This is a genomic window from Traorella sp. mt218 (assembly GCF_055420025.1).
In genome coordinates this window covers 1-57,671 of sequence record NZ_JBVAYM010000015.1, presented here as the reverse complement: position 1 = coordinate 57,671, position 57,671 = coordinate 1, and the positions used below count along the sequence as shown (strand labels likewise).

Genomic DNA, 57,671 nt, shown 5'->3' with positions numbered 1-57,671 from the left:
CATTGATGAATTTTCAATGGTTGACCAATGGCTGTTTTATAATCTTTGCAAGGCTTCTCGTCATATCAAGAAAATCATGATCATCGGTGATGAAGACCAGCTTCCTTCTGTTGGAATCGGTTCTGTGCTGAAGGATTGTATTGAGTCAGGATGCTTTCCAACTCTTCGTCTGGAAAAGATCTTCCGTCAGTCCAGCGGCAGTGATATCGTTGAATTGGCTTATGAAATAAAAAATGGCTTTTGTGACATATTAAAAAACGGAAAGGATGTTGCTTTTTTTGAATGTCCGCAAAATAATATCAAAGATCAGATCCTCAATATTGTTTCCATGGCTTTTGAAAAAGGGTATCATGACCAGGACATTCAGGTGCTCTCACCGATCTATTCAGGGGTCTGCGGAATCGATCAGCTCAATCTCTCGTTGCAGAAAATGTTGAATCCGGCCAATCCTTTCTCAAAAGAAATCAAGGTTGGATATCGGACCTTTCGTGAACATGATAAAGTCTTGCAGTTGAAAAATCTTCCTGAGGAAGACGTATATAACGGTGATATTGGTGAGATCATCGAAATACAAAAAAAGGAAGAAGGTTATCCCGTTGACTGCATCATCGCTGATTTTGACGGTATCATCGTTGAATATACAAGGGAGCGTTTTGATCTGTTGACCCATGCCTACTGTATCTCGATCCATAAGTCACAGGGAAGTGAATATCCGATCGTCATACTTCCGATTACTTCTCAGCATGCATATGTCCTTAATCGCAGGCTCATCTATACGGGAATCACCCGAGCGAAGCAGTCATTGATCCTGCTTGGAAGCTATGATGCCTGTGTAAAGGCAATCCAAAATCAAAACGAACGTGTTCGTAAAACAACTTTAAAAAGAAGAATCCTAGATGAATAGGATTTTTTTCTTATGACATAATAATAGTAGAGGTGAGGAAAAATGAACAAAGGATTACTTGGACTAGCCCTGGGCCTTAGCTTAGGCATACTTGTAGGTTTCAACAATGAAGAGGAAATATCAGATCTTTGTCATCGTTCAAAGCGTATGAAAAAGAATATGATGAAGCAGCTTCATAATATTCAGGATTACTTAGATTAACCCCATTTGGGGTTTTTATATGAAAAAAATACGTATGATATTGAAAAGTCCCATATCCTGCTTTTATTTGATCGCTTCTGTCTTTTTACTGATCCTTCTCTTGAACCAGCTGCATATCTTTGAATGGCTTTATAATTTTCTAATCGTTTTAAAGCCGCTTTGGATCGGCAGTGCCATGGCTTTTTTTCTTCACCCTTTGATTAGCGCAAAGAAAAAAGCTTCTTTGTTTCGCATCATCTTCGTATATCTTATTTTTATTTTTTCTTTTCTGCTTTTATTTTTTATTATTTTTTTTCTGATTCTTGAAAATTTTGGCGGCATCATCAATAGTATCAATGATATCTATCCTGTCTTGCTTTCTTATATGGAGCGTTACCAGATCCTTGATTACATAGATACCGATCAGATTCAAGGTTTTCTGATGAACGGCTATGCGTTATTCGTTCCTTTTATTCAAAATTTTATCGGTTTTCTTACAACCTTCACGTTATCTATCATGATCAGTTTTTTTATTTCTTTGGAAAGTGATGTCATTGCGAATGAATTCAGAAAGTACGTAAAGGATTATGAAAAATACTTTGATCTATATGATATCTTTTCAAAGATATTACGTCAGTATATTTATTCCACACTCTTGGATATCAGTTATGTCACCGTGACCACAACTGTGATCCTCTATTTTTTTCATACTCCGTATGCCCCTTTATTGGCAATCCTGCTTGCTTTTCTGAATCTGTTTCCCTATGTGGGTGCCATTGCCGGAAGTCTTTTGATTTTTTTGATTCATTATCTTCTGGTGGGTGAAAATACCGGTTGGCTGGTAGTTGTGATATTCATCAATTCTCAGTTGGAGGGAAATATCATCCATGCATGGATCTGTAATAAGACGATGAAGGTCCATCCGTTATATTTATTTGTTGCCCTGTTAGTAAATGAATATCTTTTTGGACTCATCGGTGTGATCTTGTCACCGATCGTTGCCAGTATCTTTCAGATGTGCTTTGTGACTTATGGTGAATATCTGAATCGAAAAAATGTCGGCGGATGGGAAAAAATCGTTTCTGAGCAGATAAAAGAGCCTTGAGAAGTAATGAAGATTGTGGTATAATCAAGCCCGTAAATGAGGAAAAAGAGGAGTATGCTCAGATTCTTTTCAAGAGAGCAGATGGATGGTGAAAATCTGTAAAGATATGAGTTGAAGCTGCTTTGGAGTTTACGCGTAGCCTTACGCTAATTAAGGGAATTGAGGGCATGGGGCAACCCATGAATCAGGATGGTACCGCGTAGAGATTACGTTCCTGAAGCAGGAACGTTTTTTTATTGGAGGAGAGGAAATGAAACAGTTAACAGGTAGTCAGATTCGTCAATTATTTTTGGATTATTTTAAAAGCAAAGGGCATATGATCGAACCCGGTGCTAGCTTGGTGCCGCATAATGATCCGACCCTGCTTTGGATCAATGCCGGTGTAGCGGCATTGAAGAAGTATTTTGATGGTACGGAAAAGCCAAAATGCAATCGTATTGCGAATGCTCAAAAATCTATTCGTACAAATGATATTGAAAATGTAGGAAAGACAGCCCGTCATCATACGTTCTTTGAGATGCTCGGTAATTTTTCGATCGGTGATTATTTCCGTGATGAGGCCATTCCATATGCATGGGAGTTTCTTACGGATGAAAAATGGATCGGTTTTCCAAAGGAAAAGCTGTATATTTCTATTTATACGGATGATACGGAGTCGTATCGCATATGGACAGAAGTATGCCATGTAGATCCATCACATATTTTAAGAACAGATGATAATTTCTGGGAAATCGGAGAAGGACCATGCGGACCGGATACGGAAATTTTCTATGACCGCGGAGAAGAGTATGATCCTGAAGGATTAGGTGAACGTCTTTTCTTTGAAGAAATGGAAAATGATCGTTATATTGAAGTTTGGAACGTTGTTTTCTCCCAGTATGATGCGAAAGCGGGAGTACCACGCAGCGAATATAAGGAATTACCTCAAAAGAATATTGATACAGGCATGGGACTTGAACGTTTGGTTTCCTTGGTACAGGGTGGAGAAACAAACTTTGATACAGATTTATTTTTGCCGATCATCCATGCTACTGAAAAAATTGCGAAATATCCATACGAGGGTGAGCATAAGATGGCATATCGGGTAATTGCCGATCATATCCGTACCGTTACATTTGCCTTGGCGGATGGTGCATTATTTTCTAATGAAGGACGTGGCTATGTTTTAAGACGTGTGTTAAGAAGAGCTGTCCGTTATGGTAAGAAATTAAAGATCGAAGGTCCGTTTATGTATAATCTCGTACCTGTCGTTGTGGATATCATGAAGGACTTCTATCCTTATTTGATCGATAAGTGCGAATATATTCAAAAGCTGGTTAAAAGCGAGGAAGAAAGATTTCAGGCAACCTTGAGCGAGGGTGAAAAGCTCATGAAGGATGTCATGGCTTCTTCTAAAAACAAGGTCATTGAAGGCAGTGTTGCATTCAAGCTGTATGATACATATGGCTTTCCATTTGAATTAACTTGTGAAATGGCACAGGAGGATGGCTTTAGTGTTGATCACGAAGGCTTTGAAAGGGAAATGGAAAAGCAGCGTGAACGTGCTCGTTCCAGCAGAGATGCCTCTGAATCGATGAAATCACAGTCAGCTGACCTGATGGATTGTACGGTTGAATCAGAATTTATCGGTTATGATCATTTTGAATGTAAAGGCCGCATCATGGCCTGCTTCAAGGATGGGGTGGCATGTGATTCAATTGATGATGAAGGAGATGTGATTCTCTCTTCGACATGTTTCTATGCGGAAAGCGGCGGACAGGTTGCAGATACAGGAGTACTTGTGAATGATACGTGCAGCTGTGATGTTACGGATGTGAAAAAGGCTCCTCACGGACAGCCTTTGCATCATATCGTTGTGAAAGAAGGAAAGCTGAGCACGGGTGATCTAGTTGAGGGAAGGATCAATGTGCAGAAGCGTAAGATGACGACGTGCAATCACTCTGCCTGCCATCTGTTGCAAAGTGCTTTGAAGCTTGTCTTGGGTGACCATGTATCGCAGGCGGGAAGCTTCGTCAGTGATGAATATGTGCGTTTTGATTTTACTCATTTTGAAAAGATCAGCGATCAGCAGCTGAAAGAAGTTGAAAATCTGGTAAATCAGTTTATTGCTCAGCGAAATGATGTCGTGATCGAACTGATGAATCTGGAGGATGCGAAGAAGACAAATGCAACTGCATTGTTTGATGAAAAATATGGCGATGTTGTTCGTGTCGTAACGATGGGGGATGTTTCTAAAGAATTCTGTGGCGGATGTCATGTCCATAATACATCGGAATTAGGTGTCTTTAAGATTGAAAGTGAAGAAAGCATCGGTTCGGGTGTACGAAGGATCGTAGGTAAGACAGGCTATGCTGCTTATGAGGCTTTCAGTACCTATGAGGATACATTGAAGGCAATCGCGCAGGCTTTAAAGCTTAATGGCATCTCCCAGGTATATGGTAAGACCGTCCAGCTCTTAGATGAAAAAAATCATTTGCAGAAGCTCTGTGCCGATTTAAATAGCCAGCTGCTGCACGCAAAGGCAAGTGAGATTGCCAATGAGGCCGTAGAAAAGGATGATCTGAAATATCTGGTGAAGGTGATGAATGATCTTGATGGCAATGCCATGAAAAATATGGCATCTTCACTATTGGAGCGTATGAAAGAGGGCGTCGTATTTTTAGGAGGTGTTTGTGACAATAAGCTGGTATTTGTCGCAAAGGCTTCAAAAAAAGCTGTTTCCAAGGGAATTCATTGTGGTGATCTGATACGCAGCGCTGCCGCTGTATGTGATGGAAAAGGCGGCGGAAAGCCTGATTTGGCACAGGGTGGCGGTAAAAACTGTACGGCTTTGGATGAAGCGATGAAAACTATTAAAAATAATCTTGGTTTAGGGGTTTAAATTTGATACCAATTAGTTTAAAATAAAGGAAAGGAGAGGATGGTTTATGAAAAAAGATGTAACAGAAACAATGGCTTTTAAATCGGAGGATATGCGTCGTGAAAATATACGTCATATCGTACGACTTGTTGACAGTGCGCTCAAGGAAAGAGGATATAATTCTGTCAATCAGCTTGCAGGATATCTGATTTCAAACGATCCTGCCTATATTTCCAGCCATCAAAATGCTCGATCGATCATTCAAAACGTTGAGCGTTATGAAATCATTGAAGAAATGGTTCGCTCTTATCTGGAATCTATTGAAAAATGAGGATTCTTGGATTAGATCTGGGCGGCAGGACCTGTGGAGTTGCAGTCAGCGATATCATGGGAATGATTGCCCGGCCGGTAGCGACCATTCGTTTTGATGAGGATAATTATGATAGCTGTCTGGATCAGCTGGATAAGTATATAAAAGAGTTTCAGATAAAAAAGATTGTGCTTGGATTACCCAAACATATGAATGGTGATGTAGGAATCCGCGGCGAAATTTCAATTGCTTTTAAAAAAAAGCTGGAAGAAAAGGAAATGGATGTTGTTTTGTGGGATGAAAGACTGACAACGGTTGCCGCAAATCGTATCCTGATATCTGCCGATGTTTCACGCAAGAAAAGAAAGCAAGTGATCGATCAGATGGCGGCGGTGGGTATCCTGCAGAATTATTTGGATAGTCAGAATTAGGGCATTTATGCCCTTTATTCATAGGAGGAAATTATGTTAGATTCAAATACGCTTTATGTGAAGGATGACAATGGTAAAGAGGTAGCGATGGAGATCTTGTTTACTTTCGCAAATGAAGAGATGGGAAAACAATATGTTGTATTTGTCGATCCCAATGACGACAGTGGAGAAGTTTTTGCTTCCTGTTACGATGATGAAGGAAATCTTCTGCCTATCGAAACCGAGAGCGAATGGGAAATGGTGGAAGAGGTTTTAGGTGCCTTTAATGAAGAAGAGCTATAAGATCGTTGCAATCGTTGCTGTGGCAGCGGTAATTGCTGCCGGAGGATTTTTTATGGTCTATCGCTCTTCCATAGGACCGGTTTCATCTGAATCTAATCAGATAACATTTAATGTTGCGGAAAATACAGCTCCAAATACGATCCTCGATCAGCTTCAAGAGCAAGGGGTCATAAAAAGCTCATTTTTTTCCCGCCTTTTGATGCGTCAGAAAAATCTTTCAAATATCAAAGCGGGTGTCTACATCTTAGATTCCTCATGGAGCAGTGAAGAGGTGCTTGCTTATATCAATGATGCCTCCAATGCCGAAAGCGATGAAGTTTTGCTGACGATACCGGAAGGATTGTGGTCAAAGGATATTGCTGCCAAGATAGAAGAACTGACCAATGTCAGTGCCCAGGAATGTCTTGATTTATGGAATGATGAGGCTTTCTTGAGAGAAATGATCGAACGATATGAGTTTCTGGATGAAAGCATTTTGAATGATGCCTATCATGTAAAGCTTGAAGGCTATCTTTATCCGAATTCATATTTTATCTATCGCAATACGGATGCCAGAGAAGTAACGCTTCGGCTTTTAGATGGTTTTGATACCGTTTATCAGTCATTAAAAGCCGATATCGAGGCTTCTGATTACACGGTGCATGAATTGGTGACCTTTGCGAGCGTTGTCCAGTTTGAGTCGGGTAATCCTGAGGATATGCCAATCATTGCCAGTGTATTCACGAATCGTTTTAAGGCCGGTATGAAGATGGAATCAAGTGTTACCGTTTGTTATGCCCTGTACGATGAATTTAAGAATTTTCAGGATTGTGAAACCAATCCGGATATCGAGAGTCCTTATAATACATATCTTTATGAAGGCCTGCCGGTAGGACCTGTGAATAATCCGTCCATCGATGCGTTAAAAGCAGTGCTGCATCCGGCAGATACTGATTACTATTATTTTATTTCCGATGTTTACGGCGACCATCAGCTGATTCCCGCCAAAACATATGAAGAGCATCTTGCTAATGTTGAAAAGTATCTGAAGTAGGGAGATATCATGAAAAAGACAACGATTATCGGAATTGCCGGTGGGAGTGCTTCCGGAAAATCGACAATTTCTAAAAAATTAAAAGAACAATTTGAAAATGAAAATTCAGTAACGATCATTCGACAGGATGACTATTATAAGGATCAGTCCCATTTGACCATGGAAGAGCGTATTCAAACAAATTATGATCATCCGTTTGCTTTTGATAATGATCTGTTCATCAAGCAGCTTCATCAGCTCTGCGATGGAATACCGGTAGATAAGCCAACCTATGATTTTGTGAATCATACACGAAGCAACGTTACAGAGAGGATCATGCCGAGCGATGTCATTGTCATTGAAGGTCTGTTCATTCTTGAAGATGAAGCGATTCGTAATTTATGCGATATTCGCGTATTTGTTGATACAGATGCCGATACACGCTTTATTCGACGCCTCGTTCGAGATGTCAAGAAAAGAGGAAGGACGCTTGATTCTGTGATTACACAATATACGCAGACGGTTAAAGCAATGCATAATATGTTTGTCGAACCAAGTAAAAAATATGCGGATATCATCATTTTGGAAGGCGGTCATAATCAGGTGGCCATCGACCTGCTGACAACAAAAATTAGTAGTATTATTCAGGCGAATATGTTATAATATCGGGGATTAAAAAGGAGTGATAACAATGGCTCAGGAAGAAAAGACAGTTGTTACAAAGGAAGGTTATCAGGAGCTTGTCAATGAATTGGATCACATGCTTCATGAAGTGCGTCAGGATGTCATTCGTGAATTGCAGGAAGCACGTGCTCAGGGTGACTTGAGCGAAAATGCTGATTATGATGCTGCCAGAGAAAGACAGGCACGTGTCGAAGCCCGTATCCGTGATCTTGAAAGCATGATTGCCAATGCCCAGATCATTGATGAGAAGGATTCTAAAAAATCAAAGAAAACCGTGAAGTTAGGTTCAACTGTAAAGATTTTAGATATGGAATCAAATACTGAAGAAGTATATACGATCGTGGGTTCAGTAGAAGCGGATCCATTAAATGGGAAGCTGTCAAATCTAACACCGCTTGCAATTGCTTTGCTGGATTCAAAGGTTGGTGATACACCAACGGTGACGCAGATCGAAGAACCTTATAAAGTAAAGATCCTTGAAATAAAATAGAGAAATTCTCTATTTTTTTTTGGATTTTTTTCATTTTGATGGATATATAAGAGTAGGAGGTCTTTATGAAAAAAATACTGCCTATTCTTTTATCTTTCATGTTGATAGCCTTATATTTTCAACTGGGAAGCAAGGATGTGAAACTTCAGAAAAAAGAGGAATATCACGCAGAAATCCGTGGTGAAGTCAATTCTCCGGGCGTGTATGAAATTGATGCTGATGAAACCCTGGAGGATCTGATCGAGAAAGCAGGCGGATTAAGCAAGCAGGCGGATATACGCTCACTTTCACTTCTGCGTGCGATCAGACATTGTGATGTCATCATCATTCCGGCTGTTGAAAATATCAAGAAAATCTCTATTAACAGTGCTTCTTTGGAAGAGCTTATGACATTAAAAGGTATTGGTCAGTCAAAAGCATATCGCATCATCGAATATCGTAATGAACATAACTTTCAGTCCATTGAAGAACTTATGAATGTCAAAGGCATCGGGCCTAAGATATTCGAGAAGATCAAAGATCATATTGCTTTATGAAGGATCTTTTATTATTAAGCATGCTTTCTTTTTTGCTTTTGAATTGTCGAAGCATGGTCACGCTTTCTTTTTATCTGATTTTTCTTTTCATTTATCAATTTTATAAACGACGTCTTTTGGGATATCATTTTATCTTTTTGATATTTCTTTATATCATCTCTTTTTCAAATTTCTGTATCCGGAATAATTGTGTGCTGGAAACACATGAAAATTACGTCGTTGCCAGCGTAAATCATCAGAGGGTATTGATTTATACAGATGAAATTTATTTTGAAAATGAAGAGGTGATAGCAGAAGGAGAATTAAAAAAGATCGAAGCTGATTCTAATTTTAATCTTTTTAATTTTAAAGAGCATATGAATCAAAAAAATATATATGGCTATTATGAAAATGCTCAATTCATAAAAAAAGATTCTTTGAAAAGAAGGATGTATGAGCATATCATGGCGATGGACGAAGCTGTTTCTTCGATTCTCTTACGCATTTTTTACCAGTTTGGTGAATATGACATGATTTATTCTTCCGGACTTCATCTTACTTATTTAAATCGTACATTTCTTCAGTTTCTCTTAAAAATCTGCAGTTTTTCCTCTGCACTGACGCTTTCCTCTGTATTAGTAGGTTTATTTGGCTTTCTGTTTCCGTTTAAATTTGTCTTATTCCGTATCCTTTGCGGCAATATCATAAAAATGATCTTCAAGGATCATTCTCATAAGGAGAGTCTTGGATTACAGTATCTTTTATGCATGCTTTTTGATCCGGGCTGTGTCTTTTCACTGGGTTTTTTGATTCCTTATTTTTTAAGTCTGATCCAAATCTTTACAGAAAAACGACATCAAAGAAAAGCATCAGTCGTTTTTTTGATCTTTCTGCAATTTTTTAAGACTTCTCAATGTCAGCCGCTTTCCATTCTTTTATTTCCGTTCATTCAAATAATGAACGGAGGAATGCTGATAGCTGCATGGATGCAGCTGTTGATGCCTATTTCATTGATTTCATCTATTTTAGAAATCTTCCTTTCTTTTTCGCAATTTCTTTCTTCCTTTGTCTTTTATGGGGCGATACCTATCGGATTGACACTTTTATTTTTGTATTTCTTTTTTCAAATGCTTCATCAGAAAAGATCTTTTCTATATTCGCTGATTTTGCTTTACATACCTTTACAAAGTTATTTGAATCCCTTTTATCAGGTAACGATGATCAATGTAGGACAGGGAGATTCAATTCTGATACAGGCACCTTTTCATCAACATAACATCCTTATCGATCTTCCGTCAAATAAAGAAGAGCGGGTCATAGATTATCTGCGCTCCATTGGTGTATATCATATCGATACACTTATCTTTACGCATCCGGATAGTGACCATAATGGTGGAAAAAAGGCTTTTTTAGAACGCTTTAAAGTGCATGATATCGTTGAAGGACATCAGGATATCCACGCCAAAAATATTTCTTTGGTTTCTTTGAATCATGCCACTCATGATAATGAGAATGATAATTCGCTTGTTCATGCTGCTTCACTCGGGCATCTTAGTTATTGTTTTATGGGAGATGCTTCTGTACGTGTTGAAAAAGAAATCATGATGTCGTATGATTTGTCATGTGATGTTTTAAAAATCGGTCATCACGGAAGCAAAACATCAACGGATCCCTTATTTATTCAAAAAATACAACCTTCTTATGCACTTATCAGTGCAGGTAAGGATAATCGTTATGGACATCCGCATGAGGATGTGCTTTCTACGCTGGAAAAATATGATGTCAAGACATATGTGAGTGCATTGGATGGTGCAGTTTCTATAAAAAGTTTTCTGAACTTTCATTTTATTAGAACATCAGGCGGTGATTTTGGTATAATGGTTACGGAGTGATTTATGAATTATTTATTTTATGGAAAAGACAGCGGTCGCATTCAAAAGGAGATTGCGAAAGTGATTGCTCAATATGGAGATGATTGCGATCATATCGTTTATGATTTGAATACATCTAAAATGGGAGATGTCATGAGTGAATTGACTACTTCTCCTTTCTTTCATGCGCATAAAGTGGTCATCGTAAAGCATTGTAATTTTTTGGCGAACGGATCGTCTGATTTTGATGTTTCTCAGCTGGAAGCCTTTTTAAAGGATCCTTTGCTTGAAAATACGCTGATCATGACTCATGAATTTGAAAAGTGTGATTCACGTAAAAAAATCGTCAGGCTGATCAATCAGACCTGTCGTGTTAAAAGCTTTCAGAACTTAGAGGAAAGAGATAAAAAAGGTTATATAGCTGAAAGATGCCGTGAGCTGGATATCAATATCGCTCATGAGGCGCTCAGCAGGCTTGCAGAACGCTTAAGCTGCGATACTGCCATGATCGACCTGCAGCTTGAAAAACTGGCCTGCTATCCTCTTGAAATCACTGCTGAGGTGGTGGATGCCTTAATATCAAGAGAGCTTGAGGATAATGTCTTCCAGCTAAGTGAAGCCTTGTTAAAGGGGAAATTTAAAAAGGCCTATCAGGTCTATAAGGATATGGTTTCTCTTAGCAATGATCCGATCTATCTTTTGGCCGTGGTCGTTTCACAGCTGCGATTTTATTATCAGGTCAAGGTCTGCATGATGCAGGGCATGGGTGAGGAGAGGACAGCCTCATATCTGAAAGCACATCCTTATCGTGTCAAGCTGACGATGCAGATCGTAGCCGGTATCGAGGCAGATACGATCATGAAGCTTCTTGATGCAGCTTTGACGTGTGATCTGGATATCAAAAATGGAAGAAGGGATAAATATTTTGCTTTCGAAATGTTTATGATACAATGCCAGGAGGAAATCATATGAAGTCTTTAAAAGAATTTTATAAAATAGGTCCGGGACCCTCAAGCTCACATACTTTGGGCCCTAAAACTGCCTGTGAACAATTTTTAAAAGAGTATCCGGATAGTGACGAGATAGAGATTACATTGTACGGATCGTTGTCATTGACGGGGAAAGGACATCTGACAGATCAAATCTGTATCCAGACCTGTGCTCCGATCCCGTGTCATGTCCGTTTTTCCAGTGAAACCTGTGATGCCCATCCGAATACGATGGATCTTTTTGCCTATCGTAAGAAAAAAATGATCGGCAGCTGGCGAGTATATTCCATTGGCGGCGGTACGATTCGTATTGAGGGAAAAGAGTTCAAGGAATCAGAAGATATTTATCCGCAAACCAGCTTTTTCGAGATACGTCAGTATTGTCATGAGCATCAGCTTTCATTAAAGGATTATGTAGATGCATATGAAAAAATTGATGACTATATGTCAATGATCATGGATCAGATGCTTGCAACGATTGAAAAAGGGATCCACACGAAAGGAATCCTTCCGGGCAAGCTACAGCTGAAAAGAGTCGGAGCAGATCTCTATCAAAAAGCCCTTCAGGAAACCAATCCCTTAAAAAAAGAAAAGATGACGCTTATGGCCTATGCGTATGCTGCCAGTGAGGAAAATGCCAGCGGTGGCATGACGGTTACGGCACCGACGATGGGAGCCAGCGGAGTCATGCCGTCTTTAGTGCGTTATTACAAGCTGGATCGTCATTTTTCTGAGGAAAAGATCATTCAGGGATTAAAAATTGCAGGAATTATCGGTAATCTGTTTAAGACGAATGCAACGATTTCCGGTGCTCAAGGCGGCTGCCAGGCTGAAATCGGTGTTGCCTGTTCCATGGGATGTGCCTTTGTTGCTCATATGGAAGATCTCAGTGATGATCTGATTGCCTATGCTGCTGAAATCGGAATCGAACATTTTCTGGGATTGACCTGTGATCCGGTTGGCGGATATGTCATGATCCCATGCATCGAACGCAATGCCGTAGCTACGCTTCGGGCAATGGATTCCGCACTTCTTGCAGATGAGGTCGGAGGTCTGAAAGAAAATAAGGTTTCGTTGGATATGATCATTCATACGATGAATTATACAGGTAAAAAGATAGCGGTAGAATTGAAGGAAACCTCTTTAGGAGGACTGGCAAGCGTCGTTCCGCTGGAATAAAGAAAGTCATAAAAAAAAGTCAGCATAAGCTGACATTTTTGTTTATTTCTTAAGCAATTTTGTTGATAGCGTGACTTAAACGAGATTTCTGTCTAGCAACATAGTTTTTGTGATGAACGCCGCTTGTAATAGCTTTATCCAGCAGAGAATTCGCTGTATTATAAGCAGTCATGGCAGCTTCCTTGTCATTCGCATCTACAGCTACCAATACTTTTTTGATCGATGTTTTGATAGCACTTCTCTGAGCAACATTGCTTTCATGTCTTTTGTTGTTAGTTAATACACGTTTTTTCTGTGATTTAATGTTTGGCACTCTTGACACCTCCTAATTGATTATTGCTAGTAGATTATAACAAAATCAAAAATGAAATGCAAGAAACAAATGAAAAAAGCCATACTATACGGGAAAAAGGAGAAATATGAACATGAAACGCAGTGATTTCGCAGATGAATGGTTTGAATCAGAAGAGGAAAAGATATTCTCACAAAAAACCGAAAGCTTTCCACATGCCGTTACCGTAAAATGGATCAAGGTCTTAGAAAATGATAAAAAATATCAGACAGGTGACTATGTAACGATTTCTTTTGAATCGATGGCAGATGCTTCGCTCAGAAATCAAATCAGTTCGATATTAGTAGATGTTCTGGATAAGCTTTGTCAAGATGTCCTGCTTCAGAAAATACTTGTAGTGGGACTAGGAAATGAGGATATGATCTCTGATGCGATCGGTCCTAAGACAGCCGCCCAGATCCTTGTTTCAGCTCATTTGTTCGAGCTTGAAAAAGAAGTGCATCCCGGCTTGAACAACTGTGCGGTCATTGCTCCTAAGGTCATGGGACAGACAGGACTTGAATCGGCACGGATCGTAAAAGGAATCGCTGATTTTTATGAACCGCAATGTGTGATCGTCATTGATGCCTTGGCAACAAGCAGCTTTTCGCGTATCAACCGGGCTATCCAGATTTCAAATATCGGTATTATTCCCGGCAGCGGTGTAGGCAATCACCGTCTTGCGATCAATGAGGAAACGTTAAAGGTACCTGTCATTTCAATTGGAATTGCAACGGTAACAACGATCCGTTCAATCTTAAATGAAATGAATGTAAAGGAAGAATATGAAAACAATGACTGTATCATCACACCACGAGATATGGATATGGAATGCCGCCAGATCGTTGCGATCCTTTCACATGGCATCAACTGTTTCATTCATCCGGCATATGAGGAGTTATAATCCTTGAGTGATGAGCATAAGCTATGAAATATGAAAACGTCCATCAAGATTTTAGCGAAGCTGGGGCTGCTGGCACTTTTTATTTTTATCTCGCCGCTGATGCAGGGAATCAAGGCAACCGTCAGGGAGCTTGATATCAGCATGCAGCTTTTTAATCAGCAGAAAAGTATCGCTCCGATCGACATCGAAGCCTTTAATGTCATGGATATGGTCAAAAAAGAAGATATTCCCTATCGGGAGATCGATGTTGAGCCTGATGATATCGTAGAGGTGCCAGAGCCTTCAAACGGTACGCAGAAATCCATCTACATCTATTCCACGCATCAGCAAGAAGCCTATAAAGATCGAAGCAGCGTAATGGATGGCAGTATGTATTTAGGCAAGCTGCTTGAGCAGGCAGGATATAAGGTCGTAGTGGAGGATCGTAATTTTACAGAGGAATTAAATGCTTTGGGATTGAATTATAATCAGTCTTATCAAATCTCAAGAAATGCGATCACAGATGCTTTGATCGAGCATCAGGGATTTGATCTGATCATTGATTTCCATCGTGATTCCGTTCCTAGAGAATCCTCTTATATCGAAGCTTCAGGGAAAAGCTATGCGAAGATGATGATCGTCTTAGGAGGACTCAGTCCCCACTTTTCGGCAATCCAAAACAGGGCACTGACACTGTTAGACAAAACCAATCAGCTTGAGAGTGGTATCATGAAAGATATTCTGGTCAGAGAAGCATATTATAATCAGGATATCAGTGAAAATATGCTGTTGATAGAAATCGGAAGCGAGGAAAGCTATTATGAAGAGGTGATGCATTCCTTAGATGTTCTGGCAATATCAATAGATGAAATGATGAGGTGAACATGAAACGATTCTTCGTAGATCTGCTTTTAGTAATATTGCTGGTTGCTATCGGAAGCTCTTTTATGGAGCAGGATGATTCTTACTCCATCGAGCAGGAAATCATTGATTTTGAAAACAGCTTGGATAAAGATGGACAGTATGTCAGTGAAAACAGAGGGGATGCAGTCAGTGAGGTTCATTTGAATAAAGCCTCTGAATTGGCAAAGAACAGCTCGGATACGATCAAAGAGATCGTAGGTGTCGGAGTCGAGCTGGTAGCTTCGATTTTTAAAGCTATTATAGAATAATCATCGAAAATCGGTTATAATGCATTCGAGGTGATTTTATGAAACGAATTTTATTTATGGGGACGCCTGAATTTGCGTGCGGTATTCTAAAATGTCTGATAGAAAATCATTATAATGTCGTTGGTGTGGTTTCCCAGCCGGATAAAAAGGTCGGCCGTAAGCAGGTCTTAACACCGACTCCGGTGAAAAGTCTTGCGGCATCTTACAATCTGAGCGTTTTTCAGCCTGTCCATATCAAAGATATTTACGAACAGCTTCGACAATTGGATCTTGACTGTATCATTACCTGTGCTTACGGACAGATGATACCGGAAGATATCCTTCATCTGGCGAAGATAAGATGCATCAATGTCCATGCATCCCTGCTTCCGAAATATCGTGGCGGTGCACCGATTCATAAGGCTATCATCAACGGTGAAAAGGAAAGTGGCGTTTCAATCATGGAAATGGTCAAAAAAATGGATGCCGGGGATGTCTGCTGCGTGAAAAAGGTTGCTATCACTGAAGAGGATACGATGGGAAGCCTGCATGATAAGCTGATGAAGTGCGGTGAAGAAGTTCTTCTGGAGGTGCTTGATGATATTTTGGATAATAAGGCCGTCTTTGTTCCGCAGGATGAAAGTCAGGTATCTTTCGCATGGAACATTACAAAGGAAGAAGAAAAAATTGATTTTTCAAAAGGCGGCAGGAGCGTCTACGACCATATCCGCGGTCTGATACCATCACCTGTGGGTTATGCTTATCTGGATAATAAAAAAATAAAATTTCATGAGGTAAGGCTGCTTCATGAGGAAAGTGCGGCAGCTTCTGGTGAGATCATCGGCTTTGACGGTACTCATTTACAGGTTTCATTAGGTGATCTGATATTGCTTGTCACGCAATTACAGCCCGAAGGAAAAGCAAGAATGAGTGCCAGAGATTTCTATAACGGCCATGGAAAAAACTTGATCGGCAAAAGGTTTGAATAGCTTAAAGAGCTATTCTTTCTTTTTTTAAAAATCAAAATATATGAAATATCCTTGTTTATTTGTGAAATTTTGTGTAAAATATATAAGAAAGTAAACACTTTCAAAAAATATTTTGATAGGAGGAGTTAAGATATGGATGGTTTATTATCAGTCCTCTTGCCGGTTTTGGCAGGTTTAGCCGGAGGAATCATATTAATGATCCTGATTTCAAAGGCTGGGTTAAATAAAGATAGAATTAAAGCTGAAAAATTACTGCAGGAAGCTACTGTAAAAGCAGAAAACACTGTGAAGCAGGCACTCCTGGATGGTAAGACTCAGACTCATGAATTGAAGATTGCTGCGGAAAAAGAGATTAAGGAGCGTAAACAGGAAATTACAGATATGGAAAATAAACTGTTAAGACGCGAAGATAATCTAAATTTTCGTGATGACGCATTAACGCAAAAAGAACAGCAAATCGATCTTAAAAATAATCAATTAACTAAAAAAATGTCTGAACTTGATGAGATGGAAAAAAGGCTGCAGGAGAAGATCGATATACAGATCGTCAAACTTGAAAGAGTTGCAGCAATGAGTACAACGGAGGCCAAGAAGGAGCTTTTTGAGATTGTTGAAAAGCGTATGGAAAACGAAGTTGTCGCTTACATAAAGGAAAAGGAAGAAGAAGCAAAGAGCATTGCAGATGAGAAGGCACGTAATATCGTGGCGCTTTCTATTCAGAAAATGGCTCAGGATGAGGCCGTGGATCGTACGGTAAGCGTTGTTGCCTTACCAAGCGAGGAAATGAAGGGAAGGATCATCGGACGTGAAGGAAGAAATATCAAATCGATCGAACAGGCGACCGGTGTCGATCTGATCATTGATGATACACCGGAAACGATCACGATTTCTTGCTTTGATCCGGCACGTCGTGAAATTGCCCGTATAGCTTTGGAAACGCTGATTCGTGATGGACGTATTCAGCCGGGACGTATTGAAGAAGTTGTCAACAAGGTACGCAATGAAATTGAAAACAATATCCAGAAGGTCGGTGAAGATACGATCTTTAAGCTGGGTCTTGGTAAGATGAACCGTGATCTTGTTCATTTGGTCGGACGTTTGAAATATCGTTACTCCTATGGACAAAATGCGCTTCAGCATTCCATGGAAGTGGCTAAGCTTGCAGGCAGCATGGCAGCAGAGCTTGGTTTGAACCAGACGCTTGCCAAGCGTGCAGGTCTTCTGCATGATATCGGAAAGGCGCTGGATACCGAAACTGAAGGAAGCCATGTGGAGCTTGGATATAAATTCTGTAAGAAGCACGGTGAAAATGAGGTCGTGCTGAATGCGATTCAGTCACATCACGGCGAGGTTGAACCAAAGAGCATTATTGCGGTATTGGTACAGGCGGCAGATACATTGAGTGCAGCCCGTCCGGGAGCTCGTTATGAAGCAATGCAGAATTATATCAACCGTCTTGAAGAACTTGAAAAGATTACTAAATCATTTGAAGGCGTTGATACAAGCTATGCGATTCAGGCCGGCAGAGAGTTACGTGTGATCGTTCATCCGGATAAAGTGGATGATCTCAGCTGTGCTAAGATTGCTCGCGGCATCCGTGAAAGAATTGAAAATGAGCTGACCTATCCAGGACAGATCAAAGTTACGGTCATTCGTGAGCTGAGAACGAGTGAACTGGCAAAATAATGAAGATCTTATTTGTAGGTGATGTCGTAGGAGCAGTCGGCAGAAAAATGGTGGCCGATCATGTCTTACGTATCAGAGAAGAAGAAAAGATCGATCTGGTTATCTGCAATGGTGAAAATTCAGCGCACGGCAAAGGCATTACGAAAAAAATTTATGCCCAGCTGCTGAACAGCGGCGTTGATGTCATTACGATGGGAAATCATACGTTTTCTAAGAAGAATTTAGAGGAAGTCATTGATGAATTGGACAAAATGGTACGGCCGGCCAATATGCTTCCGTTGGAATTTGGAAAAGGTACTGTCGTGATCGATGTCAATCATAAAAAAGTAGCAGTGAGCAATCTGATCGGCGAGGTATTCATGGTCAATTGTACAGAATCGCCCTTTGATGCCATGGAAAAGATCCTTCATGAAACGGAAGCTGATATTCACATCGTTGATCTGCATGCGGAGGCAACGAGTGAAAAAATTGCCTTTACTTATGAATTTGCTCAGCGATGCAGTGCTATCGTAGGTACGCATACTCATGTACAGACTGCAGATGAGCGAATCGTCGATGATCATTGTGCCGCGATTACGGATCTGGGCATGTGCGGTCCTTACCGTTCGGTTATCGGACGTGATGTGGAGGAAGTGCTGCGACGTTTCAAAAATAAGGAGCATACCCGCTTTACGATGGCGGAAGGCAAAGGTATTTTTTGCGGATGCATCGTTGAGATCGATGATGATACGAATCAGGCCAGGTCAATCAAAAGAATCCAGATTAAAGAGCAGTAATGCTCTTTTTTTTAATAATTGTTTTCAAAAATTCAGTTTTTTCCGATATTCTATTGAAGTGAAAATTATATTTGTGCTATAATGTCTAAGTAATAAAAGGAGGTTATCTTCATGCCAGTAACAATTAATAAAGATACTTGCATCGGTTGTGGTGCTTGTTGTGGAGTTTGCCCGGTTGGAGCATTGTCAATGGATGACGATAATAAGTCAACTTGCGATGAATCAACTTGTATTGACTGCGGTGCATGCGTTGCGACTTGCCCTGTAGAAGCAATTACACAATAAACCAAGCAAACGCTTGGTTTTTTCTTGGAAAGAGGAAATTATGAAAATTAACGAAAACTGGACTATACCGAATTTAAAGGAAGCAAAACAACGAACGAAAAAACAAGCAGTGATTGAAAAATCACTCTTTAATATACCTTATGAAGTTGCCCAGCTGGGAGTGGGAAGAAATTATTATCTGCGTACATATGGCTGCCAGGCCAATGAACGTGACGGGGAAACGATTGCCGGTATTTTGGAAGCCATGCATTTTACTCCGGTAAAAAATGTCGAGGATGCCGATCTGATCCTCTTGAATACCTGTGCTATCCGCCAGAATGCGGAAGATAAGGTATTAGGTGAACTGGCTTCTTTAAAGCGGCTCCGTAAAACAAATCCGGATCTTCTTTTTGGTCTTTGCGGCTGCATGGCACAGGAAGAAGAAGTCGTCAAAACAATTATTGAAAAATATCCACATGTAGATCTTGTTTTTGGTACACATAATATTCATCGCTTGCCGACCTTGCTGTATCAGGCAATGATGTCGAAGGAAAGAACGATCGAGGTTTTCTCAACAGAAGGGGAAGTTATCGAGAATTTGCCGGTCAAACGTTTTGGTACGCATAAGGCTTGGGTCAATATCATGTATGGCTGTGATAAGTTCTGTACATATTGTATCGTACCTTATACCCGTGGTAAGGAGCGAAGCCGACAGGTCGAAGACATCCTTGAAGAGATTCATGTTTTGATCGAAGAAGGCTATAAAGAAGTTACTTTGCTCGGTCAAAACGTAAATTCTTATGGAAAGGATCTTCAGATTGAAGGCGGCTTTGCATATCTTTTGGAAGAAGTGGCAAAAACGGGCATTGATCGCATTCGTTTTACGACCTCACATCCATGGGATTTCAGTGATGAGATGATCGATGTGATTGCGAAATATGAGAACATCATGCCTTTTATCCATCTGCCGGTACAATCAGGAAATGATGAGATCCTGAAGATCATGGGAAGACGCTATACGAGCGAGCAATATATGACGTTGTTTTATAAGCTGAAAGCAAAAGTCAAGGATGCTGCCTTTTCGACAGATATCATCGTCGGCTTTCCGAATGAAACGGAAGAGCAGTTTCAGGATACATTAAAATTGGTTGATGAATGTCAGTTTGACAATGCTTTTACCTTTATTTATTCACCGCGTGCAGGTACGCCTGCTGCCGCCATGGAGGATAATGTCAGTGAGGAAGTCAAACAGCGCCGTCTTCAGGAGCTGATGGAACATACAAATCATTGGGCACGAGAAAAAAATGAGGCCTATGTCGGTAAGACGGTACAGGTTTTGGTGGATGGACCCAGCAAAAAGAATCCATCTGTGTTCAGCGGTTATTCACAGACCAATAAGCTTGTAAATTTTACAGGGGATGATATACATGCCGGTGATTTAGTGAATGTGAAGATCACTCAGGCAAAGTCATGGTCATTAGATGGGGAAGCAATTAAAGTGAAATGATTCACTTTTTTTGTTTTTTCTTTCACCGCGTGTTATAATAGCTAAAACAGACATGATAAATATAATCTAAAGGAGGATCTATGGATCAAATACGAATATGTGCATTAGGCGGGCTCGACGAAAATGGCAAAAATATGCTGATGGTCGAAGTCAACTCAGAAATCATTTTGATTGAGGCAGGAATTAAGTTTCCCGAATCAGATCAATTGGGCATTGAATTTATCATTCCCGATTTCACGTATCTCATCGAAAATAAAGAAAAGATTAAAGGTGTTTTCGTAACTCACGGACACGATGATGTATCACGGGCCCTGCCTTATCTTTTGAAGCATGTCAATGTTCCTGTCTATACAGGAGCTTTAAGTGCAAATGTCTTAAGAGATTTATTGAAAAAAGAAGGCGTCAGTGATTTTAAGATCAACAAGGTGAAAAGGACCGACCGCATCAAGGTGGGAAATATCAAGGTCCGTACATTTGCGATGACCCATGCTTATCCGGATAATTTTGGTATTGCGATTGCGACCGATCAGGGTTATATCGTCTATACAGGAGAATTTATCGTTGATTATGATATGCGGGCACCTGAATATAGTTTTGATATCAATGAATTAAGTGAAATTGGAAAGGCCGGTGTCTTATGTCTTCTCAATGAGTCGGTAGGTGCTGAAAAAGAAGGGCATACCGCACCGTTCCACCGTATTTCTTCAACCCTGGAACCGCTTTTTGAATCAAGCGAGCATCGTATTCTGATCAGCTGTTATTCACAAAGTCTTTTTAGGATGAGAGAGATCTTGGATCTTGTGATTCGTTTCAAGAAAAAAGTTTATTTTCATGGTGAAGAGGCAAAATATTTTCTCAAGCATATGGCTGAATTAAATTACTATAAATTTCCAAATGAACTGATCGTGAACGATCGTAATTTCGATGATGAGAATGATGAGATCATCATTTTGATTACAGGAAGAGGAAAAAATCTATTCAGAAAGCTTCAGAAGATTGCGATGCATGAAGATGAGCGGGTTCATTTTAGAGCGACTGATACGATCGTGATCGCTTCACCGGTCGTCAGTGGTACAGAAGAAGAAGCAAACAGCATGGAAAATGAGATCTATAAAGAAGGCGGACAGATCTATTCATTAAATTCAAAGAAGATTTATTCGATGCATCCGAGCAGTGAAGATCTGAAGATGATGCTGTATCTCTTCAAGCCGCGTTATTATCTGCCGGTAAAAGGTGAATACAGACATCTGATCAAAAATGCCAATTTGGCTTTCAATATGGGCTATCGCCCTGATCAGATCGTAATTTTGGACAATGGTCAGTTTGCAACTTTTGAAAATAAGATCTTAAAGAGCGTTGCTGATCGTATCGAGCTGGAAGATACTCTGATCGATGGCAAGGAAAACTGGGATGTTACGGGAGTTGTCTTAAAAGACCGTGAGATTCTTTCCAATGAGGGTGTCATGGTGATAGGGGTCAGCGTAGATTTTAAAACGAAGAAGATCATCGGTGGTGTTGATGTACAGACGCGAGGTTTGATCTATTTGAAGGATGCGGAATATATCTTAAAAGAGGTCATGAAGATCACTGAAGATACCATCAATGAAAATGTTGCCAATAAAACATATGAGAATATTGAAACACGTGTGGATGTGAAAGAAAAAGTAACACGTTATTTGTTGAAGGAAACCGGAAAAAGACCGATGGTTTTACCTGTCATTATCGAAATCAATCAGTAGTCGAGGGGGATAAGGATGACGAAACAGAAAAATGCCAAGAAAACGACAAATAAAAAAATGGATAATGAGATCTTAACTGTCATTTATGCGTTTTTGGCGATAGCTTTGTCAATTATTGGCATTCTTGAAATTGGTCCTGCAGGAATTGCGTTAGGCAGAGTCATGTATTTTCTGGTCGGTATGCTGGGAAACGTTGTGTTTGCTTTCGTGATACTTATTGCCATACTGGTCTTATTTAAAAAGAATCTGTCGCAGATAAGGATGCGCAGCATGATCGGTTTGATCTGCTTTTTCGCTGCATGGCTGCTGCTGGTAGCGGCACCGGATGATCACAGCATCGTCGGAATGGATGTCATACATCTTTTTCTGGCGAATGTAAAAGAAATATTTAATGATACCTTGATTGCATCAATCGGTAACGGAGGTATTCTCGGCGCTTTCTTATATGCCTTATTCAGTGCTTTGTTTGATTTTACTGGTACAAGGATCATGATTATCATGTTCCTTCTTATCGGTATCATCATGTTCTGGGATTATTTGAAGATAGTTTTTGGTTTCTTTTTTGAAAAAGTACAAAAGACGAAAGAAAAAAGCGATAGTAGAAAAGAGAAGAAAAAGAGAGAAAAGCAGCTTTTTGAAGATGATTATGAGGATATCATCGACTATGAAAAGCCACAGGGACGTTTTGATTTTGAAAATCTTGTTGCCGATAAGGTTTCAGAGGGTGAGCATCAGGAAAAGTCCGTGATCGATATTCAGGCAGATCCTATAAAGGAAGAAAAAAAGGAGCCTGAAATTGAAAGCTCATTTCTTACAGATTACTCTAAATATCGTTTGCCAGGTTTAAATTTATTAAATTTGGCCGGAAAGGGAAGTGTTTCCGCAAATAATAAGAAAGCGGCGGCGGAGGCCGGTGAAAAGCTTTTACAGATCTTGGATGAATTTGGGGTGAAAGCGACACTGGTGGATACACATATCGGGCCTAGTGTTACAAAATTTGAATTAAAGCCGGATTTAGGTGTAAAAGTTTCTAAGATCAGCAATTTGCAGAATGATATCAAATTGGCGTTAGCGGCAAAGGATATTCGTATCGAAGCGCCGATTCCTTCGAAAAGTGCGGTGGGTATCGAAATTCCGAATGTAGATAAGACAATTGTCAATTTAAGGGAGCTTTTACGAAGCATTCCGTCTAAATATGAAAACAGCAAGCTTTTATTTGCTCTTGGAAAGGATCTTTTAGGTCAGCCGGTCTATGGTGAATTAAATAAGATGCCTCATCTGTTGATTGCCGGTGCTACCGGTTCAGGTAAATCAGTCTGTGTCAATTCGATCATCATATCTCTGATCATGAGGGCACGGCCGGATGAAGTGAAATTATTGCTGATCGATCCGAAAAAGGTAGAGTTTACAGCTTATCAGAATATTCCTCACCTTATTGGTCCCATCATTCATGACGGTGATGAGGCGAATACTGCTTTAAAAGTAATCGTAGAGGAAATGGATCGCCGCTATGATTTATTCTCGAAAGCAGGGGTTCGTAACATTGCGGGATATAATGAAAAATGTGATCAATATCCTGAAGAAGGACATACCAAGCTTCCTTGGATCGTCGTCATCATTGACGAGCTGGCTGATTTGATGCTGGTAGCTGCTAAGGAAGTGGAGGCAAGCATCCAGCGTATTACTCAGCTGGCGCGAGCTGCGGGCATCCATCTGGTCGTAGCGACTCAGCGTCCGAGCGTGGATGTTATTACCGGACTTATCAAATCGAATATTCCTTCAAGAATTGCCTTTGCTGTTTCCAGTGCCGTGGATTCCAGAACGATCTTGGATCAGCAGGGTGCGGAAAAACTTTTAGGAAGTGGAGATATGCTTTATATTCCGATCGGCGAACAGTCGCCAATACGTGTACAGGGCGTTTATGTCAGTGATGAAGAAGTGAATCGTGTCACGGAATTTGTTTCTAAGCAGGGACGTCCGAAGTTTGATGATGCTTTTATACGTTTGCAGATGATAGAGGATACAGCTTCTGCTGTTGGCATGGATTCCAATGATCCTTTGTATGATGAAGCCAAGCAATTCGTCATTTCTTCACAAAAGGCAAGCACTTCTTTGCTGCAGCGTAAATTCAGCATCGGTTATCAGCGCGCTGCCCGTTTGATCGATATGATGGAAGAAAACGGTATCGTAGGACCATCTCGTGGCAGCAAGCCAAGAGAAGTCTATATGAAAGATCCGATGAATGAGGATCAGATGTAAGGATCGTTTTAAAAAGAGATGATAGTTATGAAGTATTTCATAGAACTGTCATCTCTTTTATCATATAAAATCTTATATCTTATGAATAATAGTAACAAGGCATCCATTAAAATTGAAACTGTTAGTATTCATAAAATAGGAATGTTTCAGCTTTATTATGATCATGATCCATGATATGTAAATCATGATTTTTTTTATTATTAATTTTATAAAATGACTTCTGTTTTGTTTAAAAAATACGGCTTAATAGCTAATAATATTGAAATAATAACTAGACATTTAAATTCAGTAATAATAAAATTAACTTGTAACTTATATGTGGATAATTTAATTTACAGTCAGAGTGAATGATAATGTCTGCTTTATCGTTCATCATACTTTGAATGGAAAGGAGACAAAAATGAAATTCAAAAAATTATGCAGCTTCGTGCTATCAGCACTTATGGCACTAACGCTGGGAAGCTATTCACTTTCTGCTGCTGAGAGTGGTAACAGCACTTCACAAAAGTGGGATGTTTCCAAATCAAAAAGTGCTGAACGTATTGATGAAGACAGATGGGAAGTAACATTGTCATTGCCTTCAAAAGAATATGTTCCTGCCACGGATGTTGTCTTTGTTTTAGACAGATCCAGCAGCTCTGTCATGACTGATGTAAAAGCAAAAGCAAATGAGCTGCTTGCTGAACTGGCAGCCAAAACGGGTGAAGGTAAGGGTAAGATCAATGTGGCAGTTGTTAATTTTGATTATGAAGCACATGTAACTTTAGGCCTTACTGAATTGACAGAAACAAGTCTTGATACGATTCAGAAAGCTGTCAATGAGACGACAAAGAGCGGAACGAATCTTGAGGCAGGTATCCTTGCGGGTACGAAGATATTAGACGATGACACGTCTGTTCCTGCAGAAAATAAATATCTGGTATTGGTATCGGATGGAATTACTCACGCATGGAATGAAGACCATACAGCAGGTGGTCAGACAATGACAACTTATTGGATGACCAATAACGATGGAACAGTTGGTGTTTATGATGGTACGACGCCTTATGTATATTTTAGAAGAGATGATAAGGTTACTTCATATGAAGATTTGCATCCTTCAATGATCACAGCTGAAAAGGATCTGCCTTATGGAATAGGATCAAAAGTGACAGAAGATGATTGCGTCGTATCAACAGATCTAACCGTTCAAAATGCACCATTTCCTAATGTATATTCACAGGTTGAATTAGCAACTTATTATGCAGCTCAGGCATGGAATGCAGTGAATGAATCTTATCATACACTTACATTATATTGGGAAGTAGATAATGATCTTTATCCTTTAAGCGTTGATTTGATGACAAATGTTTTAGGGGCTTCTTCTGTGGATACGATCGACGCTGCATTTGAAGAATTACAGAATGAAATTGTTTATCTGTTAGACAATGGTACAGTGACTGATGTTATCGGTGAAGATTTTGTTTTAGATGAAAGTGTTCCTTTCACACTGACTGTCAATGGTGAAGAAGTAGATTTAGCAGCGACAGATGATTATGCCGTTTCACACTCAAATAGTGTTATCACATGGGATATTCATGTTCCGGTAAAAAAGGATGAGCCGGTACAGCTGACGTATGTCGTGAAATTAAAAGACAGCGCTAAAGCAGAAGCCGGTTCTTTCACAACACCAACGAATGAATCAGCCACGCTGGACTATAACAACAGCAAAGGAAATAGTGGCAGTGAAGCTTTTGAACAGCCACAGGCCTCTTATGAAATCGGTATTTTAGAAGTAACACATCGTTATGATGAAAGTGTGAAAGAAGAAGATCAGATATTGACATTACCGGAGGTATTTACTTCAGAACCAGTTATCGTCGATTGGACTGAGAAACGTTTCAACAAAGAAGATGGTGAGAATCGTGTAGATTATGACGGATTTGATGTGGTCGTAAAACTGACATATCCAAATGCGCAAACCGTAACGATGACTTTGGATGAATTCAATCAAACAAATGAACATGGTCTTATAGCACTAGCAGGTGTGACAAGTGTTGAATATGTATATACGAAAACACAGGTTCCGGTGATTGATGATACGGAAAACCCGGATAATGATGAAACTGTGACGAATACGCCGAATACATCAGATACTTTACATCTTTATTTGATGGCTGCCGCAGGAGCCCTTTTGATTTTGTGTATGAGTGCTCTTTATGATTTTAGAAAGGAATTTTTCAAATAAAAAATGAACGTTGAAAAACTACGGCAGGAAGTTTATCAAATTGTACAGGATGATGTAAAAACGGAACATGTCATGAATGTTGTACTGGAAAGTAAAAAAGAAGAGGAAGAGAAGCGCAAAGAGAAAATTTTAAATGGTATCAAAGCTGCACAAAACAAAGGGGTGGTCTTTGGCAGGCCAAAGAAAAAAGTGCCGCCTCAGTTTGATGTCATTTATGAGATGTATATGAGTCATCGCATATCAAGTCGGGCAGCTGCAAAGATGCTGGGAGTTGCACAAAGTACCTTTCTTAAATGGTGCAACGGACATGAAGTTCAATGAAAAATAGAGGAGGAAATCATGTAAACGATTTCCTTTCTTTATGTAAAGAAATTGTATTGAAAAAATGTTAAATATGTGATAATGTCTATGTATTCTTGATTAAAATCAAGAGGGAGGTAAGATATGGAGAAGTTTTTTAAGCTTAAAGAAAACGGAACCAGCGTGTCTACGGAAGTCGTAGCAGGTATAACAACCTTCTTTGCGATGGCTTACATCATTGCGGTCAATCCGAATACGTTAAGTCAGGCAGGCATGGAATGGGGCGCTGTTTTCTTGGCAACGATTATTTCTGCTGTGATTGGTACACTGATCATGGGATTAGTTGCTAATGTACCTTATGCACAGGCACCGGGAATGGGGTTAAATGCTTTTTTTGTTTATACGGTTTGTTTCCAATTAGGATTCAGCTGGCAGCAGACATTATCCATGGTGTTTATTTGCGGTTTGATCAATATTTTTATTACCGTTACAAAAGTAAGAAAGGTAATCATTAAAGCGATTCCGAAATCATTGCAGAATGCAATTGGTGGAGGTATCGGTGTATTTATCGCTTATTTAGGTTTCCTAAATGTTGGCTTTATCAACTTTGATAGTGGTGTTCCTGCCATTTCAACATTAAATCAGCCGATATTATTAGTCTTTTTGATTGGTCTGGTATTGGCTGTCATCCTTACTTTAAAAAATGTGAAAGGCGGTATTTTGATAGCTATTATCGTAACAGCTTTGATAGGTATTCCTTTCGGTGTTACGACGACAACGGATACGGTAAGTTTTATGGATGCCGTTAATGCATTGCCGTCAACATTTGGAGTAATCTTTACTTCAGCAGGTCTTCCATCATTATTTACAGATCCGGCCAAGCTGCCGCTTGTGATCATCACGATTTTTGCCTTCAGCATGTCAGATACATTTGATACGATCGGTACGTTTATCGGTACGGGCAAGAGAAGCGGTATCTTCTCTGAAGAGGATGAAAAAGCACTTGAAAATGGCAGTGGATTTAGTTCTAAAATGGACAAGGCTTTATTTGCCGATGCGACAGCAACTTCCATTGGTGCTATTTTCGGTACTTCCAATACAACGACATATGTAGAAAGTGCAGCCGGTATCGGTGTCGGCGGAAGAACAGGATTGACTTCTGTAGTAACAGCAATCTGTTTTGCCTTAAGTGCTTTTTTAGCGACTTTTGTCAGTGCGATTCCTTCAGCTGCGACAGCTCCGGCATTGATCATCGTAGGATGCATGATGGTTTCATCATTTGCGGAAATCAACTGGGCTGATTTAGAAGAAGCGGTACCTGCTTTCTTTGCAGGATTGTTCATGGCTCTATGTTACAGTATTTCATACGGTATTGCCAGTGGCTTTATCTTCTACTGCTTAGTCAAGATCGTAAAGAAACAGGCAAAAGAAATCCATCCGATCATTGCGGTAGTTGCTTTATTGTTTATCCTGAATTTTATTTTACTTGCAATTATATAGAAATTAAACATTATTATTTGAATAGAGAAATGGTCTTCGTACTGTTTCTCTTTTTTTTATTATTACCTTTGGGTAATAACAAGATAACTAATCGAGAATTCGCTAAAAGCCATTGTTTCTTTATAATGATATCGAAGGAATTTGAATCAGATCAAGGAGGAGTCAGTGATGAAAAAAAGAGAATTAGGAAAGAGTGGATTGTTTGTTTCACCGATAGGGTTAGGTTGTATGGGCTTTTCTCATGCTTATGGAAAACCGATGGATAGAGATGAAGCAATCCAGATGATTCGTGAAGCTGTAAAGATTGGTTATACATTTTTCGATACCGCAGAAATCTATGGTACGGCAAGCAATCCTCATGAAAATGAAGAAATTGTCGGGGAAGCTTTGAAACCTTATCGTGACCAGGTGGTAATTGCAACGAAGTTTGGTATCAGTTTTGACACAGAAAGCGGCAAGGTTCCAAGTCCTCTGATACCGGATTCAAGAGAAGACGTTATCCGTAAATCGGTAGAAGAATCTTTAGCACGATTGCAGGTTGATACGATCGATCTATATTACCAGCATCGTATTGATCCGCATGTTGAGCCGGAAAAGGTTGCGAAGGTCATGAAATCTCTCATTGCAGAAGGAAAGATCAAACATTGGGGTGTTTCAGAGGCAGATGAAGAATATATTCGCCGGGCTCATGCTGTTTGCCCGATTACGGCCATTCAAAACCGGTATTCAATGATGGCTCGTCATCATGAAAGATTATTTCCGGTATTAGAAGAATTAGGGATTGGTTTTGTTGCCTTTTCACCAATTGCAAATGGTTTTTTGAGTGGAAAATATGGAAAAGACAGTCATTTTGATAAAGAATTGGATTATCGAAGCACAATGCCGCAGTTTACGAATGAAGCGATTGATGAAAATCAAACATTATTAAACTTATTAAAAGAAATTGCTGATAAGAAGAATGCCACTTGTGCTCAAATATCATTGGCATGGATGTTATGCAAGAAACCTTATCTGAGTGCGATTCCGGGAACAAGGAAACTGGAACGTCTTAAAGAAAACTTTGCTGCCTGCGAGATAGAGCTCAGTGAAGAAGAAATTCAAATGATCGATCAACAGCTTGATCAGATACCGATGTCTGCTGTATTTGGCGGTTCTGCGATAAAAAAGTAAGGAAGGGATAAGATGAAAGTCATATGCTAACTCCTATGAATGGAAAAATTGATGACAGTTATATGTCAAAAAAAGAGTGCCGCTTGGCTTTACAGTCATATAATCAGATAAGAAATGATTATCATGCACAGGCTGTTGTCTATGCTTGGACAACGATGAAAGAAGGATATGTGAAGATAAAAAACAGGATCATATCAAGGCATTATCCATTTTCTTAAACATTGACTTTCAATTTCTTTCAAATTAAAATATTGTCATAAAGGAGTCATTTATGTACAATCCACAGCTTGAAACGTTTATCATGGTTGCCGATGCGGGAAGCTTTAATAAGGCCGCTGAACAGATTTATATAACCCCGACAGCAGTCATCAAACAAATCAACCTATTAGAAGCAAATTTAGGCGTAAAATTATTTGACCGTAATCATCGTGGCTTAACGCTTACAAAAGCAGGTATTTCCTTGTATAAAGATGCGAAATATATCATTCAATATTGTAAAGATTCCGTGATTCGTGCACAAAATGCCATGCAGGAAGATACTCAGATATTACGAATTGGTTCCTCACCGCTGACTCCTGCTCAGATACTATTGGAATTATGGCCGAAGATCCAGGCATATTGTTCTGATATTAAATTTCAGATCATACCTTTTGAAAATACGGAAGAAAATGCCAGAGAAATTTTAAAAAATTTAGGTAATCGTATTGATGTCGTAGCCGGTATTTTTGATGATACGATGCTGAATCTTAGAAATTGTGATGGTTTTGAAATTAAAAAAGTACCATTATGTGTTGCTGTTTCGATCCATCATCCTTTAGCGGCAAAAAGAAAGCTAGCTGTGTCTGATTTATATGGTCAATCTTTATTGCTGATGCATCGCGGCTGGAGCCGTTATGTCGATGATCTGCGTGATGATATCTGGCAGCATCACAATCAAATACAGATCAAAGACTTTGATTTTTATGATGTCAATATTTTTAATCGTTGTGAAAATGGAAATGAGATATTAATGGCTATTGAGGCCTGGTCAGTCGTTCATCCTCTTTTAAAAATAATCCCGGTTGATTGGGAGCATTCGATTCCATATGGCCTGCTTCATTCACCTCAGCCATCTCCTACGGTAAAAAAATTCCTTGATGCCATTCAGAAAGTGATCCAGCAAGACAAAGAATAGTTATAACATAAAGGTATATATTCATGAACAAGCCAAGACTTCAAAAGAAGCCTTGGCTTTTTTATAATGACATTGTAAAGGAGGAAAAATTCAGTAAATTGAATAAAATCTTTAATTAGAAGGAGGAAAATGATGAATAACTTTATTTTTGAAAATAAGACCAAAGTATTTTTTGGGAAAGGATGTGTACAGGAATATCTAGGCTGTTTAACAAAAAAGTATCAAACGATCATGCTTGCTTACGGTGGAGGATCCATCAAAAAGAATGGGATCTATGATGAGATCGTGACGATTTTAACTGCACGGAACAAGAAGGTCGTAGAATTTTCAGGAATTATGTCAAATCCTACTTATGCCAAAGTAATGCAGGGAGCAGAACTTGTCAGAAAAGAACATGTGGATATGATCCTAGCTGTTGGTGGTGGTTCCGTCATGGATTGCTGCAAGGCGATTTCTTTGGCAACCCGCTATGAGGGTGATGTCTGGAATGATTTTTGGACACATAAAGGTGTGATTGATTTTGATGTATTGCCTTTAGGAGTAATCGTCACTGTAACAGGTACAGGAAGTGAAATGAATGGCGGGGCAGTGATCACGAATGAAGAATTAAAAATCAAAACGGGTCGTGATTATCCGGCTTGTAATCCAATGTTTGCCTTATTAGATCCTGCTTATACATTTACGGTACCGAAGAAACAGGTGGTAAGCGGAGGCTTTGATATTCTTTCTCATATCATGGAAACATATTTTGGAGAGCTAAATGAAAATAATGTATCGGATGATCTTTCTGTTGCTTTGATGAAAAATGTGATCAAAAACTTAAAAATAGCTATCGAAGATCCTTTCGACTATAATGCAAGAAGCAATCTGATGTGGGATGCGACCATGGCTGAAAACAGGATCATTAAATTAGGAAAGCAGACTGATTTTGAAGTTCATCAGATGGAGCATCAGTTAGGTGCTTATACCAACTGTAATCATGGAGAAGGATTAGCGGTGTTACATCCAACCTATTACCGCCATATTTATCAATATGGTTTATCCAAATTTAAACAGTTTGCCGTAGAGGTATGGCAGATCAGTGAAGAAGGCAAGAGTGATGAACAGATTGCTTTGGAAGGGATTGATGCGTTAGAAAAATTTATTCATGAGATCGGGTTGCCTTCAAGCTTAAAACAGTTAGGTTTACAGGAGGATATCGATCTAAAGAAGATTGCCGATTCATGTAATATCATACCTACAAGCTATAAACCAATGACTCATGAAGAAATATATGAAATATTTAAAGAATGTTGGAAGTAGAAGGTAAAGATGTCAGTGCAGATGAAACGATTTTAGGTGAAGATGGTAAAATCGATGCGGATCGGTTAGAAACTATCTCCTATGATCCATCTCACAACACATATGTGAAAGTACAGGGAATGATCGGTCATGCTTTTCATGATGGAAATGTTCTAAAGTAAAGGAGTGAAAATATGGAATATGTAACATTAAACAATGGCATTCAGATGCCTGCATTAGGATATGGAGTTTATCAGGTAAACAATGAAGAATGTGAAAGATGTGTCTTAGATGCTATCAGTGCAGGGTATCGTCTTATTGATACAGCTCAGTCGTATGGCAATGAGGAAGCTGTGGGGAATGCAATCAAAAAATGTGGCATTCCTCGTGATCGGCTATTTATTACGACAAAGGTATGGATCAGTAATGGCGGTTATGAAAAAGCAAAGGTTTCTTTACGTGAATCCTTAAAAAAGCTTCAGAGCGAGTATATCGATCTCGTCTTGATCCATCAGCCTTTTAATGATTATTATGGTACGTATCGGGCAATGGAAGAAGCTTATAAGGAAGGCTGGATCCGTGCGATTGGTGTATCAAATTTTTATCCTGACAGGTTGATTGATCTTTGCAGTTTTGAGAGGTAAAACCGGCAGTCGATCAGGTAGAAACCCATGTTTTTCATCAGCAGAAAGAGGCTCACGAGTATATGAAAAAATATAATGTCCAGCATGAATCATGGGGACCTTTTGCGGAAGGCAGAAAAGATTTCTTTACAAATCCTGTTTTAGTAAAGATTGGCGAAAAGTATTCCAAGAGTGCTGCTCAGGTCGCTCTAAGATATTTGATCCAAAGCAATGTCGTTGTGATTCCTAAGTCAACACATAAAGAAAGAATGATTGAAAATATAAATGTATTTGATTTTACATTGGATGAAGAAGATATGCAACTGATCTCAGTGCTCGATGAAAAAGAAAGCTTATTCTTCTCCCATTATGATCCAAAAACAGTAGAGATGATGGTGGATTTAAAACGTTAAGGGCAAGGCAACTTGCTTTTTTTTTTAATATTGTGAATAAGCTGAAGCAGTATGACTTTTGAAAGATAAATAATTGTGAAGTTTTTCTGAAAATAGCTTAAGAATATAAAATTGGAATGATTTTTTGTATGAAACGTGATAGAATGTAGCTGGTAAATTTAATGAGGAAATGTTATGAAAAAGGTTATGTTTATTTCAAGTATGGGAGGCCATCTAAATGAACTGCTCCAGTTGAAGCCTCTTTTTTCTAAATATAAAACAGTCTTCGTGTCTGAAAAAACACCTTCGACGTTATTTTTAAAAGATCAATATAAGACATACTATCTTGTTTATGCGACAAAGCATGAGATGTGGAAATATATCTTTGTTTTTCCTTTTAACTGTTTGAAAAGTCTTTATTTGTTTCTAAAAGAAAAACCGGATGTCATCGTATCTACGGGAAGTCATACCGCTGTGCCGATGTGCTATATTGCTCATTTATTTGGGAAAAAAGTGATCTATATTGAAACTTTTGCCAATATTTATACAAAGAGCATGGCAGGGAAGCTGGTTTATCCGATTGCAGATTATTTTGTAGTACAGTGGGAAAGCATGCTGGAATTATATCCTGATGCTGTTTATGGAGGGTGGATTTTCTAATGGTATTTGTAACGTTAGGGACGCAGGATAAGACTTTTGGGCGTCTTTTGAAAAAGGTGGATGAATTGATCGATAAAGGGATCATTCAAGGAAAAGTGATCGTTCAGGCAGGTAAGACCCATTATCAGAGCAGTCAAATGGAGATATTTGATTTCTGCAGTCAGGAACAGCTGAATCAATATATTGAGGAATGTGATTATATGATTACGCATGCAGGTGTTGGTTCGATCATCAATGGAATCAATCATCAAAAGAAGGTCATTGCTGTTGCAAGAAGAGCCAAGTATGGTGAACATGAAAATGATCATCAGGTAGAGATTACGACGAAGTTTGCCGGATTTGGGTATATTTTGGGTTGTGTTGAAGTAGATGAGCTCGAAGAAAAGATTTCTGAATTGCATGATTTTACGACCAAACCTTATGAATCAAATAACAAGAATTTTTGTGATTTGATTGCTCGGCTGATAGATGAAAAATAAATATTTTATTATTTTAATATTTTGTGTTAACAAATAAAAGCATGAATTTTTCAGTTTATACAAACGAGCGGAGGAGTAAAAATGAGAAAAACAAAATGGATATTAAGTTATCTGCTTGTTTATTTATCTATCTTTTTTATAACGGGAGTATTATGGATATTGGGCAATTTTGGTGAAATATCTGTTTCTCAGATTGTCTTTCTTTTAATGGTATCTATGGAAGGAGCAGATAGTTCAATTATATGGAAGTTTGTATATGATTGTTTATTGTTGCCATTTATTTACTGTTGCTTTCTTTTTTTCTTCATTTATATTTTGATTAAAATTAAAAACAGGATTTATATTTTTTTTGACAAACATATTCTAAAGCTTTCATTTGTAATATGTATTATATCATTTATCTATTCTGGTCATTCAATCGGCTTATTTTCTTATTTGCAAAGTCTTTTAAGAAATTCAACATTATTCGAAGATTATTATATTGATCCTTCTGAGGTTGAATTTGATTTTCCGGAGCAAAAAAGAAATTTGATTTATATTTTTATGGAATCTATGGAAATAAGTTATTATTCTGAAGAGCTTGGAGGGGTTGAAGAAAGTAATTTAATACCAGAACTTTATGAAATTGCTGAAGAAAATCTTACTTTTAACAATAATGGGGGATTCTATGTTCCTGAAGGAACAGGATGGACTGTTGGAGCGATGGTTGCTCAAACATCTGGTTTACCTCTTTTGATTCCAATTGATGGTAATTCATATGGATCGTTTAGATCTTTTTTGCCAGGGGCTACATCTATAGGTGATATTTTGAGTGAAGCCGGATATCGTCAAAAATTACTGATAGGATCGGATGCCTCTTTTGGCGGAAGAAGAGAGTATTTTACACAACATGGGAATTATGACATTGTTGATTATATTGCAGCAAAAGAGAAACAATATATCGATGAAAACTATTATGTATGGTGGGGATATGAAGATAGCAAGTTATATGAATTTGCTAAAGAAGAAGTTAAAGAATTGGCTAAAGGATCCGAACCTTTCAATTTAACAATGCTGACAGTCGATACACATTTTTTTGATGGTTATCTTTGTGATGAGTGTGAACAAGTTTATGAAAGTCAATATGAGAATGTTATTGCTTGTGCAAGTCGTCAGCTTTATAATTTTCTTACGTGGATCAAACAACAAGATTTCTATGAAAATACAACGATTGTTATTGCGGGCGATCATCTGACAATGGATAATGATTTCTTTGCATCCATAGATTCAAATTATGTAAGGAAAGGCTATTATGTTTTTATTAATTCTGCAGCTGAATATCAGGGAAATGACAGAGAAGTATCATCTTTTGATTTTTTTCCTACGACTCTTGCAAGTATGGGAATAAAATTTAATGAGGATAGATTAGGTTTAGGAACAAATTTATTTAGTGAAACACCTACACTGGTAGAAGAACTTGGCTGGGAGGAATTAAATGAACAGCTTAGAATGACTTCTAAGTTATATAACAATGAGATTTTATATGATAAAGATAAATGATTTTGTACATTTCTTAGTCAAAATCATTTTTCATTTATTTTTATAAATAAACAAATTTTATAAGCATTAAAACAACAGTGTGGTATAATCTATTTGTTCAGTTAATTTGTGCTGAATAATTACGAAAGGATTTTATGAGTAAATATGAAATTGTTTTCCTGATACTGCATTATCAGGTTTTAGAAGAAACATTAAGATGCGTAAATTCAATAAAAAGAAAAATAGACACAAAAAAATATCATATTGTCCTTGTTGATAATGCTTCTCCTAACAATAGCGGAAAAACATTAGATAGTATGTTTAAGGATGATAAAGATATTACAGTATTGTTAAACGAAGAAAATCTTGGTTTTTCAGGAGGAAATAATGTTGGATTTCATTATGCAAAATATCAACTGAGTTGTGATTTTATTTGTATGATGAATAATGATACTGAGATAATACAGAATGATTTCTTTTCGGTAATCAAAAAAGAATATGAAAAGAGCCATTTTGCTGTATTAGGTCCAGAAATTCATTTAAAAGATGGTACAGTTTGCAAATATCCTAAACAAATTTTAAAACTTAATGAAATTGATGCTGATCGAAAGCGTGTAGAAAAACTACTGATAAAAAATAAATTGTTTATAGAATCAATTCATTTATTTTTATATAAATATATTGGTAAATTGATTCATTGGAAAAAAATAAGACATCATTTTAGAGAAGAGATCATTCCTGATCCAAGAATGGAAAATGTTCGCTTACATGGCTGTTGCATGATTTTTTCACCAATTTATATTGATAAATTTGATGGTTTGGATAATAGAACACATTTTTATGGTGAAGAAGATATTTTATTTGTACAGTTAATTCGAAATCATATGAAAAGCGTTTATGATCCCAGTTTGAAAATATTTCATTGTGAAGAAGCAGCTACAGGTGCGGCTATGGGCAAAGATTACAAAAAACGTCGGTTTATTTATGAAAAGCATTTAGAAACATTAGATATGCTTGAAAAAATGTATCGTGAAGATTTAGATAGTCTGAAAGGGTATATATAGGTGAGAATATGCCAAAAGTAAGTGTTATTGTTCCTGTTTATAATGCGGAGAAATATATCAAAAACTGTTGTGAGAACCTCTTAAATCAAACTTATGACGATTATGAAGTAATCTTTGTTAATGATGGTTCTTCCGATAATAGTTTAAAAATGCTTGAAAAGCTAGCTTCTAATCATGATAAAATTCAAATAATTACTCAAGAAAATCAAGGTCAGGCAATCGCTCGCAATATCGGAATAAAGCATTCCAAAGGGGAGTTTATATGTTTTATTGATATTGATGATGAAATTAGCAGAGAAATGTTAGAAAAGTTAATGCATGCGCAGAAGAAAAGTGATGCAGACCTTGTTTGGTGTGATGCTTATATTAAAAGAGAAGGAAATATTTTAAGTACGTTAGATCAAACCTATCCTAACTCAATAGATCTTCAAAAAAATTATGTATTACATAATGCAAGTCCATGGAGAAAATGTATTCGTCGCTCTTTGCTGGAGAGTTATAACTTATATTTTCCAAAGCTTCGCTTTTATGAAGACCTGGCAGTAGTTCCTTCATATGGCTTATATACCAATAAAATTATTTATGTCAATGAGCCTTTATACTCATATGTCTTGCATGAAGGGTCAACAATGCATCAGAAAACATACCATAGAAAATTAGAAGATATTTTTGAATCAATGGAAATTTTGAGTAATTTCATTGAATGTTCGATTTGTAAAGACAGTATTAAAGATGAATTAGAATATTTATATATTGATCATTTGCTTCATGCAGCATCCTTACGATTTTTTGAATTTGAGAATACTGAGATACAATTAGATAAAATTGTTGAAATTATGAAATTGAAGTATCCATCATGGAAAAAAAATAAATATTTTAAGCAGAAAGATTGGAAGTATAAATTAGTGTGTCACCTTTTATATAGGAAAAAAAGAAAGCTATTACGTTATATTTTAAAATGATGGGAGAAAATATGAAAAAAAATATTTTATTTGTTGTAGATGAAAGAGAAATGGGCGGTGTTTCCGTTGTTTTGAATGATCTTGTTCATAAACTTGATTCCAATAAATATAGTATTGATATCTTAGTCTTGCATAATAAAGGAAATATGTTGAATGATCTTCCTGATCATGTCAATATGTTTTATGGAACGTCTTATTTTGAAGCAATCGATTATACAATCAAAGAAGTTCTCAAAATGAAGAATCTTTCTTTATTGATGAAAAAAATACATGTTGTTTTTGACTTAAAAACAGGATTTATTAAAAAAAGCATTCAAAGAGAAAGAAAAAAAATAATTCATAAAGATTATGATTGTGAAATTGCATTTAAGGATGGTTTTACCGCATTATTTGTAGGTTACGGCAATTGTGTGAATAAAATACATTGGCTGCACTGTTCTTATAAGACATTTAATCCAAATGCAAAGTACGAAGACTTATTTAAAAAAGTATTACCTCTTTTTAATCATATAATAGGTGTTAGTGACAATGTGGTTAAAGAATTTAATGAAATCTATCATTTAGAGAATATAACAGAAACAATTCCTGTTGTTATTGATGTTGAACGTATAAAAAGGCTTTCACAAAAACCATCTATTTTTAACATAAATGAGAATATGTTGAATATTGTTGTAATTGGACGCTGTCATCCTGTCAAGGGATATGATAGACTTTTTGATGTAATCAAACGTTTAAAAAAGGATAACATATTAAGTAATGTACACTTTACTGTTTTTGGTGATGGTCCTTTATTTGAACATTTAAAAAGCCGTCTGATTAATGAAAGTCTGGATGATGTGATTTCTATGAAAGGAGCTGTACTGAATCCTTATGCAGAGTTAAAAAACTATTCTTTACTTCTTCTGCCTTCTTATTCAGAAGCTTTTGGAACCGTGATTAGTGAAGCTTTTATATTGGACATTCCAGTTTTAGCAACAGAAACAAGTGCGTCACTCATGTCTGTCAAAAAAGGTATTAATGGCGAAATCTGTGAAAATAGTGATGAAGAACTCTATCGATCATTAAAAAATCTGATTCAACATCCGGATGTGATCGATCGATGGAAGAATAATTTAAAAGATTTCAATTATGATAATTTTAAATTATTAAAAAGAATAGAAGCTGTTTTAGATGAGGGGGAAACTATATGATCAAGGTGAGTGTCATCGTCCCTGTATACAATGTAGAAAAATATTTGCGTAAATGTCTGGATTCTTTAGTTAATCAAACGTTGAAAGATATAGAAATAATCATTGTAAATGATGGATCTAAAGATCATTCAGATATCATTATTGAAGAATATAGTAATAAATATAGTCATATTACAGCATTCAAAAAAGAAAATGGTGGTCTTAGCAGTGCTCGAAATTTTGGTATTGAACATGCAACGGGTGAATATATCGCTTTTGTTGATTCAGATGATTGGGTTGAATCTGAAATGTACGAAAAGATGTATTTGAAGGCCAAAGAGCATGATTTTGATCTAATCATGTGTGACTTTAAAGAAATCCATGAAAATGAATCTAAAGTTTATACATGTCATTTAGATCACGATTTATTTACTAAGGAAGATATTCAAAAACATATGATTGATTACTATCCATCTGCATGGAATAAACTGTATAAACGAAGCTTATTCAAGAATCTTCAATTTAAAGAAGGTGTTTGGTTTGAGGATGTGGAGTTCGGTTATCGTCTGCTTCCATATGTTCATTCAATTGGCATTGTAAATAATCCTTTTTATAATTATTTGATTCGGAAAGGTTCAATTACTTCTACTGTAGATCCAAGGATTTATCATTATATTGATAATTGGAATGGTATCCTTGATTTTTATAAGTTTCATCATCTTTATGAACGATACGAAAATGAGCTTGAATACAGCTATGTACGTTATTTATATGCGACCTTTATCAAGGCTGCTGCGAAATATGATAGAAATGAATATGAATGTGCAGTTAAGAAAGCGATTGATCAAGTAAATCAACATTTTCCAAATTATAAAAAGAATAAGTATCTAAGTCAAAAAAGTTTAAAGAATTTGTATTTAAAACACTTTAATCATTTCTTTGCTAAGATAATATATATGAAAGAGCATGAACATGAATAAAATCTCATCATGCTTTTTTTTATTAATAACTTTATTTTAATGATTTTGAAAATGATATATGATATAATCTTTTCGTTACGTAATGTCTTGGAAATAAATGTAACATTTTAAAAACTAGAGGTGGATTATTTGAAAATTTCTGTAGCAATGTGTACATTTAATGGTGAAAAATACATAAAAAATCAGTTGTTAAGCATAGTTCACCAAAGTAGAACTGTAGATGAAATCATAATTTGTGATGATCGATCTACTGATAAAACTCTTGAGATTTGTGAAAAGTTATTAAAAAATTCTGGAATTGATTACAAGATTTATAAGAATGACCACTCATTGAACGTAGTAAGAAATTTTAAAAAGTGTTATTCGTTATGCTCTGGTGATCTTATTTTTAGCTGTGATCAGGATGACGTTTGGCAGTTTGATAAGGTAGAAAAAATAGAAAAGGCTTTTTTGGATAATTCCAATATTAATCTTGTAGCAACAAATGCTGAATTAATTGATTCGAATGATAACATAATGAACCTTTCGCTGAGAGAAGGGATTGGATTTGTCATGGATCAGCCTCAGGATGCTTTAGATTGGTTGCTAAATAGGTATTGTATTACAGGTGCTACGATGGCTATGAGGAAAGAATTTGCTAACGAGTATTATTTTGTTAGCAAATACTGGCTTCACGATGGCTGGTTGGCTTTAGTGGCTTCTTTAAACGATAGCCTAATGTATATAGATGATAAACTAATTCGCTATAGACTTCATGGAAATAATCAATGTGGTATAGGTGATGTTGATGTGCTAGCACACGGCAGCGTTGATGGGTTAAGAAAAAGAAAAGCAAAAAAATTATTTCATACTGTGTTAACTTGTCCTTATTATTTTGAAGATTATGCTTTTCAAAAAAAAGAAATGTATCAGGAAGTTTTAGATGAAATTGAAAAAAATAAATGGTCTGTTGACAAAAAGAATTTAAATAAACTAAAAGAATGTATTGCATTTTGGAAAAAAAGGTCAATAATAAAAGAGTACTCTTTAAAACAGATGTTTCTGTTAACTAGGTCTTTTAAAAAGAGCAATGCTTATGAAAAGTATTGTGAAAGTAAATGGTTTTCAATTTATGATTATTATTTTTGGACTGTTTATAAATTGATTCCACGCAGAAAAAAAACTCAAAATATTTGATGAAAGGGGAAAAATATGGAAAATAGTCAGAATGCTATTGAGATCAGAAACCTTTATAAGAGTTTTAAAATTGTTTATGATAAGCCGCAAACATTAAAAGAGCGACTAATTTCTTTAGGAAAAAAAGAAAAAGTAGAAAGAAGAATGATTTTAAAAGATATTTCTTTAGATATTCGTAAAGGTGAAACAGTTGCTTTAATCGGAACAAATGGAAGTGGTAAATCAACGCTTTTAAAGCTTATGACAAAAATACTATACCCAAATAAGGGTCATTTAGAAACAAAAGGAAAATTAACCTCTCTTTTGGAATTGGGTGCCGGTTTTCATCCTGATTTTACAGGAAGAGAGAATATATACTTTAATGCTTCTATTTTTGGATTAACAAGAAATGAGATTGAAGATCGTATAGAAGAAATCATCAATTTTTCAGAACTAAGAGATTTTATTGATAATCCAGTAAGAACTTATTCGTCGGGAATGTACATGCGGTTAGCATTTTCTATTGCTATTAATGTTGATGCTGAAATATTACTGATTGATGAAATTTTAGGTGTTGGCGATCAATATTTTCAAGATAAATGCTTTAAAAAACTTGAAGAACTTCGCGATGGTGACAAAACAGTTGTTATAGTTTCTCATAACCTGGATACATTAAAACAATTATGCAGCCGTGCTATCTGGATTTATAAGGGCAGAGTGGAATTGGATGGCGATCCAGAGTATGTGATTGACAAGTATTTGAAACAAGTGGTTTTAGATCATAAAGAGAGCAGCAAAAATGTTGTTGTTGAAAAAAAGGACAAGTATATAGGCAGAGTTGTGATCGACAGCCCACAAGAAAATGGAATTTACCAAACACAATCTGGTATGCTTAGTATTCAAGGATGGGAATTAAGCGATACTTTGTATTCTAATGTTAAAGTATATATTGATACTGAAGAAATAGAAAATATTAAACGAAGTGAAAGACCTGATTTGATGATTATATATGAAAATCAATTTGGTGGTTATGCAACAAATCCATTGGCCGGATTTCATGCAGAATATGATTTAGGTAAATTAACTAAAGGTACACATCGACTTTCTGTGAAAGTTTATGATGAAAATGAGAATTTAATTTGCATGGAAGAAGCAAAATTTATGGTTGCATAAATATAGAGGTATTTTATGAAATTAATTAAAGAATTGTACGAATATCGAGAACTTCTAAAATCAAATGTAAAAAAAGAAATCCGTGGTAAATATAAAGGATCTTTTTTGGGTGTTCTTTGGTCATTTATTAACCCATTATTGATGGTCTTAGTTTATGCAATAGTTTTCCCTTACTTAATGAGATCTACTATTGACAATTATCTAGTTTATTTGATAACCGGTGTTATTCCATGGACTTTTTTTACAACTGTTATGGGTCAGGGGATGGCCTCTGTTAGAAATAATGCAGGAATTATAAAGAAGGTCTATTTTCCAAGAGAAATTCTTCCATTGTCAGTATGTGTTGCAGGATTGATCAATTTTCTAATTTCTTGTGTTATTATTCTTGTTTTTTGTTTGATTTTTAATGTGGGTTTTTCATGGCATTTAATTTTATTGCCGGTTATTGCCTTTTTAGAATTTTTAATTTGTTTAGGTGCTACATTGTTATTTAGTGCTGTGAATGTTTACATCAAAGATATGGAATATATTGTAAATTTCGTTATAAATATGCTTTTTTATGGGACACCTATTTTATATAGCATAACTGATTTTAATACTACTTCTGTTCCTCATTTTCTTTTGACTTTGGTGAATATCAATCCATTTACTCATGTGATGACTATTTATAGAGATATTTTTCTATATCATCGAATTACAGGAATTGGCAGTTGGCTTTATATTGTATTTATTGCTATTTTAGTTGTTGCTATTGGACTCTTTGCATTCAAAAAACTAGAAAAAGGATTTGCTGAGGAGGTTTAAAATGATAAAACATTCATCAAAAGAAATCCAAATACTTAAAGTAAGGCTTGTAGGATTGGCTAATCCGAAATTATGCTTTTTATATAAATCAAAAAAGAGTAGTCCAGATTTCTATTTGACGATTGATGGAAGTCGTTCTGATTACAATTTAATGAAGCTTATCAATGAAGATGAATATATGTTTGAGGTAATTTTTCCACGGAATACGAAAAAAATCGAACTATACGTTAATGAAGATGGAAAAACTAAAAACTTATTAAGGCTAAATAATCATTTTATATTGCGTCTTTTTTCTAAATTAGAGGAGTTACCGCATAAGATTTATTTACATGCTAAACATTTTTTTACTGTCTTGTTTCAATTTATCGTTTTGATATGGAAACAGCATCATTTTCTTGTACCTGTTAAACTTTGGAGAAAATATTTTTATGATTTTAGAATTACATTAAGGTCAGCTGGCAATAGCTTGTTCTATAATCCATTTGTGCAATCTGATTATTTGAGTTGGTTATCTAAGCAAAAATCAGAAAAAGATTTGGAACCATTAAGTTATCGTCCTTTAATATCAATATTGATTCCTGTATATAATGTTGGGGAAAAAATACTTTCAGAATGTTTGGATTCTATATTAAATCAAAGTTATTCAAATTTTGAAATATGTTTAGCTGATGATTGTTCGACAAAAAAAGAAACTCTTAATACCTTAAAACGGTATGAAAAAAAAGATTCACGAGTTAAAGTAGTATATCGTAAGACGAATGGTCATATTTCCGCTGCCACAAATAGCGCATTGAATATTGCTAAAGGTGAGTTTATTGCATTAGTAGACAATGATGATGTGTTAGATAAAAATGCACTTTATGAAAATATACTAGCATTAAATAAAGATAAGCATATCGACTTTATTTACAGTGATGAAGATAAACTTGATTTTAATGGCAGAAGATGTGATCCTCATTTTAAACCAGATTATTCACCGGATACTTTATTAAGTTTAAATTATATTTGCCATTTCTCTGTAATAAGAAAGAAGTTAGTTGAAGAAGTAGGTGGGTTTGAATTGGGTATGGAAGGTGCTCAAGATTATGATTTGTTTTTAAAAATAGTTGAAAAAACAAATCGCATTCATCATATTCCTAAAATTCTTTATCATTGGAGAATGATAGAGGGTTCTACATCAGCAAGTATGGATAATAAAGATTATGCATCTGATAAAGGAAAGCTGGCTATTGAAAATGCTTTAATTAGAAGAAATATAAAAGGGCATGTTGAAATTGATAGTAAGAGTCTTTATTATCGTGTAGTTTATGAATATGAAGAACCACTGGTATCTATTATTATTCCAACAAAAGATCACGCTGATATTACTGAAAGATGTCTTCAATCTATTTATGAAAAAACTACATATAAGAATTTTGAAATTCTCTTAGTTAACAATAGAAGCATTGAACAAGAAACTTATGAATTATTTGATAAATATACAAAAATGTACAGTAATTTTAAAGTGATTGATGCAGATATGGAATTTAATTATTCTAAAATAAATAATTTGGCCGTTAATCAATCAAAAGGTGATGTTATTGTATTATTAAATAATGATACAGAGGTAATAACTTCTGATTGGTTAAAAATTATGGTTGGCTACGCTCTTCAGCCTCATGTTGGAGCAGTAGGTGCAAAACTTTTATATCCGGATATGACTGTTCAACATGCAGGTATTATCCTTGGTTTAGGTGGAGTAGCATCCCATGCATATATAGGAAGTAGTAGGGATGATGTGGGAGCATATGGCAGATTAAGGGTACCATATAATTATTCTGGTGTTACTGCAGCCTGTCTTGTAATCAGAAAATCAGTGTTTAACGAAGTTGGTCAGCTTGAAAAGGATCTTAGTGTAGCATATAATGATGTAGATTTAAATTTGAAGTTACTTGAGGCAGGTTATTTGAATGTTTTAGTTCCACAGGTTGAATTATTACATTATGAATCAAAATCAAGAGGATCAGATACTACTAGTGAAAAGTATAAAAGATTTCTTTTGGAACAAGAATATATGTATAGCAAATGGAAATCCAAAGTGAAAAGTGATCGCTTTTACAACGCAAATTTCAGCTACAAAGGTTGGTTTGTTTTGGACAAAGATTAGATTAGGGGTGAGATGAATGTCTGCTAAAATATTGTTAATAATTCCTGCTTACAACGAGCAAGAATGTATCTTAAAAACGTATGATTCAATAATAACTTATTGTGCTGAATACAATATGGACTATGATGTGATAGTTATTAATGATTGCTCAAAAGATTCAACTTCAGCTATTTTAGATATAAATAATATTCCTCACATTGATTTAATACATAACCTCGGTATTGGCGGGGCAGTTCAAACAGGATATAAATATGCTAAAGAGAATAATTATGATATAGCTGTACAATTTGATGGTGATGGACAACATGATATTCGTTATGTTCAAGATATTATTAAACCAATTTTAGAAAACGAAGCAGAATTTGTGATTGGATCACGTTTTGTTGACAATAAAAATGATAATTTCAGATCATCTAAAGCGAGAAGGATTGGAATTCATATCATATCTTTTTTTATAAAATTAGTCACAGGGGAAAAGATATTTGATACTACCTCAGGTTTTCGGGCTGTGAATAAGGATATTATTGAACAGTTTTCTAAATCTTATCCTATTGAATATCCAGAGCCAATTACCACTACTGAATTATTGAAAAAAAAGTATAAGTTCAGTGAAGTGCCGGTTAAAATGCATGAAAGAATAGGTGGAACCAGTTCAATTAAGGCATGGAAATCAATATACTATATGATAAATGTCATATTAACAATTCTAATTATTAAGATAAGGAGGTATCCAAGTGTCCACTAATTTAAGAATAATGATGTTAATTGTAGCAATATTACTATTTATATCTGTTTTCATAGCATTAAAAAAAGGGAGAATGCCTTTAAAATATTCGCTTGTATGGCTTATTCCTGATATAATACTATTGCTTATTTCATGTGCACCCTTATCTTTATGGAAATTTACAGAGTTGATAGGATTCCAGACTGTGTCTAATTTAGTTGTTGGGATTTTTATCCTTATGTTATTTTTCATAACTATATCATTAACCATTATTGTGTCAGGACAAAATACAAAAATTACATTATTGATACAAGAAATTTCATTATTGAAAGAAAAAGTAAGGGAAAAAAATAATAACAATTAAAAGAAAGGGAATTCTTATGAAGATAATGTCAAAAAAATATCTTAAAATTCTATTAAGTATAGTTTTAGTGTTATTCTTTTCATTTGTTTTTGAAAAAGGCTATTTTTTTCTATTTAGAAATGCTAATATTTCAACAGATTTTTCATTTGATAGATTATTTATTTTTATGATTTTATCTGTTTTTATAGTATTACACATATTTTGTCCTATAAATAAAATATGGGATTTTATTTATAGGAAAAGATATTATATTGGTATTTTAATGTTTGTTTTTATCGTTGCAAATGGTTATCATGGGTCATCTGTATATAAATATAACTATGTGATACAACCAAATTATTCGATAGATTCAAATGCTCCTTTCTTTAGTTATTATAAAGAAATTCGAAGTGATGAATTTTTAGTTGATACACCGGGTATTCTTTCTCAAATCATTTATAATCAAGATTTAGATGCAATAAATGATGCTATAATGGCAAGAGAAGATACAACGGTTTATATGTTTCCTCAATTGCCTACTAAAACAATTTCTGTGATATCAAACCCAAAGTTAATTGGATTTTTATTTCTTCCAATGGAACAAGCTTTCTCATTTTATTGGTATATTTTATTTTTTATTTGTTTTTTTGCAACTTTTGAAGTAAGCATGCTTATAACAAAGGGGAAAAAAATATTTTCTGCGTTAGGGGCTTGTCTGTTAACATTTTCACCTGCCTTTTTATGGTGGAATCAGTTAAGTATATTTGCATCTGGATTTTCGGCAATTTTATTTCTTCATTTATTTTTTGAATCTAAAAATAAGTGGAAAAAATTATTTTATTCTATACTTACAGGATATGCGGGATCGGTATATGTAATGACACTCTATCCTGCTTGGTTAATTCCATTTGGATGGATGTTTTTTGGACTAGTTATTTGGCAACTTATTGAATATAAAAATCAACTGAAATGGAATGATTTAATATATTTAATTCCTGTTATAGGAACTATGGCTATTATCTTATTACCTGGTTTTATTGGTTCCGAAACAACTATTAAATTAATGGGTGAAACAGTATATCCAGGATCACGCGTGATGACTGGTGGTTATGGATGGAATCTGTTGTTTAATTATTTGATTGCTCCTTTTTATACAATTTTTAAGAATATAGGAAATGCATGTGAGGCATCTCAATTTATTGGCTTATATCCTATACCTATATTTATTGGTGTCTGGGAAATCTATATAAATAAAAAAGTAAAGAGGACTGATTTTCTTTTAAATATTTTGGTCATACTTGCAATTTTGTTATCAATATGGAATTATATAGATATATCTATATTTTCAAAAATATCATTATTAACAATTTCAACTCCTGATAGATCTCAGCTAGTTGTAAATGTGATTTGTATATTAATTATTTTACGTCTTATTGGATGCTATGAAAAAAATAAAAATATTAATTTATCTATTAAGTATATAATAACAGGAATAGTATCTATTATATTACCCGTTATTGGATTATTTATAGTAGATAATACTTATCCAGATTATGTAGACATGCGTATTGCCATTTGTTCATTGGTGCTTTACATACCATTGTTCTTTTTGTTAATTATAAATTCTAAAAAAACAAATAAAGTATTCTCATTAATATTGATATCCATTTCTATATTTAATCTTGCAACTGTACAGCCTATATCTAAAGGTTTGAGCGTAATGTATGAAAAGCCAATTGCAAAAGAGGTAAGAAAAATTGCTGAATCTGATAAAGAGGCAAAATGGGTTGTTGTAAATTCTGGAAATACTTCTATTTTTCCGCAAAATTATATTTTAGCAAACGGAGTTAGAGTTATCAATTCTACTAATTATTATCCTAATTTTGAATTATGGGAAAAATTTGATCCAGATAGAAGTGATGATTTTGTTTATAATCGTTATGCGCATGTAGCTATTGATTTAACTTCTGAAGATACACATTTTGAACTGTTACAAGTGGATTTGTTTAAAGCATTTATAAATATAAATGAAATAGATAAATTAGAAGCTACTTATTTTGTTTCATCTGATAATTTAACTCTTTATTCTAACGATAAATATGAATTTAAAAAACTTTATTTTGAAGATAATCTCGGTATATATAAATTAGAAATTAATAAGTCTGGAGCTGAATAAGATGAAATATATAAACGATTTGAATTTTAGAAAAAATTTTCTATGGAATGTTGTAGGAACTTCTTTGAATGCATTCAATTCTTTATTTTTTATGATTATTGTAACTAGAATTAATGGATTGAACGATTCTGGCATTTTTACATTAGCATTTTCGTTAGCCTGTTTATTATGTATAATTGGCGGATATGAAGGTAGAGTATTTCAAGTAACAGACATAAAAAAAGAATTTAATGATAAAGAATATATCATTCATAGATTTCTTACGACCATTTTAATGATGATAATAGCATTTTTATATACTCGTCTTCAGAATTATAATTTTGAAAAAACATTAATAACATTGTTATTGTGTCTTATGAAAGGGTTAGAAGTTATTGCTGATGTGTTTTATGGTATATTACAGAAAAATAATTATTTGTACAAAGTTGGAATTTCTTTAACGATAAAATCCATTTTTTCAGTTATATGTTTTTTTGTAATCGATAAAACTACGAATAGTCTTATACTCTCTTGTTTAACATTAGTAATTGTATGGCTAATAATCTTAATTGTATATGATATTGTAAATTCAGTAATTTTGATTGATAAAAAAGAAAAAATTAATAAAAAAAATATATTATTACTTTTTAAATCTGGATTTTTTGCTTTTTCGATATTGTTTTTATCAATGTATTTAATTAATGCACCTAAATATGCCTTGGATGGCCGTGTTACAGAGGAACTTCAAGCTGTATTTGGAATAATATTGATGCCTGCTACTGTTATCAGCTTATGTGCACAATATTTGTTACAACCTTTTTTAGCAAAAATGTCTGATAGTTATAAAAAAGGAAATCGAAGTATGTTTAAAAAAGTTGTAAATTTGATTTTGATCATTATTATTTTGATTGGTGTATTTGCTTTTGGAGCCTGTTGGGTTATAGGAATTCCAATTTTAAATATTATATACAATGTAAAACTTGACGGATATAGAATACATCTTTTGATTATTATCATTGGTGCAGTTCTTTATTCACTGGGAACACTATATTCGACAGCCCTCACTACGATTAGAAAAACATTTATACAATTCATTATTTATGTTTCATCTTCTATATTTGGTTTGATCATATCAATTATCTTGATAGAAAAATATGCTTTATTAGGTGCTGCATTGGCTTATTTCTCTATTATGGTATTTCAATTTATTTTGTATATATTGTATTATCATTTGGTGATTAATAAAGTTGCTTTTTTGAAATGTGAGGAAACTATATGAAAGTTAGTATTATCATACCTGTTTATAATAGTGAACAATATCTTGCACGATGCATTGAAAGCATTCTTTGCCAATCCTATCAAAATTTTGAAATAATACTAATAAATGACGGTTCAACAGATCATTCTGAGGATATTATTAAAAGCTATATAACCCGTTTTCCTGAAAAATTCAAATACGAATTTCAGAAAAATTCTGGTGCTCCTGTGGCTAGAAATAAAGGAATTGATATAGCACATGGAGATTATATAACTTTTGTTGATAGTGATGATTATCTAGATGCCGATTTTCTTATATCATTGATCAAATATAACGAAGATAAAGATGTTATCATAAGTGGATATAAAAAAACGGATGGAGAAAAAATACTTTATGTAAAAAAACCTAAAATAAATTACTGGTCTTTATTTAAATATACTACAAATTGGGCAAATTTATATAAAACATCTTTTATAAAGGAAAACAATATTCGTTTTGAAAGATTTAGAATTGGAGAAGACGTTGATTTTACTTTCAACTGTATTATACACTTGAATAGTTACGCAATTATTTCTTATGCTGGTTATAATTATTTTACTAATTCTTCTTCTGTAACTAATACAATAAATAAAGTTAAAAAGATTAATTCACTTACTGATGTTTTATATTGCATGAATAAAAGAGCAATAGAAAGTAACTATAAAGATAAAAAAAGAATTTATTATTATTTTGTAAAAACAAGTATATTTAATATTTTCATTCAAAGAAAAGCACTATGCGTTGTACAATTAAAAAACTTGTTTGAGAATGAGTATACATTAATAAAAAGTCTTGAATGTTTAAAAGAATATAAAACTGTATTTGTGTGGGAAAAAAATGAAGAATTATATATTAATTTAGTTTTAAATATATTTATTTTATGTTATAAATTGAAAATTTTAAAATTACTTTTGATTTGTTTAAAAAAGGTATAGTATGAACGCATATTCAACAGGAAAGTTTGCGAAATTAGCGAATGTGACTGAAAGAACGATTCGCTACTATGACAAAATAGGGTTGTTGAAACCCTCTTTTGTCATGGAAAATGGGTACCGTTATTATACAGATGAAGATCTTTTAAAGCTGCAAAGAATCATTTCATTAAAAAACCTTGGTTTTTCTTTAGAAGAAATTTATCCGATGACCTTAAAAAATGATAAAAAAAGCTTGGAAGATTCTTTGGAATTACAGATCGAACTTGTGAATAAGAAAATTCATTCATTAGAAAACCTTAAAGAAACACTGAAAAATACATCCAGGTTAGTAAAAGAGGATCATGTGGAATGGGATAAGATCATTACGCTCTTACAACTGTCTAAATATGATGAAGAAATCATTGAACAATACCGGACCAGTAAAAATTTAAATGTTCGCATACATCTTCATGATCGATATTCGCATAATAAAACAGGCTGGTTTCATTGGCTGTATTCACAAATCGATTTTTCACATGCCAATCGTATCTTAGAAATTGGCTGTGGTGATGGAAAACTATGGGAAAATAATACATTGGATCTACGAAATCGAGAAGTTTTCTTAAGTGATGCTTCTTATGGAATGATTGAAGAAGTAAAGAAAAAATTAGGAGATGATTTTAGTTTCATGGTTTTTGACTGTGAACAGATTCCTTTTAAAAAGGATTATTTTGATATCGTAATTGCAAATCATGTCTTATTTTATTTAAAAGATTTAGATCTTGGATTGAAAGAGATTGAACGTGTTTTAGTGAAAGATGGTTTTTTATATTGCAGTACTTATGGAAAAGACCACATGAAAGAGATTACGGAATTAGTGAAGGAATTTGATCCAAGAATCGTTTTATCCAGAAATTGTTTATATGACCAGTTTGGTATCGAAAATGGGGAAAAGATCTTAAGTTCTTATTTTGAAGATGTTCATTTGGTCATGTATGATGATTATCTGGAAGTGGATGATTCAGAACCTTTGATGGATTATATCATGAGCTGTCATGGCAATCAGAATGAAATCTTAAAAAATCAGCTGCATCGATTTAAATTATTTTTAGATGAAAAAATTATGAAACAGGGAAGTATCAGGATTACCAAGCAAGCAGGTTTATTTATTTGTAAGAAATAACTTGACATTGACGTTACGTCATGGTTTATATTAGAAGAGTAACAGGAGGAATTCTCATGAAAGGAATTATTTTGGCTGGCGGCAGCGGGACACGTTTATATCCGCTGACAAAGGTAACAAGCAAGCAGTTACTGCCTATTTACGACAAACCGATGATTTATTATCCGATGAGCATTCTGATGAGTGCCGGTATTCGGGAAATCTTGATCATTTCTACACCGGATGATACGCCTCGTTTTCAAGAGCTTTTGGGCGATGGACATCAGTTTGGTATTTCTTTAAGCTATAAGGTACAGCCATCACCGGATGGATTGGCACAGGCCTTTATTTTAGGTGAAGAGTTTATTGGTGATGATCACGTTGCGATGATCTTAGGTGACAACATCTTCCACGGCCATGGACTTACGAAACGTTTGAGGGCTGCGGCAGCAAAAGAAAGCGGCGCCACTGTCTTTGGTTATTATGTAGAGGATCCGGAAAGATTTGGAGTCGTAGAATTTGATGATGAAGGGAAGGCTGTTTCACTAGAAGAAAAACCTGCACATCCAAAATCAAATTATGCTGTTACAGGTCTTTATTTCTATGATAATAAAGTGGTGGAGTATGCGAAAAATTTAAAGCCAAGTGCTCGTGGTGAGTTAGAGATCACGGACTTGAATCGTATCTATCTTGAAGACAATGCATTATCCGTGACTCTTCTGGGAGATGGTTTTACATGGCTGGATACGGGTACGCATGAATCTTTGGTCGATGCGACTAATTTTGTGAAAACCATTGAAGAACATCAGCATCGCAAGATTGCCTGTTTAGAAGAAATTGCTTTTAATAATGGCTGGATCGGTCTTGATCAGCTTGAAAAGACTTATGAGATCTATAAAAAGAACCAGTATGGTACGTATTTAAAGAAGATCATGGAACGTAAGTATATTGATAAAAGGAGTTAGTATGAAAGTAACAGAAACAAAAATCAAAGGTGTATTGATTATTGACCCGGATGTACATGGGGATCACCGCGGCTATTTCATGGAAACCTATTCTAAGAAAAAATATCAGGAATTAGGGATTGATGTTGAGTTTGTGCAGGACAATATGTCTTTCTCAGCTCAAAAAGGTACGCTGAGAGGCTTGCATTGGCAGAATGCACCCATGGCTCAGTCAAAGCTGGTTAGCTGCACGAGAGGAGCCGTTATAGATGTGGCAGTGGATATCCGTAAGGGCAGCCCTACTTATGGTGAGTGGGTAAGCGTTGAACTAAGCGAGGAAAATAAACGTCAGTTCTTTATTCCACAGGGATTTGCTCATGGCTTCTTAACATTGACAGATAACGTGGAATTTAGATATAAGGTAGATAACTTTTATTCTAAGGAACATGACCGTGGCATTCGCTATGATGATCCGACGGCCAATGTGGACTGGGGAAGTCTTTTAAATGGTATCGAACCTGTATTATCTGAAAAAGATAAGAATGGTCCTACTTTAGATAAAGCAGATTGTAATTTTATTTATGAAGGAGAAAATAAGTAATGAAAATATTAGTAACCGGTGGTGCAGGATTTATCGGAGGTAACTTCGTTCACTATATGGTGAATAAATACCCTGAAGATATGATCGTGAATTTAGACAAACTGACTTACGCAGGTAACTTGGAAACCTGCAAACCTGTTGAGGACAAGCCAAACTATAAATTTTATAAGGGAGATATTGCAGATCGAGCTTTTATCTTTGATTTATTTGAAAAAGAAAAGTTCGATGTCGTTGTCAATTTTGCGGCTGAAAGCCATGTCGATCGCAGCATTGAAGATCCTGAAGTATTTGTTCGTACTAATGTTGTCGGTACAACCACGTTATTAGACGCTTGTGTTAAATACGGTATCAAGCGTTATCATCAGGTATCTACCGATGAGGTATATGGAGATCTGCCGTTAGACCGACCGGATCTGTTCTTTACGGAAACAACGCCATTGCATACTTCAAGTCCTTATTCAAGCGCTAAAGCAAGTGCTGATTTATTCGTATTGGCCTATCATAGAACCTATGGCTTACCGGTAACGATCAGTCGCTGTTCCAATAACTATGGCCCTTATCATTTCCCTGAAAAATTGATTCCGTTAATGATTTCAAGAGCTTTGGCGGATGAATCATTACCGGTTTATGGAACAGGAGAAAATGTACGTGACTGGCTGCATGTGTATGACCACTGTGTAGCCATCGATCTGATCATCCGTAAAGGTCGTGAAGGGGAAGTTTATAACGTTGGCGGACATAATGAAAGAACAAATCTTGAAGTTGTAAAGACGATCTTAAAGGCTTTAAATAAACCGGAATCACTGATTAAGTTTGTAGAAGATCGCAAAGGACATGACCTTCGTTATGCTATCGATCCAACAAAGCTTGAAACAGAGCTCGGATGGAAACCTAAATATAACTTTGATACAGGTATCCAGCAGACGATTCAGTGGTACTTGGACAACAAAGAATGGTGGCAGAATATCCTAAGTGGTGAATACCAGCATTATTTTGAAAAGATGTATAAGGATAAAGGAAGAGTTTAAAAGCAACGTAAGTTGCTTTTATATAAGAAAGAAAGGAGAAAATATGAAGCTTTTAGTTACTGGATATAATGGTCAACTAGGCTATGATGTAGTAAATGAAGCTCATTTGCGAGGAATAGAAGCAGATGGGGTAGATATTCAGGAAATGGATATTACCGATCAAAATCAAGTAAATCAGGTCATTAAATCAGGAAATTATGATGCTGTTATTCATTGTGCTGCCTGGACAGCTGTTGATAAAGCTGAAGAGATGCCGGAGGCATGTTATAAGGTAAATGTAGAGGGAACCCAAAATATTGTGAATGTTTGTAAAGAGTTAAATATCCCTATCATGTATTTTTCAACAGATTATGTTTTCAGCGGTGAGGGAAGTGAACCATGGAATGAATATGATAAGAGAACACCATTAAATGTATATGGTCAAACGAAATATGAAGGAGAGTTAGCTGTTGAATCATATGCAAAACATTTTATAATTCGAATTGCATGGGTTTTTGGAAAAAACGGACATAATTTTATCAAAACTATGTTACGCTTAGGTAAAGAAAAAGGTGCAGTAAGCGTGGTTAATGATCAAATTGGATCACCTACTTATACCTATGATTTGGCAAAACTGGTCATAGATATGATTCAAACTGATAAATACGGGACTTATCATGCAACAAATGAAGGGTTATGCAGCTGGTATGAATTTGCCTGTGAGATATTTAAACAGGCAAATATGCAGGTTGATGTTACGCCTGTAGATTCTGATGCTTTTCCAGCTAAAGCAAAGCGTCCAAAAAATTCACGTATGAATAAAAATGAGCTAGATAAAAACGGATTTCATAGACTTCCTACCTGGCAGGATGCATTGGGAAGATATTTAAAGGAAATGGAGAATTTATCATGACTTTTACATCAAATGATCATGCTTTTGTAATTTGTGCCTATAAGGAAAATCCTCATATCGAAGAAACTATTCATTCATTAAAAAATCAGACAGTTAAAAGTAATATATATTTATCAACTTCTACACCTAATGATTATTTAAAAAAAATATGTGAAAAATATGAAATACAAATGTTAATTAATCCATATCCTAAAAATGCTGGAACTGATTGGAATTATGGATATGACAATGTGCCTGAAAAACTTGTTACAATTGCTCATCAAGACGATTTATACGAGCCAACATTTTTAGAAGAAACTCTAAAATGTATAAAAGATGAATCTGATTTCATAATTTGTTTTACGGATTACAATGAACTTAAACTAGGAAAAATTGAAAAATCAAATTTTTTATTAAAAATAAAGCGTATTATGAATTGGCCGTTATCAAAAAAATGTATGCAAAAAAATAAGTTTATCCGTAGAAGGTCCTTATCAATTGGCTGTGCTATATGTTGCCCGACAGTAACTTTCAATAAAAAGAAAGCCGGGTCCTCTGTATTTGATACTGTATATATAAATAGTTGTGATTATAAAGCTTGGTGTGATCTAGCTGAACTTGATGGTAAATTTATTTACATAAATAAACCATTACTGATTCATCGAATATATTCGGAATCGGCGACATCTAAAAATTTAGGTAATAATATCAGGCAAAAAGAAGATTTAGAAATATTTAGTAGATACTGGCCTAAATCAATTGCAAGATTTATTAATAAAGTTTATGCTTTAAGTGAAAAAAGCAACAAAATATAGGAGAATATATTATGAAAATTGTAGTGACTGGTGCTTCGGGATACATTGGAAAACATGTTGTAAAAAAGCTTTTAGATAAAGGTCATGTTGTTATTGCTGTAGATTTAACATATAAGGATATTGATGAAAGAGCTATTTTAGCAGATATAGATATTTTCAGCGAAGATAAAGATATATATGCACAATTGGGATATCCAGATCTTTGCCTTCATTTAGCATGGAAAGATGGTTTTGCACATAATTCTGATGCTCATATTGAAAATTTATCTGCTCATTACATATTCATTAAAAATCTGTTAGAGGGAGGATTAAAAAAGATTGCGATAATGGGGTCAATGCACGAAATTGGTTATTATGAAGGTGCTGTTGATGAAAATACTCCAACTAATCCATTATCTTTATATGGAATAGCCAAAAATGCACTTCGACAAGCAGTACAGATTCTTTGTGAAAAATATAATGCTGTTTATTATTGGTTAAGAGCCTTTTATATAATAGGTGACGACGTAAATAATAACTCTATTTTTTCGAAAATATGTAAAATGGAAGCTGATGGCATGAAAACATTTCCTTTTGTTTCGGGAAAAAATAAATATGATTTCTTGGATATTGAAGAATTGGCTGATCAAATTTGTTCCGCAATCACTCAACAGAAAATTACTGGAATAATCAATTGTTGTTCAGGAAATCCAGTTTCTTTATCAGATAAAGTTAATGATTTCATTAAAAAGCATAACTTTTCAATAAAACCTGATTTTGGTAAATATCCTGAAAGACCATATGACTCTCCAGCAATTTGGGGTAATAATGAAAAGATTCAAGAAATTATGAAGGAAAGCAAATAAAATGTATACTTTAAATGAAAGTTTAAAAAATAAAAAAAGTCAAAATTTAAATTTCATCAAATTTTTAGCTGCTTTAGCTGTAATTGTATCTCATGCATATCCAATTTCTCTAGGTAAAGAATTTGGAGATGTTTTAATTTCATTTTCAAAAGGTCATTTGGGTATAGGCGGGGTTGCAGTAGGTGTTTTCTTTTTTAGTAGTGGACTTTTGGTTTCAAAAAGTATAGAAAAATCAATAAATCTAAAACAATTTTTGAAGAAACGATGTTTAAAGATATTTCCTCCTTTGATTTTTACTGTTATTATGACTGTTTTTCTTTTAGGACCTTTTTTTACTAATATGAGTATTATTGATTATATTACTGACTTAGCTACTTATAAGTATTTGCTTAATGCAATCTTAATTCCAATTCATAGCTTACCTGGTGTCTTTGAGAATAATATATATGGAAATGTTATCAACGGTGCTTTGTGGACATTGCCAATAGAATTTATATGCTATATTGCATTAATGATTTGTTATAAATTGAAGTTATTAAATAAAAATATACTATATACATTTCCAATTTCATTAATTTTTTTCTATCTTTTTTATTATTCAAATATACAATTATTTTCTTCTTTATCTATATATACCTTGCCTATTTTTATATATTATATGGGTATGTTATACTATGTCTTTAAAGATAAAATTATTTTAAATAATGGATTAGCTGCCTTTTTGGTTGTTATATGGGTTGGATTAGTTTATTTTGGATTTGCTGAAATAGCTATGTTTATAATATTTCCATATATTAT

At 35.4% G+C, this 57,671-nt stretch carries 57 protein-coding genes, 1 pseudogene and 1 other annotated feature (1 of these 59 running past the window's edge); of the genes and pseudogenes, 57 read left to right on the top strand and 1 reads right to left on the bottom strand.

Annotation, left to right across the window (positions count from 1 at the left end; translation table 11 throughout):
- The 14 genes from recD2 to ACZYT3_RS08655 form a co-directional block, all read left to right on the top strand.
- Positions 1-904, top strand: the 3' end of a protein-coding gene (recD2, locus tag ACZYT3_RS08720) for an SF1B family DNA helicase RecD2 (protein WP_464088367.1). Its footprint begins 1,274 nt before the window's first position; the window shows 904 of its 2,178 coding nt (coding positions 1,275-2,178); its start codon lies beyond the left edge, outside the window; the stop codon is at positions 902-904.
- A 42-nt stretch (positions 905-946) separates the two neighbouring features.
- On the top strand, positions 947-1,105 hold the full coding sequence (locus ACZYT3_RS08715) for a hypothetical protein (RefSeq protein WP_154667096.1): 159 nt from the start codon (positions 947-949) through the stop codon (positions 1,103-1,105).
- 19 nt (positions 1,106-1,124) lie between these two features.
- On the top strand, positions 1,125-2,189 hold the full coding sequence (locus tag ACZYT3_RS08710; RefSeq protein ID WP_464088366.1) for an AI-2E family transporter: 1,065 nt from the start codon (positions 1,125-1,127) through the stop codon (positions 2,187-2,189).
- Positions 2,190-2,219: 30 nt separating this feature from the next.
- Positions 2,220-2,408: a binding site (T-box leader), on the top strand.
- Between the two features lie 31 nt (positions 2,409-2,439).
- On the top strand, positions 2,440-5,070 hold the full coding sequence (alaS, locus tag ACZYT3_RS08705; RefSeq protein ID WP_464088365.1) for an alanine--tRNA ligase: 2,631 nt from the start codon (positions 2,440-2,442) through the stop codon (positions 5,068-5,070).
- Between the two features lie 46 nt (positions 5,071-5,116).
- Positions 5,117-5,380 carry an IreB family regulatory phosphoprotein gene (locus tag ACZYT3_RS08700; protein ID WP_294561984.1) on the top strand — a complete coding sequence of 88 codons (264 nt, stop codon included), beginning with the start codon at positions 5,117-5,119 and terminating at the stop codon, positions 5,378-5,380.
- The gene (gene ruvX / locus ACZYT3_RS08695) at positions 5,377-5,790 is read left to right on the top strand and encodes a Holliday junction resolvase RuvX (RefSeq protein ID WP_464088364.1); all 414 of its coding nucleotides are present in this window, start codon (positions 5,377-5,379) and stop codon (positions 5,788-5,790) included. Before ACZYT3_RS08700 ends, ruvX begins: the two co-directional genes overlap by 4 nt.
- Before the next feature lie 33 nt (positions 5,791-5,823).
- The gene (locus ACZYT3_RS08690; RefSeq protein WP_294561982.1) at positions 5,824-6,072 is read left to right on the top strand and encodes a DUF1292 domain-containing protein; all 249 of its coding nucleotides are present in this window, start codon (positions 5,824-5,826) and stop codon (positions 6,070-6,072) included.
- Positions 6,056-7,105, top strand: coding sequence for an endolytic transglycosylase MltG (gene mltG, locus ACZYT3_RS08685; RefSeq protein ID WP_464088363.1), 1,050 nt, complete (start codon positions 6,056-6,058; stop codon positions 7,103-7,105). The genes ACZYT3_RS08690 and mltG overlap by 17 nt, the downstream gene beginning before the upstream one ends.
- Positions 7,106-7,114: 9 nt before the next feature.
- On the top strand, positions 7,115-7,747 hold the full coding sequence (gene udk, locus ACZYT3_RS08680) for a uridine kinase (protein ID WP_294561980.1): 633 nt from the start codon (positions 7,115-7,117) through the stop codon (positions 7,745-7,747).
- Between the two features lie 28 nt (positions 7,748-7,775).
- On the top strand, positions 7,776-8,258 hold the full coding sequence (gene greA / locus ACZYT3_RS08675; protein WP_294561979.1) for a transcription elongation factor GreA: 483 nt from the start codon (positions 7,776-7,778) through the stop codon (positions 8,256-8,258).
- Positions 8,259-8,323: 65 nt separating this feature from the next.
- Positions 8,324-8,794 (top strand): helix-hairpin-helix domain-containing protein, encoded by a 471-nt coding sequence (locus tag ACZYT3_RS08670; RefSeq protein WP_464088362.1) that lies wholly within the window; start codon positions 8,324-8,326, stop codon positions 8,792-8,794.
- Positions 8,791-10,665, top strand: a complete 1,875-nt coding sequence (locus ACZYT3_RS08665) for a ComEC/Rec2 family competence protein (protein WP_464088361.1) — start codon at positions 8,791-8,793, stop codon at positions 10,663-10,665. Before ACZYT3_RS08670 ends, ACZYT3_RS08665 begins: the two co-directional genes overlap by 4 nt.
- A gap of 3 nt (positions 10,666-10,668) precedes the next feature.
- Entirely contained in the window at positions 10,669-11,616 is a 948-nt protein-coding gene (gene holA / locus ACZYT3_RS08660; RefSeq protein ID WP_294561976.1) for a DNA polymerase III subunit delta, read from the top strand.
- Complete coding sequence (locus ACZYT3_RS08655) at positions 11,613-12,812, top strand: L-serine ammonia-lyase, iron-sulfur-dependent, subunit alpha (protein ID WP_464088360.1); 1,200 nt, start codon at positions 11,613-11,615, stop codon at positions 12,810-12,812. The genes holA and ACZYT3_RS08655 overlap by 4 nt, the downstream gene beginning before the upstream one ends.
- A 49-nt stretch (positions 12,813-12,861) precedes the next feature.
- Here ACZYT3_RS08655 and rpsT read toward each other — a convergent pair whose 3' ends face one another.
- On the bottom strand, positions 12,862-13,125 hold the full coding sequence (gene rpsT / locus ACZYT3_RS08650) for a 30S ribosomal protein S20 (protein ID WP_071442846.1): 264 nt from the start codon (positions 13,123-13,125) through the stop codon (positions 12,862-12,864).
- A 112-nt stretch (positions 13,126-13,237) separates the two neighbouring features.
- Between rpsT and gpr the strand changes: the two genes are divergently transcribed.
- The 43 genes and pseudogenes from gpr to ACZYT3_RS08435 all read left to right on the top strand — a co-directional run.
- Entirely contained in the window at positions 13,238-14,047 is an 810-nt protein-coding gene (gpr, locus tag ACZYT3_RS08645; protein ID WP_294561914.1) for a GPR endopeptidase, read from the top strand.
- Between the two features lie 30 nt (positions 14,048-14,077).
- Positions 14,078-14,908, top strand: coding sequence for a stage II sporulation protein P (locus tag ACZYT3_RS08640; protein ID WP_464088359.1), 831 nt, complete (start codon positions 14,078-14,080; stop codon positions 14,906-14,908).
- Positions 14,909-14,910: 2 nt separating this feature from the next.
- On the top strand, positions 14,911-15,198 hold the full coding sequence (locus ACZYT3_RS08635; protein WP_294561916.1) for a hypothetical protein: 288 nt from the start codon (positions 14,911-14,913) through the stop codon (positions 15,196-15,198).
- A gap of 38 nt (positions 15,199-15,236) precedes the next feature.
- Entirely contained in the window at positions 15,237-16,166 is a 930-nt protein-coding gene (gene fmt / locus ACZYT3_RS08630) for a methionyl-tRNA formyltransferase (RefSeq protein ID WP_464088358.1), read from the top strand.
- Between the two features lie 132 nt (positions 16,167-16,298).
- Entirely contained in the window at positions 16,299-17,852 is a 1,554-nt protein-coding gene (rny, locus tag ACZYT3_RS08625; protein ID WP_464088357.1) for a ribonuclease Y, read from the top strand.
- Complete coding sequence (locus ACZYT3_RS08620) at positions 17,852-18,628, top strand: TIGR00282 family metallophosphoesterase (protein WP_294561919.1); 777 nt, start codon at positions 17,852-17,854, stop codon at positions 18,626-18,628. The genes rny and ACZYT3_RS08620 overlap by 1 nt, the downstream gene beginning before the upstream one ends.
- Before the next feature lie 111 nt (positions 18,629-18,739).
- Positions 18,740-18,913 carry a 4Fe-4S binding protein gene (locus tag ACZYT3_RS08615; RefSeq protein WP_294561920.1) on the top strand — a complete coding sequence of 58 codons (174 nt, stop codon included), beginning with the start codon at positions 18,740-18,742 and terminating at the stop codon, positions 18,911-18,913.
- Positions 18,914-18,953: 40 nt separating this feature from the next.
- Entirely contained in the window at positions 18,954-20,399 is a 1,446-nt protein-coding gene (gene miaB, locus ACZYT3_RS08610) for a tRNA (N6-isopentenyl adenosine(37)-C2)-methylthiotransferase MiaB (protein WP_464088356.1), read from the top strand.
- Between the two features lie 80 nt (positions 20,400-20,479).
- Positions 20,480-22,138, top strand: coding sequence for a ribonuclease J (locus tag ACZYT3_RS08605; RefSeq protein ID WP_294561922.1), 1,659 nt, complete (start codon positions 20,480-20,482; stop codon positions 22,136-22,138).
- Between the two features lie 270 nt (positions 22,139-22,408).
- Positions 22,409-24,397, top strand: a complete 1,989-nt coding sequence (locus tag ACZYT3_RS08600; RefSeq protein ID WP_464088369.1) for a DNA translocase FtsK — start codon at positions 22,409-22,411, stop codon at positions 24,395-24,397.
- A gap of 400 nt (positions 24,398-24,797) precedes the next feature.
- On the top strand, positions 24,798-26,624 hold the full coding sequence (locus ACZYT3_RS08595) for a vWA domain-containing protein (protein ID WP_464088355.1): 1,827 nt from the start codon (positions 24,798-24,800) through the stop codon (positions 26,622-26,624).
- A gap of 3 nt (positions 26,625-26,627) precedes the next feature.
- Complete coding sequence (locus ACZYT3_RS08590; RefSeq protein WP_464088354.1) at positions 26,628-26,945, top strand: hypothetical protein; 318 nt, start codon at positions 26,628-26,630, stop codon at positions 26,943-26,945.
- A gap of 123 nt (positions 26,946-27,068) precedes the next feature.
- Positions 27,069-28,424: an NCS2 family permease gene (locus tag ACZYT3_RS08585; protein WP_464088353.1), complete on the top strand. Its 1,356-nt coding sequence runs from the start codon at positions 27,069-27,071 to the stop codon at positions 28,422-28,424.
- A gap of 168 nt (positions 28,425-28,592) precedes the next feature.
- Positions 28,593-29,594 (top strand): aldo/keto reductase, encoded by a 1,002-nt coding sequence (locus ACZYT3_RS08580; protein ID WP_464088352.1) that lies wholly within the window; start codon positions 28,593-28,595, stop codon positions 29,592-29,594.
- Positions 29,595-29,617: 23 nt separating this feature from the next.
- Entirely contained in the window at positions 29,618-29,812 is a 195-nt protein-coding gene (locus ACZYT3_RS08575; protein WP_464088351.1) for a hypothetical protein, read from the top strand.
- Positions 29,813-29,865: 53 nt separating this feature from the next.
- A complete protein-coding gene (locus ACZYT3_RS08570) occupies positions 29,866-30,768 on the top strand; it encodes a LysR family transcriptional regulator (protein ID WP_464088350.1) in 903 nt (300 codons plus the stop codon).
- Positions 30,769-30,900: 132 nt separating this feature from the next.
- Positions 30,901-32,070 (top strand): iron-containing alcohol dehydrogenase, encoded by a 1,170-nt coding sequence (locus tag ACZYT3_RS08565; protein ID WP_464088349.1) that lies wholly within the window; start codon positions 30,901-30,903, stop codon positions 32,068-32,070.
- Positions 32,058-32,231, top strand: a complete 174-nt coding sequence (locus ACZYT3_RS08560) for a hypothetical protein (protein ID WP_464088348.1) — start codon at positions 32,058-32,060, stop codon at positions 32,229-32,231. Before ACZYT3_RS08565 ends, ACZYT3_RS08560 begins: the two co-directional genes overlap by 13 nt.
- A gap of 12 nt (positions 32,232-32,243) precedes the next feature.
- Positions 32,244-33,085: pseudogene (locus ACZYT3_RS08555) on the top strand (aldo/keto reductase).
- Between the two features lie 174 nt (positions 33,086-33,259).
- Positions 33,260-33,724: a PssD/Cps14F family polysaccharide biosynthesis glycosyltransferase gene (gene pssD, locus ACZYT3_RS08550; protein ID WP_464088347.1), complete on the top strand. Its 465-nt coding sequence runs from the start codon at positions 33,260-33,262 to the stop codon at positions 33,722-33,724.
- Positions 33,724-34,203 (top strand): PssE/Cps14G family polysaccharide biosynthesis glycosyltransferase, encoded by a 480-nt coding sequence (pssE, locus tag ACZYT3_RS08545; protein WP_294561615.1) that lies wholly within the window; start codon positions 33,724-33,726, stop codon positions 34,201-34,203. The genes pssD and pssE overlap by 1 nt, the downstream gene beginning before the upstream one ends.
- Positions 34,204-34,284: 81 nt before the next feature.
- Complete coding sequence (locus tag ACZYT3_RS08540) at positions 34,285-35,742, top strand: LTA synthase family protein (protein ID WP_464088346.1); 1,458 nt, start codon at positions 34,285-34,287, stop codon at positions 35,740-35,742.
- 134 nt (positions 35,743-35,876) lie between these two features.
- Positions 35,877-36,785, top strand: a complete 909-nt coding sequence (locus tag ACZYT3_RS08535; RefSeq protein ID WP_464088345.1) for a glycosyltransferase — start codon at positions 35,877-35,879, stop codon at positions 36,783-36,785.
- Positions 36,786-36,793: 8 nt separating this feature from the next.
- The gene (locus ACZYT3_RS08530) at positions 36,794-37,747 is read left to right on the top strand and encodes a glycosyltransferase family 2 protein (RefSeq protein ID WP_464088344.1); all 954 of its coding nucleotides are present in this window, start codon (positions 36,794-36,796) and stop codon (positions 37,745-37,747) included.
- An 11-nt stretch (positions 37,748-37,758) separates the two neighbouring features.
- On the top strand, positions 37,759-38,937 hold the full coding sequence (locus ACZYT3_RS08525) for a glycosyltransferase (RefSeq protein ID WP_464088343.1): 1,179 nt from the start codon (positions 37,759-37,761) through the stop codon (positions 38,935-38,937).
- Positions 38,934-39,896: a glycosyltransferase family 2 protein gene (locus ACZYT3_RS08520; RefSeq protein ID WP_464088342.1), complete on the top strand. Its 963-nt coding sequence runs from the start codon at positions 38,934-38,936 to the stop codon at positions 39,894-39,896. Before ACZYT3_RS08525 ends, ACZYT3_RS08520 begins: the two co-directional genes overlap by 4 nt.
- 129 nt (positions 39,897-40,025) lie before the next feature.
- Positions 40,026-41,072, top strand: coding sequence for a glycosyltransferase family 2 protein (locus tag ACZYT3_RS08515; RefSeq protein ID WP_464088341.1), 1,047 nt, complete (start codon positions 40,026-40,028; stop codon positions 41,070-41,072).
- A 15-nt stretch (positions 41,073-41,087) separates the two neighbouring features.
- Positions 41,088-42,224, top strand: a complete 1,137-nt coding sequence (locus ACZYT3_RS08510; protein ID WP_294561622.1) for an ABC transporter ATP-binding protein — start codon at positions 41,088-41,090, stop codon at positions 42,222-42,224.
- Between the two features lie 15 nt (positions 42,225-42,239).
- The gene (locus ACZYT3_RS08505) at positions 42,240-43,028 is read left to right on the top strand and encodes an ABC transporter permease (protein ID WP_464088340.1); all 789 of its coding nucleotides are present in this window, start codon (positions 42,240-42,242) and stop codon (positions 43,026-43,028) included.
- A gap of 1 nt (position 43,029) precedes the next feature.
- Positions 43,030-45,174 (top strand): glycosyltransferase family 2 protein, encoded by a 2,145-nt coding sequence (locus ACZYT3_RS08500; protein WP_464088339.1) that lies wholly within the window; start codon positions 43,030-43,032, stop codon positions 45,172-45,174.
- 16 nt (positions 45,175-45,190) lie between these two features.
- A complete protein-coding gene (locus ACZYT3_RS08495; protein ID WP_464088338.1) occupies positions 45,191-45,919 on the top strand; it encodes a glycosyltransferase family 2 protein in 729 nt (242 codons plus the stop codon).
- Positions 45,909-46,262: a DUF2304 domain-containing protein gene (locus ACZYT3_RS08490; protein ID WP_464088337.1), complete on the top strand. Its 354-nt coding sequence runs from the start codon at positions 45,909-45,911 to the stop codon at positions 46,260-46,262. The genes ACZYT3_RS08495 and ACZYT3_RS08490 overlap by 11 nt, the downstream gene beginning before the upstream one ends.
- A gap of 16 nt (positions 46,263-46,278) precedes the next feature.
- Complete coding sequence (locus tag ACZYT3_RS08485; RefSeq protein ID WP_464088336.1) at positions 46,279-48,417, top strand: DUF7657 domain-containing protein; 2,139 nt, start codon at positions 46,279-46,281, stop codon at positions 48,415-48,417.
- Between the two features lies 1 nt (position 48,418).
- On the top strand, positions 48,419-49,675 hold the full coding sequence (locus ACZYT3_RS08480) for a lipopolysaccharide biosynthesis protein (protein ID WP_464088335.1): 1,257 nt from the start codon (positions 48,419-48,421) through the stop codon (positions 49,673-49,675).
- Complete coding sequence (locus tag ACZYT3_RS08475) at positions 49,672-50,628, top strand: glycosyltransferase family 2 protein (RefSeq protein WP_464088334.1); 957 nt, start codon at positions 49,672-49,674, stop codon at positions 50,626-50,628. Before ACZYT3_RS08480 ends, ACZYT3_RS08475 begins: the two co-directional genes overlap by 4 nt.
- A 1-nt stretch (position 50,629) precedes the next feature.
- Positions 50,630-51,790: a MerR family transcriptional regulator gene (locus ACZYT3_RS08470; protein ID WP_464088333.1), complete on the top strand. Its 1,161-nt coding sequence runs from the start codon at positions 50,630-50,632 to the stop codon at positions 51,788-51,790.
- A gap of 56 nt (positions 51,791-51,846) precedes the next feature.
- A complete protein-coding gene (gene rfbA, locus ACZYT3_RS08465; RefSeq protein ID WP_464088332.1) occupies positions 51,847-52,734 on the top strand; it encodes a glucose-1-phosphate thymidylyltransferase RfbA in 888 nt (295 codons plus the stop codon).
- 1 nt (position 52,735) lies between these two features.
- Positions 52,736-53,314, top strand: coding sequence for a dTDP-4-dehydrorhamnose 3,5-epimerase (gene rfbC, locus ACZYT3_RS08460; protein WP_294561633.1), 579 nt, complete (start codon positions 52,736-52,738; stop codon positions 53,312-53,314).
- Complete coding sequence (gene rfbB / locus ACZYT3_RS08455) at positions 53,314-54,342, top strand: dTDP-glucose 4,6-dehydratase (protein ID WP_464088331.1); 1,029 nt, start codon at positions 53,314-53,316, stop codon at positions 54,340-54,342. The genes rfbC and rfbB overlap by 1 nt, the downstream gene beginning before the upstream one ends.
- A 43-nt stretch (positions 54,343-54,385) precedes the next feature.
- On the top strand, positions 54,386-55,234 hold the full coding sequence (gene rfbD / locus ACZYT3_RS08450) for a dTDP-4-dehydrorhamnose reductase (protein ID WP_294561635.1): 849 nt from the start codon (positions 54,386-54,388) through the stop codon (positions 55,232-55,234).
- Entirely contained in the window at positions 55,231-56,028 is a 798-nt protein-coding gene (locus ACZYT3_RS08445) for a glycosyltransferase family 2 protein (protein ID WP_294561636.1), read from the top strand. Before rfbD ends, ACZYT3_RS08445 begins: the two co-directional genes overlap by 4 nt.
- A gap of 11 nt (positions 56,029-56,039) precedes the next feature.
- Complete coding sequence (locus ACZYT3_RS08440; protein WP_464088330.1) at positions 56,040-56,873, top strand: NAD-dependent epimerase/dehydratase family protein; 834 nt, start codon at positions 56,040-56,042, stop codon at positions 56,871-56,873.
- Between the two features lies 1 nt (position 56,874).
- Positions 56,875-57,671, top strand: a 797-nt coding sequence (locus tag ACZYT3_RS08435) for an acyltransferase family protein (protein ID WP_464088329.1), incomplete at its 3' end; no start/stop codon positions are given.

Excerpts from the sequence above, each read along its gene's own strand:
- ACZYT3_RS08620 (WP_294561919.1), top strand. The coding sequence starts at position 17,852 with ATGAAGATCTTATTTGTAGGTGATGTCGTAGGAGCAGTCGGCAGAAAA.
- ACZYT3_RS08640 (WP_464088359.1), top strand. The coding sequence starts at position 14,078 with ATGAAAACGTCCATCAAGATTTTAGCGAAGCTGGGGCTGCTGGCACTT.
- ruvX (WP_464088364.1), top strand. The coding sequence starts at position 5,377 with ATGAGGATTCTTGGATTAGATCTGGGCGGCAGGACCTGTGGAGTTGCA.
- ACZYT3_RS08615 (WP_294561920.1), top strand. The coding sequence starts at position 18,740 with ATGCCAGTAACAATTAATAAAGATACTTGCATCGGTTGTGGTGCTTGT.
- udk (WP_294561980.1), top strand. The coding sequence starts at position 7,115 with ATGAAAAAGACAACGATTATCGGAATTGCCGGTGGGAGTGCTTCCGGA.
- holA (WP_294561976.1), top strand. The coding sequence starts at position 10,669 with ATGAATTATTTATTTTATGGAAAAGACAGCGGTCGCATTCAAAAGGAG.
- rfbC (WP_294561633.1), top strand. The coding sequence starts at position 52,736 with ATGAAAGTAACAGAAACAAAAATCAAAGGTGTATTGATTATTGACCCG.
- ACZYT3_RS08700 (WP_294561984.1), top strand. The coding sequence starts at position 5,117 with ATGAAAAAAGATGTAACAGAAACAATGGCTTTTAAATCGGAGGATATG.
- ACZYT3_RS08590 (WP_464088354.1), top strand. The coding sequence starts at position 26,628 with ATGAACGTTGAAAAACTACGGCAGGAAGTTTATCAAATTGTACAGGAT.
- ACZYT3_RS08505 (WP_464088340.1), top strand. The coding sequence starts at position 42,240 with ATGAAATTAATTAAAGAATTGTACGAATATCGAGAACTTCTAAAATCA.
- ACZYT3_RS08480 (WP_464088335.1), top strand. The coding sequence starts at position 48,419 with ATGAAATATATAAACGATTTGAATTTTAGAAAAAATTTTCTATGGAAT.
- fmt (WP_464088358.1), top strand. The coding sequence starts at position 15,237 with ATGAAACGAATTTTATTTATGGGGACGCCTGAATTTGCGTGCGGTATT.
- ACZYT3_RS08530 (WP_464088344.1), top strand. The coding sequence starts at position 36,794 with ATGCCAAAAGTAAGTGTTATTGTTCCTGTTTATAATGCGGAGAAATAT.
- rfbB (WP_464088331.1), top strand. The coding sequence starts at position 53,314 with ATGAAAATATTAGTAACCGGTGGTGCAGGATTTATCGGAGGTAACTTC.
- ACZYT3_RS08595 (WP_464088355.1), top strand. The coding sequence starts at position 24,798 with ATGAAATTCAAAAAATTATGCAGCTTCGTGCTATCAGCACTTATGGCA.
- ACZYT3_RS08475 (WP_464088334.1), top strand. The coding sequence starts at position 49,672 with ATGAAAGTTAGTATTATCATACCTGTTTATAATAGTGAACAATATCTT.
- pssD (WP_464088347.1), top strand. The coding sequence starts at position 33,260 with ATGAAAAAGGTTATGTTTATTTCAAGTATGGGAGGCCATCTAAATGAA.
- ACZYT3_RS08580 (WP_464088352.1), top strand. The coding sequence starts at position 28,593 with ATGAAAAAAAGAGAATTAGGAAAGAGTGGATTGTTTGTTTCACCGATA.
- ACZYT3_RS08440 (WP_464088330.1), top strand. The coding sequence starts at position 56,040 with ATGAAAATTGTAGTGACTGGTGCTTCGGGATACATTGGAAAACATGTT.
- ACZYT3_RS08535 (WP_464088345.1), top strand. The coding sequence starts at position 35,877 with ATGAGTAAATATGAAATTGTTTTCCTGATACTGCATTATCAGGTTTTA.
- ACZYT3_RS08520 (WP_464088342.1), top strand. The coding sequence starts at position 38,934 with ATGATCAAGGTGAGTGTCATCGTCCCTGTATACAATGTAGAAAAATAT.
- ACZYT3_RS08670 (WP_464088362.1), top strand. The coding sequence starts at position 8,324 with ATGAAAAAAATACTGCCTATTCTTTTATCTTTCATGTTGATAGCCTTA.
- ACZYT3_RS08485 (WP_464088336.1), top strand. The coding sequence starts at position 46,279 with ATGAAGATAATGTCAAAAAAATATCTTAAAATTCTATTAAGTATAGTT.
- ACZYT3_RS08470 (WP_464088333.1), top strand. The coding sequence starts at position 50,630 with ATGAACGCATATTCAACAGGAAAGTTTGCGAAATTAGCGAATGTGACT.
- ACZYT3_RS08510 (WP_294561622.1), top strand. The coding sequence starts at position 41,088 with ATGGAAAATAGTCAGAATGCTATTGAGATCAGAAACCTTTATAAGAGT.
- ACZYT3_RS08710 (WP_464088366.1), top strand. The coding sequence starts at position 1,125 with ATGAAAAAAATACGTATGATATTGAAAAGTCCCATATCCTGCTTTTAT.
- rfbD (WP_294561635.1), top strand. The coding sequence starts at position 54,386 with ATGAAGCTTTTAGTTACTGGATATAATGGTCAACTAGGCTATGATGTA.
- ACZYT3_RS08655 (WP_464088360.1), top strand. The coding sequence starts at position 11,613 with ATGAAGTCTTTAAAAGAATTTTATAAAATAGGTCCGGGACCCTCAAGC.
- ACZYT3_RS08665 (WP_464088361.1), top strand. The coding sequence starts at position 8,791 with ATGAAGGATCTTTTATTATTAAGCATGCTTTCTTTTTTGCTTTTGAAT.
- greA (WP_294561979.1), top strand. The coding sequence starts at position 7,776 with ATGGCTCAGGAAGAAAAGACAGTTGTTACAAAGGAAGGTTATCAGGAG.
- rny (WP_464088357.1), top strand. The coding sequence starts at position 16,299 with ATGGATGGTTTATTATCAGTCCTCTTGCCGGTTTTGGCAGGTTTAGCC.
- pssE (WP_294561615.1), top strand. The coding sequence starts at position 33,724 with ATGGTATTTGTAACGTTAGGGACGCAGGATAAGACTTTTGGGCGTCTT.
- ACZYT3_RS08495 (WP_464088338.1), top strand. The coding sequence starts at position 45,191 with ATGTCTGCTAAAATATTGTTAATAATTCCTGCTTACAACGAGCAAGAA.
- ACZYT3_RS08560 (WP_464088348.1), top strand. The coding sequence starts at position 32,058 with ATGTTGGAAGTAGAAGGTAAAGATGTCAGTGCAGATGAAACGATTTTA.
- ACZYT3_RS08605 (WP_294561922.1), top strand. The coding sequence starts at position 20,480 with ATGGATCAAATACGAATATGTGCATTAGGCGGGCTCGACGAAAATGGC.
- ACZYT3_RS08500 (WP_464088339.1), top strand. The coding sequence starts at position 43,030 with ATGATAAAACATTCATCAAAAGAAATCCAAATACTTAAAGTAAGGCTT.
- miaB (WP_464088356.1), top strand. The coding sequence starts at position 18,954 with ATGAAAATTAACGAAAACTGGACTATACCGAATTTAAAGGAAGCAAAA.
- alaS (WP_464088365.1), top strand. The coding sequence starts at position 2,440 with ATGAAACAGTTAACAGGTAGTCAGATTCGTCAATTATTTTTGGATTAT.
- ACZYT3_RS08635 (WP_294561916.1), top strand. The coding sequence starts at position 14,911 with ATGAAACGATTCTTCGTAGATCTGCTTTTAGTAATATTGCTGGTTGCT.
- ACZYT3_RS08525 (WP_464088343.1), top strand. The coding sequence starts at position 37,759 with ATGAAAAAAAATATTTTATTTGTTGTAGATGAAAGAGAAATGGGCGGT.
- mltG (WP_464088363.1), top strand. The coding sequence starts at position 6,056 with ATGAAGAAGAGCTATAAGATCGTTGCAATCGTTGCTGTGGCAGCGGTA.
- rfbA (WP_464088332.1), top strand. The coding sequence starts at position 51,847 with ATGAAAGGAATTATTTTGGCTGGCGGCAGCGGGACACGTTTATATCCG.
- ACZYT3_RS08570 (WP_464088350.1), top strand. The coding sequence starts at position 29,866 with ATGTACAATCCACAGCTTGAAACGTTTATCATGGTTGCCGATGCGGGA.
- ACZYT3_RS08575 (WP_464088351.1), top strand. The coding sequence starts at position 29,618 with ATGCTAACTCCTATGAATGGAAAAATTGATGACAGTTATATGTCAAAA.
- ACZYT3_RS08445 (WP_294561636.1), top strand. The coding sequence starts at position 55,231 with ATGACTTTTACATCAAATGATCATGCTTTTGTAATTTGTGCCTATAAG.
- ACZYT3_RS08565 (WP_464088349.1), top strand. The coding sequence starts at position 30,901 with ATGAATAACTTTATTTTTGAAAATAAGACCAAAGTATTTTTTGGGAAA.
- ACZYT3_RS08715 (WP_154667096.1), top strand. The coding sequence starts at position 947 with ATGAACAAAGGATTACTTGGACTAGCCCTGGGCCTTAGCTTAGGCATA.
- ACZYT3_RS08585 (WP_464088353.1), top strand. The coding sequence starts at position 27,069 with ATGGAGAAGTTTTTTAAGCTTAAAGAAAACGGAACCAGCGTGTCTACG.
- ACZYT3_RS08540 (WP_464088346.1), top strand. The coding sequence starts at position 34,285 with ATGAGAAAAACAAAATGGATATTAAGTTATCTGCTTGTTTATTTATCT.
- ACZYT3_RS08690 (WP_294561982.1), top strand. The coding sequence starts at position 5,824 with ATGTTAGATTCAAATACGCTTTATGTGAAGGATGACAATGGTAAAGAG.
- ACZYT3_RS08600 (WP_464088369.1), top strand. The coding sequence starts at position 22,409 with ATGATCGGTTTGATCTGCTTTTTCGCTGCATGGCTGCTGCTGGTAGCG.
- gpr (WP_294561914.1), top strand. The coding sequence starts at position 13,238 with ATGAAACGCAGTGATTTCGCAGATGAATGGTTTGAATCAGAAGAGGAA.